The 57,671-nt window shown below is 67.1% G+C and carries 39 protein-coding genes and 1 pseudogene (1 of these 40 running past the window's edge); 18 read left to right on the top strand and 22 right to left on the bottom strand.

Features of this window, described 5'->3' with window-relative positions; all coding sequences use genetic code 11:
* Positions 1-391: the final stretch of a protein kinase gene (locus tag DAT35_RS48770; RefSeq protein WP_108076233.1), read on the top strand. Its footprint begins 1,316 nt before the window's first position; only the last 391 of its 1,707 coding nucleotides appear in the window; the start codon falls outside the window, past its left edge; the stop codon is at positions 389-391.
* Between the two features lie 12 nt (positions 392-403).
* On the opposite strand, the gene DAT35_RS48765 is transcribed toward DAT35_RS48770, so the two are convergent.
* Positions 404-1,303, bottom strand: coding sequence for an NAD(P)H-binding protein (locus tag DAT35_RS48765; RefSeq protein WP_108076232.1), 900 nt, complete (start codon positions 1,301-1,303; stop codon positions 404-406).
* A gap of 123 nt (positions 1,304-1,426) precedes the next feature.
* On the opposite strand from DAT35_RS48765, the gene DAT35_RS48760 reads away from it, so the two are divergent.
* Complete coding sequence (locus tag DAT35_RS48760; RefSeq protein ID WP_108076231.1) at positions 1,427-2,149, top strand: TetR/AcrR family transcriptional regulator; 723 nt, start codon at positions 1,427-1,429, stop codon at positions 2,147-2,149.
* A 96-nt stretch (positions 2,150-2,245) separates the two neighbouring features.
* Here the strand turns inward: DAT35_RS48760 and DAT35_RS48755 are convergent, their stop codons facing one another.
* Positions 2,246-3,001: a DUF5953 family protein gene (locus DAT35_RS48755; RefSeq protein WP_108076230.1), complete on the bottom strand. Its 756-nt coding sequence runs from the start codon at positions 2,999-3,001 to the stop codon at positions 2,246-2,248.
* Positions 2,998-3,981: a DUF6310 domain-containing protein gene (locus tag DAT35_RS48750; protein WP_108076229.1), complete on the bottom strand. Its 984-nt coding sequence runs from the start codon at positions 3,979-3,981 to the stop codon at positions 2,998-3,000. The genes DAT35_RS48755 and DAT35_RS48750 overlap by 4 nt, the downstream gene beginning before the upstream one ends.
* Before the next feature lie 264 nt (positions 3,982-4,245).
* Here DAT35_RS48750 and DAT35_RS48745 point away from each other — a divergent pair, with 264 nt between their 5' ends.
* The gene (locus DAT35_RS48745; protein ID WP_108076228.1) at positions 4,246-4,446 is read left to right on the top strand and encodes a hypothetical protein; all 201 of its coding nucleotides are present in this window, start codon (positions 4,246-4,248) and stop codon (positions 4,444-4,446) included.
* A gap of 159 nt (positions 4,447-4,605) precedes the next feature.
* On the opposite strand, the gene DAT35_RS48740 is transcribed toward DAT35_RS48745, so the two are convergent.
* Positions 4,606-5,742, bottom strand: coding sequence for a hypothetical protein (locus DAT35_RS48740; protein ID WP_108076227.1), 1,137 nt, complete (start codon positions 5,740-5,742; stop codon positions 4,606-4,608).
* Positions 5,743-6,313: 571 nt separating this feature from the next.
* On the opposite strand from DAT35_RS48740, the gene DAT35_RS48735 reads away from it, so the two are divergent.
* On the top strand, positions 6,314-8,068 hold the full coding sequence (locus DAT35_RS48735; RefSeq protein WP_146210191.1) for a hypothetical protein: 1,755 nt from the start codon (positions 6,314-6,316) through the stop codon (positions 8,066-8,068).
* Positions 8,069-8,129: 61 nt separating this feature from the next.
* Here DAT35_RS48735 and DAT35_RS48730 read toward each other — a convergent pair whose 3' ends face one another.
* Both DAT35_RS48730 and DAT35_RS48725 read right to left on the bottom strand, forming a co-directional pair.
* The gene (locus DAT35_RS48730; RefSeq protein WP_108076225.1) at positions 8,130-10,037 is read right to left on the bottom strand and encodes a HEAT repeat domain-containing protein; all 1,908 of its coding nucleotides are present in this window, start codon (positions 10,035-10,037) and stop codon (positions 8,130-8,132) included.
* Positions 10,038-10,152: 115 nt separating this feature from the next.
* A complete protein-coding gene (locus DAT35_RS48725; RefSeq protein WP_108076224.1) occupies positions 10,153-13,155 on the bottom strand; it encodes a hypothetical protein in 3,003 nt (1,000 codons plus the stop codon).
* Positions 13,156-13,372: 217 nt separating this feature from the next.
* On the opposite strand from DAT35_RS48725, the gene DAT35_RS48720 reads away from it, so the two are divergent.
* Positions 13,373-13,786, top strand: coding sequence for a hypothetical protein (locus DAT35_RS48720; RefSeq protein WP_108076223.1), 414 nt, complete (start codon positions 13,373-13,375; stop codon positions 13,784-13,786).
* Positions 13,787-13,959: 173 nt separating this feature from the next.
* The gene (locus tag DAT35_RS48715) at positions 13,960-14,289 is read left to right on the top strand and encodes a hypothetical protein (protein ID WP_146210190.1); all 330 of its coding nucleotides are present in this window, start codon (positions 13,960-13,962) and stop codon (positions 14,287-14,289) included.
* A gap of 71 nt (positions 14,290-14,360) precedes the next feature.
* On the opposite strand, the gene DAT35_RS48710 is transcribed toward DAT35_RS48715, so the two are convergent.
* From DAT35_RS48710 to DAT35_RS48685, 6 genes are all read right to left on the bottom strand, one after another.
* Complete coding sequence (locus DAT35_RS48710) at positions 14,361-15,395, bottom strand: NADP-dependent oxidoreductase (protein ID WP_108076221.1); 1,035 nt, start codon at positions 15,393-15,395, stop codon at positions 14,361-14,363.
* 159 nt (positions 15,396-15,554) lie between these two features.
* The gene (locus DAT35_RS48705; protein ID WP_108076220.1) at positions 15,555-16,157 is read right to left on the bottom strand and encodes a TetR/AcrR family transcriptional regulator; all 603 of its coding nucleotides are present in this window, start codon (positions 16,155-16,157) and stop codon (positions 15,555-15,557) included.
* Between the two features lie 58 nt (positions 16,158-16,215).
* The gene (locus tag DAT35_RS48700) at positions 16,216-17,586 is read right to left on the bottom strand and encodes a S9 family peptidase (protein ID WP_108076219.1); all 1,371 of its coding nucleotides are present in this window, start codon (positions 17,584-17,586) and stop codon (positions 16,216-16,218) included.
* Between the two features lie 69 nt (positions 17,587-17,655).
* The gene (locus DAT35_RS48695) at positions 17,656-19,275 is read right to left on the bottom strand and encodes an alkaline phosphatase family protein (protein WP_108076218.1); all 1,620 of its coding nucleotides are present in this window, start codon (positions 19,273-19,275) and stop codon (positions 17,656-17,658) included.
* A 168-nt stretch (positions 19,276-19,443) separates the two neighbouring features.
* On the bottom strand, positions 19,444-20,304 hold the full coding sequence (locus DAT35_RS48690; protein ID WP_108076217.1) for an alpha/beta fold hydrolase: 861 nt from the start codon (positions 20,302-20,304) through the stop codon (positions 19,444-19,446).
* A gap of 44 nt (positions 20,305-20,348) precedes the next feature.
* Positions 20,349-20,972, bottom strand: coding sequence for a cysteine hydrolase (locus tag DAT35_RS48685; RefSeq protein WP_108076216.1), 624 nt, complete (start codon positions 20,970-20,972; stop codon positions 20,349-20,351).
* 232 nt (positions 20,973-21,204) lie between these two features.
* Between DAT35_RS48685 and DAT35_RS48680 the strand changes: the two genes are divergently transcribed.
* The gene (locus DAT35_RS48680; protein WP_233262160.1) at positions 21,205-22,080 is read left to right on the top strand and encodes an alpha/beta fold hydrolase; all 876 of its coding nucleotides are present in this window, start codon (positions 21,205-21,207) and stop codon (positions 22,078-22,080) included.
* 9 nt (positions 22,081-22,089) lie between these two features.
* On the opposite strand, the gene DAT35_RS48675 is transcribed toward DAT35_RS48680, so the two are convergent.
* The 4 genes from DAT35_RS48675 to DAT35_RS60275 are packed head-to-tail and all read right to left on the bottom strand — an operon-like array spanning position 22,090 to position 25,520.
* Complete coding sequence (locus DAT35_RS48675) at positions 22,090-24,168, bottom strand: PAS domain S-box protein (protein WP_108076214.1); 2,079 nt, start codon at positions 24,166-24,168, stop codon at positions 22,090-22,092.
* A gap of 27 nt (positions 24,169-24,195) precedes the next feature.
* Entirely contained in the window at positions 24,196-24,564 is a 369-nt protein-coding gene (locus tag DAT35_RS48670; RefSeq protein WP_108076213.1) for a response regulator transcription factor, read from the bottom strand.
* 15 nt (positions 24,565-24,579) lie between these two features.
* The gene (locus DAT35_RS48665) at positions 24,580-25,236 is read right to left on the bottom strand and encodes a response regulator transcription factor (protein WP_108076212.1); all 657 of its coding nucleotides are present in this window, start codon (positions 25,234-25,236) and stop codon (positions 24,580-24,582) included.
* 47 nt (positions 25,237-25,283) lie between these two features.
* Positions 25,284-25,520, bottom strand: a complete 237-nt coding sequence (locus tag DAT35_RS60275) for a triacylglycerol lipase (RefSeq protein ID WP_199243233.1) — start codon at positions 25,518-25,520, stop codon at positions 25,284-25,286.
* A 259-nt stretch (positions 25,521-25,779) separates the two neighbouring features.
* Here DAT35_RS60275 and DAT35_RS48655 point away from each other — a divergent pair, with 259 nt between their 5' ends.
* The gene (locus tag DAT35_RS48655; protein ID WP_108076211.1) at positions 25,780-27,366 is read left to right on the top strand and encodes a hypothetical protein; all 1,587 of its coding nucleotides are present in this window, start codon (positions 25,780-25,782) and stop codon (positions 27,364-27,366) included.
* 240 nt (positions 27,367-27,606) lie between these two features.
* On the opposite strand, the gene DAT35_RS48650 is transcribed toward DAT35_RS48655, so the two are convergent.
* Both DAT35_RS48650 and DAT35_RS60270 read right to left on the bottom strand, forming a co-directional pair.
* Positions 27,607-28,539, bottom strand: a complete 933-nt coding sequence (locus DAT35_RS48650) for a transposase (protein WP_108076328.1) — start codon at positions 28,537-28,539, stop codon at positions 27,607-27,609.
* A 575-nt stretch (positions 28,540-29,114) separates the two neighbouring features.
* Complete coding sequence (locus DAT35_RS60270) at positions 29,115-38,444, bottom strand: S8 family serine peptidase (RefSeq protein ID WP_233262159.1); 9,330 nt, start codon at positions 38,442-38,444, stop codon at positions 29,115-29,117.
* Between the two features lie 587 nt (positions 38,445-39,031).
* Between DAT35_RS60270 and DAT35_RS48640 the strand changes: the two genes are divergently transcribed.
* Positions 39,032-40,939, top strand: coding sequence for a M4 family metallopeptidase (locus tag DAT35_RS48640; protein ID WP_108076210.1), 1,908 nt, complete (start codon positions 39,032-39,034; stop codon positions 40,937-40,939).
* A 73-nt stretch (positions 40,940-41,012) separates the two neighbouring features.
* The gene (locus tag DAT35_RS48635) at positions 41,013-41,762 is read left to right on the top strand and encodes an SDR family NAD(P)-dependent oxidoreductase (protein ID WP_108076209.1); all 750 of its coding nucleotides are present in this window, start codon (positions 41,013-41,015) and stop codon (positions 41,760-41,762) included.
* Positions 41,763-41,805: 43 nt separating this feature from the next.
* Here the strand turns inward: DAT35_RS48635 and DAT35_RS48630 are convergent, their stop codons facing one another.
* Positions 41,806-42,651 (bottom strand): RNA polymerase subunit sigma-70, encoded by an 846-nt coding sequence (locus DAT35_RS48630; RefSeq protein WP_158502189.1) that lies wholly within the window; start codon positions 42,649-42,651, stop codon positions 41,806-41,808.
* A 227-nt stretch (positions 42,652-42,878) separates the two neighbouring features.
* On the opposite strand from DAT35_RS48630, the gene DAT35_RS48625 reads away from it, so the two are divergent.
* From DAT35_RS48625 to DAT35_RS48610, 4 genes are all read left to right on the top strand, one after another.
* Positions 42,879-45,479 carry a CBM35 domain-containing protein gene (locus DAT35_RS48625; RefSeq protein WP_108076207.1) on the top strand — a complete coding sequence of 867 codons (2,601 nt, stop codon included), beginning with the start codon at positions 42,879-42,881 and terminating at the stop codon, positions 45,477-45,479.
* A 225-nt stretch (positions 45,480-45,704) separates the two neighbouring features.
* Positions 45,705-47,645, top strand: a complete 1,941-nt coding sequence (locus DAT35_RS48620; protein ID WP_199243231.1) for a thiamine pyrophosphate-binding protein — start codon at positions 45,705-45,707, stop codon at positions 47,643-47,645.
* A 42-nt stretch (positions 47,646-47,687) separates the two neighbouring features.
* A complete protein-coding gene (locus DAT35_RS48615) occupies positions 47,688-49,295 on the top strand; it encodes an FAD-dependent oxidoreductase (protein WP_108076205.1) in 1,608 nt (535 codons plus the stop codon).
* Positions 49,296-49,363: 68 nt separating this feature from the next.
* Positions 49,364-49,897 carry a universal stress protein gene (locus DAT35_RS48610; RefSeq protein WP_233262158.1) on the top strand — a complete coding sequence of 178 codons (534 nt, stop codon included), beginning with the start codon at positions 49,364-49,366 and terminating at the stop codon, positions 49,895-49,897.
* Positions 49,898-49,909: 12 nt separating this feature from the next.
* Here DAT35_RS48610 and DAT35_RS48605 read toward each other — a convergent pair whose 3' ends face one another.
* Complete coding sequence (locus DAT35_RS48605; protein WP_233262157.1) at positions 49,910-50,707, bottom strand: LuxR C-terminal-related transcriptional regulator; 798 nt, start codon at positions 50,705-50,707, stop codon at positions 49,910-49,912.
* A gap of 89 nt (positions 50,708-50,796) precedes the next feature.
* Here DAT35_RS48605 and DAT35_RS48600 point away from each other — a divergent pair, with 89 nt between their 5' ends.
* The gene (locus DAT35_RS48600; RefSeq protein WP_146210189.1) at positions 50,797-51,492 is read left to right on the top strand and encodes a hypothetical protein; all 696 of its coding nucleotides are present in this window, start codon (positions 50,797-50,799) and stop codon (positions 51,490-51,492) included.
* Between the two features lie 32 nt (positions 51,493-51,524).
* Here DAT35_RS48600 and DAT35_RS48595 read toward each other — a convergent pair whose 3' ends face one another.
* Entirely contained in the window at positions 51,525-52,565 is a 1,041-nt protein-coding gene (locus DAT35_RS48595) for a YopT-type cysteine protease domain-containing protein (RefSeq protein ID WP_158502188.1), read from the bottom strand.
* A 74-nt stretch (positions 52,566-52,639) separates the two neighbouring features.
* Between DAT35_RS48595 and DAT35_RS48590 the strand changes: the two genes are divergently transcribed.
* A complete protein-coding gene (locus DAT35_RS48590; protein WP_233262156.1) occupies positions 52,640-53,530 on the top strand; it encodes a type 1 glutamine amidotransferase domain-containing protein in 891 nt (296 codons plus the stop codon).
* 837 nt (positions 53,531-54,367) lie between these two features.
* On the opposite strand, the gene DAT35_RS48585 is transcribed toward DAT35_RS48590, so the two are convergent.
* Positions 54,368-54,694 (bottom strand): hypothetical protein, encoded by a 327-nt coding sequence (locus DAT35_RS48585; protein ID WP_108076201.1) that lies wholly within the window; start codon positions 54,692-54,694, stop codon positions 54,368-54,370.
* A gap of 514 nt (positions 54,695-55,208) precedes the next feature.
* Here DAT35_RS48585 and DAT35_RS48580 point away from each other — a divergent pair.
* Positions 55,209-57,485, top strand: a complete 2,277-nt coding sequence (locus tag DAT35_RS48580) for a family 2 encapsulin nanocompartment cargo protein terpene cyclase (protein ID WP_108076200.1) — start codon at positions 55,209-55,211, stop codon at positions 57,483-57,485.
* A 38-nt stretch (positions 57,486-57,523) separates the two neighbouring features.
* A pseudogene (locus DAT35_RS48575) lies at positions 57,524-57,671 on the top strand (Crp/Fnr family transcriptional regulator); the annotation flags it as partial.

The following is a 57,671-nucleotide window of genomic DNA, read 5'->3' as shown; positions in this document are numbered from 1 at the left end:
GCGCACTGCCCCGCCGCCCTTCCTCATGCCGCCCTCGGTCATCCGCCCGGAGGTTCCCCCCGTGCTGGATGCGGCGATCATGGACCTGCTGCAGTGGAGGGTGGCGGACCGCACTCCGCGAGGACACCGGCTGCGCGAGCAGCTCTGTGAGTTGAGCGGCGAGTTCGCGCCCTACCCACACGGGCAGCGGGAGCTGGCGCGGCTCGTCCAGGAGGCGCTCGCGCGGCAGGGAGGACGGGACCCGGTGCGGAGCACGGAGTTCGAGACCCGGCAGGAGCGCCTCCCCGTCCAGCCGAAGAGCGAGGAGCCCACGGCGGTCCTGTCCGGGGAGGTCTCGCGCGAGAGCGGGTCGCTGGGAGCACCGCGCGAGGAGGGTGTCCGGAAGGGCTGAGCACGCCGGGTGTCACGTCGGCGACTTGCCGGCGCGAGGCCAGGCCGTTCGGCCCAGCTTCTCGGCAATCACCTCCCGCATGCTCGCCGGCGCACGCCCGAGCAACTTCTGCAGCGTGGGGTCGACCGCCGCGAACTCGCCGTTGTGGCTCGCGCGGTAGAGGCCGAGCGACATGGCGACCGCGGACGCCGGCATGCCGCGCGCCGAGAGCTTCGCCCGCATCTCGTCCTCCGACACGGTGCTTCGGCGGAGCGGACGTCCGAGGAGGCTCGACGCGATGTCGCACAGCGCTCCGAAGTCGAGCGCCTGCGCCGCCGTGAGCGGCGGCGTCGGCCCGTCGTACTGGCCCTCGCTCGTCAGAATCACCGCTGCCGCCTCCGCGAGGTCGGCGTGCGCCGTCCAGGAGACCCTTCCGTCCGCAGGCGCCTCGAAGACTCCCGTCCGCAGGGCCTGCTCCAGCAGGAACATGGCACTGGCGGCGTAGAAACCGTTGCGAAGCGCGGTCCACGCCAGGCCGGACTCGCCCAGCATCTGCTCTGTCGCCGCATGGTCGAGCATCGGGGGAAACGCCGACGAACGGCTCGCAGCCATGTGGCTCGTGTAGACGATGCGCCGCGCCCCGGCAGCCCGTGCAGCGCCGATGGCGGCGCGATGTTGGGCGAGGGGATCTCCTCCATACGCCGCCGCATTCGACGAGACGAGCAGGACCTGGGACGCGCCCTCGAAGGCGTGCGCGAGGCTCTTCGGATCCGTGAAGTCGCCCTTGCGCACCCGGACGCCCCGGGCCGCCAGCTCCTGCGCCTTCTGCATGTCTCGGACACTGACGGCCACCCGGTCCACCGGCACGCGGGTGACGAGCTTCTCCACGATGAGACGGCCGAGCTGCCCTGTCGCTCCGGTCACGACAATCATTGAACGCTCCTGCTGTTAACGGCGGAAACATCGATGCGTTATCGATGATAACGTAGTCGCCGTTAACGCCGTTAGCAATCCGATGTTATCGGCGTTCCGTTGGCTGCGTGTTATTTCAGCCGCATGGACGACCGCGAGAAGTCCGCCGCCGAAGAAGCCGAGGGCCCCGATGTGCGTGCGCGCATCATCTCGGCGGCCGCCGAGCTCATCTCCTCAGGAGGTCCCGAGGCTGCGACCACGCGGGCGGTGGCCGCCTCGGCCGGTGTGCAGGCGCCCACCATCTACCGGCTCTTCGGCGACAAGCGCGGCCTGCTCTCGGCCGTCATCGAGCACGTGCTGAAGCGCTACCTGGCGGAGAAGGCCGCGCGCCCGCCGCACCCCGACCCGCTCCAGGACTTCCGCGAGGGCTGGGACATGCACATCGCGTTTGGCCTCAGCCATCCAGGGGTGTTCGCGCTCATGAGCAGCGAGCCGCATCCGGCCTGGGAGGCTCGTGCCGTCAGCGGCGGGGAAGATGTGCTGCGGCGGCGCATCCGGAACATCGCGCTCGCGGGCCGGCTGCGGGTCAGTGAAGAGCGGGCGCTGGGCCTCGTGTCGGCGATGGGCACAGGGGCCATTCTCACGCTCCTGCGCCAGCCCGAAGGGCAACGCGACCTCGGACTCGCCGATGCGGCGCGCGAGGCGGTCGTGGCCGCGATCACGAACGAGACGGCTCGACCGGCGGACGCGGATGTCCGAGCGGTAGCCGCGGCGCTGCGGGCCTCGATGGACCGGCTCACCGTACTCACCCAGGGCGAGAGCGCGCTGTTGCGCGAGCTGCTCGAACGCATCGCAGACGCCGAGTGACGGAAGGAGCAGGCAGGGGCCGTTTCCGGGTCACCTTCCCAGTGAGCCAGAAGGCGGCGCCCTGAGCACGGCCACCGCTGCGAGCCGTGCCGAGCCTCAAGGGGTGGATCGCCCGCCAATCTCCGGGAAGCACTCGTAGGCCCGCTTGAGTGCATCGAGGTGGGCGGGGTTGTCGAGGTCGAGCGGCGCGTCCGTGAGCTGCACAACCCACCCACCCGACGCCGTGCGCCGTGAGCGCGAGAGCAGCTCGGCGTCGCGGGCGGGGTCCGGAAAGCCGATGGCCCGTGCGGCAGCGGCCGACCAGTAGTTCAGCCACCCAAGGTAATAGGGAATCTCGGGCGAGGGGATGTGCTCGAGGAGCTTGAGGGCAGGCAGCCCCCGACGTGGGGACGGCGGCCCTCCCAGCGTGGGGGCCGTCTGATAAGCGATGTCCAGCGCAGCGTCATCCGGCGTCGCATGCCCCCAGAACGCGCAAGCGCCCTCCGCTACGCGCTCCAGCATCTCCCCCGCTGCCGCGATAACGGCCGCGTCTAGCGGCAACTCCGCACGGACGTCGAGCAATGACTGACCGCCCGGGCCGATGCGTCCCGATCTTCCCCTTCCCGAAACCGTCACGGGGTAGCTCTCGTCTCCATTGCACAGGAGCGGGAGCTTTCCGCGTGTTGTCGCCTCAACGAGCCAAGCGTCGCGTTGCGGTAACTCGATGGGTCGCCCTCCTTTGCCCACTTCCCACTTCAGGCGCAAGCCGGGCAGCGCTCGTTCCATACCACGGACGACAGCGAGTGTGCGGTCGTCATTGGCCACGAGCGCTGGAGCGTAGACGGTCAGATCGAGGCGTTTCTGAGTGGTCATCGTTTGCATCCTGTGACGACGATGTTGAGGAATCGATCCGCTCGCAGCAGCGCGTCTTTGTGTGCTTGGGTGCTTACCCCGATCACGTAGCCATATCCGCATGCGGTCGCCGCGTCTCGCTCCTTTTCTATTTGCTCCAACTCCTTCTCAATCTCCCGTTCCCGGATAAAGTCAGGGTACGTGTCAAATTGATGGGTCTTGATTTCCCACAGCACACGCACGCCGACTTGTAACGCATCGAAGCTCACACCGCCCACGAGCACATCCATTCCGGGATAGCGGTTAGGCGGAAACTGATCGGCACACCTATTATGCGCGTCATCCTTGCCCGCGTGCGGTTCCGGGATGGGTTCGCACTCCGGGCGGCGGTCTCGCTCCGTGACTTCGGGTGGCAACGGGGGCGGCCAGTCCTGCCCTGCTGGCTCCGGCGTGGGTCTTTTTTTCGGCGAGGGCTTCGGGGGGGGCGGGCTTCGTACAGGCACGGGCTTCACTTCAGGCACGGGGCGCATTTCAGGCACGGGCCGCGTCTCCGGCACCGGCAGCGTAGGCGGCGGCCGAACCTGGGGACGGCCCCTCTTCTCCGCGTAAGTATCCAACGCTTCTTTGATGGCGAAGCCCACCACCACAACGCCCGCCACAACTACCGCTCCCACGATAATCTCCGGGGCGGCCAGGACGCAGACCCCGACCCCGAGTCCCATGGCAGCGGCACCAGCAGATGCGACCGCGCATCTTCCCGAGATGTCGTGAAACTCGATCCGGTCATGGTCGAGGGCATAAAAGCACCGCTCCGCCAACACGGGCCAGGGCTCAGAAGCTTCACGGACGGCGCAACGCCCCCCGTCCGTCCAGGGCAGCGTCGCCGCTCGCTGGAGGTTGGCGAGCCTCGGGTCTCGGGCCGCTGGCTCTCTTGGGCCAGGCGCTGACGTAGCGCAGGCTGAGAAATAGAGCAGAAGTGCGATGCACGCTCGGAAACGCATGGCTACGTTCTCCAAACAAGCCAGGTCCTGGAGGGTCCGTTCGGAGTATGCCAGGGCGCTCCGACTGCGACGCACGAGCACGCGAGGGGGCGCGGTAGGAATCCGCCCTGTTGCGTCTATGTCGCGTGAGAGTGCGGAACGGCGATGTCGCGAAATGCCAAACAGTCCCTGGACCGCGGCGACCGTCAACGCGTAACGTGCTCCGGCTCCGCGAGGAGCGTCAAGGATGTGGTGCTGATCCAACCATCGAATAGGAGTGTTCGAGTGGAGATCAAGCTGTTCGCCGTGTTCCTGGCCGCGTTCGGCCTCTCATTCGTGGCTACTGCGGCGACGGACGACCTGATCGTCTGCGCTGGCGGCGTTTATTGCGAGGACATCCGCCTGGAATGTCTCGCCTCTGGCAGCAGCGAGGACGTTTGTCATCGGCAGTGGCGCGGCTGCGTGCTCGACGCCTGCCCGCAGTAAGCCGGCCGTCGCCGCGATGCTCCGAGCCGAGTCCCTCGATGCGTGGGGCTCACCTGGAGTGGCTGGGCGCCGACATCGCGGCCTTCGCGGCGGTCATCTCTCGGGCGCGATGCCCCGAGCGAGGAGGGCTCGGGGCGACTGGCGCTCGAGGACGTGCACTCACTGGCCGGTCATGTTCGCGAAGAACCGCTCGAGCCGCGACTTCTCGGGCTCCACCACGCCCGCCGGAGCGCCAACGGCTGCCGCGGGGGCGAGGCTGGCGCGCAGGCCCGACGCGATTCCGGGCTGGACATGGTGGCGCAGGTCCACTGCGGTGTCGGCCTTGAAGTGGGTGCCCACTCCCATGGCGGCGTTGACGTCCGCGGAGTGCTTGAGGAAGCCGTTCTCCAGCCCGATCTTCCCGCCCGCCTGCGCGGCCACGCCCGCCACGGCGCCCGCGGTGACCGAGCCGTGCAGCCGGCCCAGGTGTCCGCCCGCCGTGCCATAGGCTCCCGCCGTGGCGCTCGCGCCCACCTGTCCCGAGAGCAGCGCCGTGCCGTGCTTCGGGTCGAAGGAGGCAATCCCCTCGGCGAAGGCGCCGGCCGAGGCCTTGGCCTCACCCTTGACGTACCCGCCCACGTGCCGGTTGAAGTCGTGGCTCGCGCTCGCCGTGACGCCCACGCCCGTCTCCGCCTTGGCCGTCAGCGCCGCCGTGTACGCATGCTCCTTCGTATCGGCCGAGACCCCGGCCTGGGCGCTCGCTCTCAAGGCGTTGGCCTCGGCGGAGAGCTGGCCGCTGGTGATGCCCAGACGGCCCGCGTGAACCTTCTGCAACTCGTAGGAAGCCTGCGGCCCGTTGAGCTCGGCCTGGGCGGAGTAGTGATACAGGCCCCCAGCGTTGTGATGGGTGGTCGAGGCCTGGAGCGAGCCCAGGTTCGTCTTCACCGAGCCCCCGAAGAAATCCCTCTCACGGGGGTTGCCCGGCCTGTCGATGAGCATGTTCTGCGTGGCGTTCGGGGGAGGCGTGAGCTTGCTGTCGCCGCCGCCCACCATCAGGTTGGAGGCATTGCCCGTGCTCTTCTCCCAGGGGGTGTACGAGGGAGCGTCCGCGAGCGCACCCGGGTGCTTCACGGGCCTGGACTGCGTGGCGATGGGGGCGCTCGGCACGGCCGCGGGCGACACGGCGGGCCTGGTGGTCATCGAGGAGGCGGCCGTGGGGGGCAGCGTGGAGGCGCGGGTCGGAGGCTTGGGATGGGACGCCGTCAGCGTGGGGAGCGTCGAGGACCGGTGGGGCAGCCTGGTGCGGATCGGGGACATGGTGGGTGCGCTCCGTGGGGGTTGTGCGGAAAGGTGATGGCTTGTCCTTCTGCACCTGACATGCCATGCCGATGTCACCCCTCCTGGCCGGGAGCGCTGAAGGAATTCAGGGGGTTAGGAGCGGCAGGGGAGCCACGGGGTGGTGAGCGTTGTCACCAGTCCTGAGACGACTGTCACCAGGAACTGCTCCACCCCCTCGAGACGCCGCCGTGCCGGGGCGAGCCGCCCAGGCGGCGTGGGCCGTGCCAGTGCGGCCACAGCGCGACGCTGCCACGGAGCAGTTGAGGGCGTCCTGCTTGTGCCCTCCCGTGTTTCTCCCGAGCGTTTCCCGAGAGCGTTTCAAAGACGAGCGCCTCGTTGCATTCCCGTGCAAGTCTTTTCGCTCTCGAGAAGCTCATGGCCTCAATTGAACAGTCCATTCAAGGCTCCCCGTATACATGCGATTGTTGCTTGCTGTAAAAAACAGCCAACGTCATGGCTGGCCGGAGCCATGAGGGTAGCGTTTGGACAATCAGGAGCCCGCGATATGCATTGTGTCTTCAATCCATGGGGAGTCTTCTCGAGTCATTCCTTGCGCCAACGGCTGGGATGGGCCGTGGTCTGGGGAGTGGCCGGAGCCGCGGGACTGCTGCCCCTGGAGAGCGGGGCGCAGAACGTCCCGCCCAGCGTCATCTTCTTGTTGGACAACAGCAAGTCCATGCAGGACTTCCCCGAGTACCTTCCCGAGGCCTTCACGCCCGGCTACGACTCCCCTCCCCCGATTCCCCTTATCGGAGACCACGGCTACGACGGGGATTTCGGGCACTTCATCAACACGGGCTGCTCGGACCCGGCACTGGTCTCCGCGATGAGCTGGTTCGACAAGGACAGCTCGGATACGAAGAAGAACGGCTCCATCATCTACGACAACGACGCCGACTTCGGCTCCACGCCGATGTTCGAGCCCAACAAGTTCTACCACTCGCGCGGTCGGCGCCTTGCGTGGCAGCGGGGTGAGTACCCATTCTCACTCATCGATGACTTCCGTCACCTGGATGGGGCCTCGGATTCACTGACCGCCTGCTTCCAGGTGGTCGGCTGGACGGGGGCGTATTGGGGCACGACTGTCATGAATGAGTGCCAGTCATGTCTGGCGAACAAGGGCTGGTGGCGCGGTCCGATGGTCTCCGCCAAGACGCAGGTGGGCTACAACGGCCCCACGCGGGAGTTCGACGAGCCGCCGCTTCCTCCCGAGGCGTACCGCAAGTGGATTGTGAGCGGCCGGGTCCTCAACGTGCGTCCGCCCCGGTTCGTGATCGCGCGCAAGGCGCTCAAGGAGGTCATCGCCACCGCGAGCAATGTGCGAATGGGCGTGGCCACCTTCGGTGCGGACCACGGCTGGTTCGACCCTCCGCAACTCCTCGCGAGTCTGCGCCCGAGCTGCGACCAGTCCATGCCAGTCCTCGACGAGGCGGCGCTCAACCGGCCGCTGCTGATGCAGTCCGTCAACACGGCGGTGTTCCGGAACAACGAGCGCTCCCTCGGTGAGGCCTTGTTCGGCCTGGGTGGCTACTTCTCCTCGCAGAGGCAGGACAACCTCTGGACGAACTGGTTCAAGCAGCCCCTCAACCCTGGCTACTTCGGCTGGCCGGGGTGCTGCAATGGCGGCACCTATGACAACCCGTACACGGGTCAGACGGGCGCGACCTACGCCGCGGGCTCCGATGAGTGGCTCAAGCTGGGCTTCACGGATCCCTCCACGGGGACCTTGCGGCCGGGCCAGCCCTGGGAGGGATATGGGCTCGACAAGTCTGTCTGCTTCAACACCCAGACCAGCGCGGTCATCGCGCTGACCGCCGGAAGGCCCTACTACGACAACTCCGTTCCCATCACCCGGATGATGGCACTGCTCAAGGCCGACGGGGCCAGGCACCCAGATGGCACCCTGCTCAGGTTCGATCCCGTCAATCCCGAAACCAACCCGGATGTGGGAGGCGTCAATTACTGCGACCAGTTCGAGCGAGACCCGGTGACTCATGAGAAGTACACCAAGGCGGACTGCGACTACATCGATTGGAACTGGCCGGCCGGTCTGGGCGTGGGCAACAAGAACTTCATGGATGACGTGGCCTTCTTCCTTTCACACAAGGACCTTCGGTGGGATCTGCCCGGCAGCCAGAGCGTGCGCACGTTCGTCGTTGGCTATGGCGACAGCAGTCCCATGCTCCAGAGCGTCGCGCTGGCGGGCCGGGGCCAGTTCTACCGGGCGGACTCGCCGGATGAATTGAAGGCGGCGCTGCTGAGCGCCCTGGCCAAGTGCCGCGCTCCCGCCGGCTCCGTGCCTTGAGGACATCCCTCCCAGGCCCATGAACGAGAGGCCTCGGGCGCCACGTCCCCCCCGCGAGAAATCACTGTGCCGGCAACATCTGGCGGATGATCCCTCCCAGGTCATTGTCGCCCCCGCCGTTGCGCGCCAGGAGCGCGACTAGGATCGCGTCTCCTCGCGCTCCCGCGCTCTGCCGCTGAGTTCGCACCAGCTCCAGCAGCGCGGCATCGGCGGACAGGGGCGTCTTGCCCGCCTCGACCTGCTCGGCCAACCGGCTCCAATCCCCCGGCTCCATCGTCTGGGTGAGCAGCGAGGCGAAGGCGCTGCTCGCCACCGAGGAGTGCGTGTCGGTGGCGAGCGAGAGCAGCGTCTCGCGCGCGGCCGGTGTGTCCAGATGCCGCAGCGAGCTGGCCACCTGGTCGCGCACCTGGGGATCCTCGCTCCCCGAGTACGCGCGGATGGCGTCCACGTCCTCCAGCCGCGCCGCGTTCCCCAGCGCCGCGAGCAGGCCCCGCTGCATTCCGGGCTCCTGGGTATACGCGAGCTCATCCCGGAGGCGGGCACCATACTGCCGTGCCGCATCCTCCCGTCCCATCTGCGCCAGCCGCCGCACCGTCGAGCCCAGCGCCACCGCCGCCCCCTGCGCCGACGCCACGTCCCGGGCGTTGCGCGCCCGCTCGAACTGGTGGGCGATGAACTCCGCGGACTCGGGCTCGGGGGCCTCCACGAAGGAGAAGCGCTGCACCAGCAGGCCGAACTCGCGCGAGTGCTCCTGGGCCACCGGCGTTTCCAGCGCCGCCCGGAGTGCCGCTTGCGCCGGGCCATCTCCCGCCTGGACCAGCAGGTCCAGCACGAAGCCGCGCCCCTTCAGGGTGAGCTCCGGGTTCTGGAACTTGTGCACCAGCTCCAGGTCCGCCTCCGGGTGCAGCCGCAGGTAGGCTCCCGCCTTGACGATCAGCGCGTGCGCGGGGCGCTGACCCGCCTCGAAGTGGTCGATGTCCAGCATCAATGACTCCACGCTCACGCCTTGCGCGAGCCGGGCATCCCGCCGCGCGCCCAGCTCCGCGTCCGTCACCGGCTGGGACAGGGGCCGTGCGGGAGTCTGCGCACGCGCCAGGAGCGCGGCCGCGTCGTAGCGCTCCTGGACGAGCCGCTCGAGCGTGAAGGTCCACCCGGCGATGATCGAGGGCTCGGTGGCGCCGCGGCGGGTGTAGCTCAGCTCCACCTGGTCGGAGAACGACACCGGAGCCCCCGTGGCATCGAGCGACAGCAGCGCGCTCCCCCGCACCTGTTGCTGCCCATCGAGCGCCGGACCCGGCACCGCATCGAGCGACTCGTAGGCCACGGGCGTGCGGTGCAGCCGGTCCCCGTCACGCAGGTAGCGCACGCTCGCCTGTCCCACGGCGGAGCGCTCCACCGCCGTCCACTCCGTCGCGCCCGCGGTGGGCAGCGTCCAGTGCAACTGCGCCACCAGGGCCCTCAGCGCGGACTGCGTCGCGGCGGGCACGGTTGGCTCGAAGGCGAGCGCCACCGGCTCTCCCGCCGTGTTGAACGTCACGAACGCCGGGTGGCCGCTCAGCTCGCCCATCACCTTCGCCTCGTCCTCCACCGCGTCCCGTCCCTGGAGCTTGAAGGAGAACCGGCGCAGCTTTCCGTAGGACACCGCGGCGCGGAAGCCCTCCGGCGTCGCGCCCAGTCCTTCCACCACCACCTCGCCCTCGACCTCCGTCTCCGCCAGGAGCCGCTGCGTCTGCTCCTTCCCCGCGCCCTCCTGCGCCGGGGTGATCATCCCTCCCGTGCGCGAGCTCCAGGTGAGCGCGTACACGTGGCGCACGCCCTCGGCCCAGGGAAAGCGCAGCTCACCGCGCGCCGCCGGCGCCATCGTCTCCGCGGTCACGGACGCTCCGCCATCGAGTTCCACCCACGCCAGGCTTCCAAGCAGGGCCGTTGCCAGGGATGCCACCACCACATGCTTCGCCTTCAGACTCATGGGTCTGTCTCCACGTGCCGCCCGGAGGCGGGCTTTGTTTTCGGGTTTCAAGGACGAGCGCGGCACGGTGCATCGCGTGTGCCGCGCTCGGAACGTCATCCACCGCGCCGGGGGGTCAGCTGTCTGAACCCGAAGGCGGAAGCTCGATGGAGCCGGACGTGAGCGGGGAGAGCGGCAGCGTCTCGCTCGTGCGGAAGATGGGGAAGGTGTGGCTCAGCCCCGACCAGCGCACCAGGGTGAACGACGCGACCTTCATGAACAGCGCCTTGATGTAGAGGTCGATCTCTCCCTTGAGCGTGGTGAGCGTCAAATCCAACGCGGTGCTGAAGGTGATGACCGGGGTATTCTGGGCATCCACGCCCAGGCCCACGTTCGCGCTCAGGGGCAGGCTCAGGCCCACGAGGGTCAGCTCGACCTCCAGCCCCACCCCGATGATTCCAGCGAGGCTCGCGTCGGCATCCGCCCACACCCCCAGGTCGGCGTAGGGCGTGAAGAGCGCGCTCGCCGAGTAGAGCGGCGCGTCGGGATTGCAGGAGCCCACGGCGGGCGCCTTGGCGTTGAGGGACAGGATGCCGCCGTAGCCGTAGGCGACGCCCGCGCTGACGGTGATGGTGATGGGACCTGCCTGGAAGGGCACCGTGAGCAGTTGGGGCTTTCCGCTCCCGGCGAACACCGGCTTGGAGTAGGTCGCCGCGCTCAGGTCGATGTGCTGGCCCGTCTTGTCTGGATCCGTGTCGAAGACCTGGAAGCCCACCACATACAACTTGGCGTCACCATAGGCCTTTCCATCGTCGCTCTCGTTGGAGGAGACAAAGGCCCGGGAGTCGAGGATGGAGATGTCGCTCACACCGAACAGCGTCGCGTTGGCGGAGAACTGGGCGAGCACATTGCCCCCCATGCGGCAGATCCGATCCGCGGCGTTGCGCTTCTTCACCTGGGCATGCCATCCGAGCGTGTAGGAGTAGCCGCCTCCGAACGTGCTATTGCCGATGCTCTGGGTGTCGGTGCGCGTCGTCCCGAAGTCTTCATGGCCCTTGACCGGGACCTTCTTCAGCTTCGCCTCGAACGTGGTCTGACGGTAGGCCAGGGTGGTGCGGAGGTTGTTGAGTGTGGCTCGGTTGCCCGAGGGCACCCCCACCGACGTGTTGGTCGAGGTGAGCTGGCCGCCTCCCGTCCAGCGCTTGCACCAGCGGTACTCGGCCTCCTTGGCCGCGGACATGTAGCCCACGTTCTTGGTCACGAAGCGGTCGACGAAGTCCTGCGGGAGCCAGTCACACGCATAGCTGTTGCGATCCAGGCAGCTCGGCTTGCCGTTCTGCAGTCGTCCCCACTCCTCCAGCAGCATGTTGGTGAGCAGGCACGCATCCACCCAGATCTTCTCGGTGTGGAAGTCGGCATCGACCACCAGGCGCCGCGAGTTGCAGCGCAGCTTCGGGCTGGCGCCGGTGGTGTCCACGGACGGCGCGTTGACGGCCCACATGCGGTTGAGGAGCCAGGACAGGTTACCGGGGGTGACCAGCGAGGCGGGATCCACCACCGGCGTCCAGTCGGAGATGGAGGGAGGAGGCGGCGTCGTCGAGGGTCCACCCGGGTCGACGGCGCTCGGAGACGGCGTGCTCACGGCGAGGGTGCGAGTAGCCAGCTCGGTGGAGGACTGGCGCGTGCTGGCGAGCCCCGCCACCTGCGATTGCAGCATCCCGGGCAGGTGGGCCGTGGTGGGAAGCATGTCCTGGCTGCTGATGAGGCCGGTGGAGAGGATTTGACTCAGCGGGTACTGGCCGAGCTGGAGCTGGGAGCCATAGCCAATCTGCCCCTGGAGCGAGGGCGGCGTGACGAACGCCTCGGGGGTGATCTGCGAGAAGATGGAGCGCACGGCGAACGGGTCGCCTTCCCACATCTGTGCCTCTCCCGGCCGCACCTTGCCGAGCGCGTTGGGGATGTTCGAATTGCAGCCCCCGGGCTGGGTCGCATTGGCGACCAGGCACTTCATCGCATCGATCGTCAGGTCGAACTGCTGGCGCAGCACCTCCGAGCGGCGGCGGTACTCACGCGATTCGCCGTCCGTGACGGTGGCGGTGCGCTGGTTCATCTTGTTGTGGAAATCCCACTCGTCATAGAAGCCCTGGTGCGCCCGGTCGTTGAGCATGAACCAGGAGCCGCCGACGTGGGAGTCGCCAATCGAATACAACGTCGAGCCCCGGTTGAGCTCGTTGAGCAGGTTCTGCACGTGCGAGCCGAGGCCCGCGGTCTGGAACGCCGCCACGAGGTTGGGAACGATGAACGCCTGCGTGTTCGCGTAGAACATGTTCTTCGGCAGCTGGCCGAGCGTGTAGGAGTCATCGAAGGGATCCAACTCGAACTGCTTCAACAGCCCCTGCGCCATCAACTGGCGGCCCCGGGTGTAGGGGTTGACCGGGTCGTAGATGATGACCCCCTCGGAGTCCTTCATCTGACGCCGCGCGATGCCAGGGACGGTGGCGGGCCCGGTGGCCGTCATCCCGTTGAGGCTGACGTTCACCACGCAGCGCGCGTCGCCCTTGCACAGGTTCATGGCGTCGACCCAGCGCTCCACGTCATAGAAGGACCGGTAGACGTAGTTCTCGCAGGAGTTGATGGAGGTCCAGGTCGCGGTGTCATACATCCGCTGGTAGGTGAGCGGATCGGTGGCGGTCGAGCGGGCGGCGTTGAAGCGGGCGAGATCCTCCTGCGCGGACCAGGTCGAGTTGGTTCCCAGGCGGCTGACGGGGATGGGGATGGTGGGCGACGGCATCGACGAGACGAAGTCGTTGGTGCCCGTGTCGAAGATCCGCTCGCTCATCGCCCCCTGCTGCGAGGTGGTCATGTAGTTCTGCAGGGTGCTCTGGTTGTAGCTCCAGCACGGCGAGGTCTGATCGTTCGGATCGGTCGCGTTGTAGGTCGCGCCGCACACCTTCACCCAATGGTCATCCACGCAGGTGCTGGCGCTGGGCGGCAGGCAGATCACGGTGGGCGGGAGGGTGATGATGCCGGCGTGGGCCGCGCCAGCGCTCAGGATGCCGAGCGCCGTCAGCACGGCGGGGAGAGGACTTTCTTGGAAGAAGGCGTAGCGCTTCGCGCGAGCCTTGAAGACAGCATTCATGCGGTGCTCCTCGGTGGTCAGGACCGGGTCGGTTCCGCTGATTGCAAAGGGTCTGCCGGGAATCGCGGCTGGGAATTCGTCCGGGAGAGGCACTGGAGAGGGCAGTGTTTGCCGGGAAGGAGGGTCCGGCCCGTCGGCAAGCATTGCCATGTCGGCAAGGATTGCCGTGCGCGGGCGGGGAGCGGCCGGGCCGTCCGGTTGCGTGGGGCGTGAGGGGATGACATCGTTCCTCTCCGCCCGGCTGTCCGGCTCACCCTCCAGGGTCCGCCAGCGAGAGGAGGAGGCCTACCGCATGGTCTGGCTCTTCGTGCCCGAAGAACGTGTCAGGACGATGTCGGTGGAAGAGGCGATGGAGGCACTGAGAGGTGTGATCTCCGCCCGTCAGCGCGTCCACCGCGTGGCCGTGGCGTCGGGACCGGTGCTCATGCTCGCCGCGATTGCCTTCATCGGCTTGTCCTGGTGGCTCGTGCCCGCCCTCTTGGGGGCGGCCTTCTCGGGCGGCCTCTTCCGGTTCTGGGCGTGGCACAGCTATCGGTCCGCGTGCGTGCTCGGCCTGACCGGGTACGCGCGCGATGCGCTGGTGGGCCGGTGGGTGACCGCCGACAACCTCGGGTTTGGTCCCCACCGATGAACGAATCCCTTATTCTTTGACACCGGGCCGGACAGGTGCTGGTTCGCTCCTCCGCGAAGAACGGCAGACGTCGATTCGAATTCTCTGACACCTTCCCGACGACACCTTCCCGACACATTCCCTGGCACCTTCACAGATTCACTTTCCGTGCGCGTTAGATTATTATGTCGCGCATGACCAAGACCCTCTTCTTCTCCACGGTGGTTACGATTGGTATTTCTCTCGTCGGCTGTGGAGTGGACGTGGCCGACCCGGGGCAGCCCTCGCCCGAGGCGGTCGAGACCATGAGCCACGAGCTCACCGTCACCTGCACGCCCGGTGAGGAGAAGTGCGACATCGGCTGCTATTACGACGGTGGGCCGAGCACCGACGACTGCATCATCAAGTGCAACGCGGCCGGCAATGGCTGGATAACCCTCGAGAACTGTGGGTGGGCGCAGAACTTCCCCTACAGCGCGAGCTGTCTCAACTCGCAGCCTCATCCCGTCTGTCAGTGGAACTGACCGTCGTACGGTCGACCCGGTGCCGCGTTCGAGTCCTTTGATACCGAACGCGGCCCGAATGCGGCGGCGCGTCACGTGTCGGTGACGCGCACCACGAGCTTGCCGAAGTTGCGCCCCTCGAGCAGGCCGATGAACGCCTCCGGCGCGTTCTCCAGCCCGTCGACCCGGTCCTCGCGCAGCTTCACCCGGCCGGCGCCGACCCACTCGCCCATGTCGCGGCGGAAGGCGTCGAAGCGGTCGGCGTAGTGGTCCAGGATGATGAATCCCTGCATGCGGATGCGTTTCTGCAGCAGCGTCGACGTCAGCAGCGGCAGCCGGTTCGGACCGGGCGGCAGCGTCTCGTCATTGTAATGCGCGATGAACCCGCACACCGGCACGCGCGCGCCAATGTTGAGCAGCGGCAGCACCGCGTCGAACACCGCTCCGCCGACGTTCTCGAAATAGACGTCGATGCCGTCCGGACAGGCGGCGGCGAGGCGCTCGGCCAGTTGCGGCTCTCGGCGGTCGAGGCAGACGTCGAAGCCGAGCTCCTCGACCGCGTAGCGGCACTTGTCGGCGCCTCCGGCGATGCCGACCACGCGCGCGCCCTTGAGTCTGGCGAGCTGCCCGACCACCGCGCCGACCGCACCAGTCGCCGCGGCCACGACCACGGTTTCGCCCGGCTTCGGCTGGCCGATGTCGAGCAGGCCGACGTAGGCGGTGAACGCGGGCATGCCCAGCCCACCCAGCGCCAGCGACGGCTGCGCCAAATCGCCGAGCGGGGTCAGATCCTGACCGTTCGACAGCGCGTAGTCCTGCCAGCCGGCGCTGCCGAGCACTAAATCTCCGGTGCGGAATCGCGGATGCCTGGAGGCGACCACGCGGTTGATCGTGCCGCCCGCCATGGGCTCGCCCAGCCGCACCGACGGCGCGTAGGTCGGCCCGATTTCGTCCATCAGGTTGCGCATGTATGGGTCGAGCGAGAGGTACAACGTGCGCAGCAGCACCTCTCCTTCGTTCGGCGTCGGAACGGCGGCCTCCTCGAGGCGGAAGTCCTGCGGCGTCGGCTGGCCGCGCGGGCGAGCGGCGAGGACGACGCGGCGATTGACGGCATCTCTTTGCGGCATGGGCCTACTCCTGTGGGTGGGAAACGTTCGGCTGGAGCGCTCCTCGCCCCGGCGGGTGCGAGCGAGCGCGGATGATCTGGGCGCGGCGTGTCACCGCGAATAGACCGGTCGTCTAGAAGACAGGCGGAAAAAAGCGGGAAGGCATGCGCCTGTCCCGCCTCAAGCGTCTTGCGCCAGACCCAGCAGCTGCCGCGTGCCGGCCATGGCCGTGTCCAGCGGCGCGCGGTCGCGGGCGATCTTGGCCAGCAGACTGGCGCCGAGCCAGCTCTGGTAGAGCGAGACCGAGGCCGCCTGCGCATCCGGCGCGGCCGGCAGCGAGCCGTCCTCCCTGCCCGCTTCGATGCAGCGCGCCAGGCGTTCGGTCACGCCGCGGGTGCCGCGCTCCAGCGCCGCGCGCATGCTCTCGGACAGATCGCACACCTCCGCGCCGAGCTTGACCACGAGGCAACGGCTCTGCGCCTCGTCGCCGGTCTGCGAGTCGAGCCAGTCGCGGAAGTAGCCGAGCAGCCGCTGCGCGGCCGTACCCGGCTCCGCCAGCAGTGCGTCCATTCGCGCCAGGTAGTCGGCGAAATAGGCCTCGAGCACCGCCTCGCCGAAGGCCTCCTTGGAGCCGAAGTAGTGATAGAACGAGCCCTTTGGCACTCGCGCCGCCGCCAGCACCTCGGTCAGCCCGACCGCGGTGAAGCCCTTGCGCAGCAGCAGCGGGTGGGCCACTTCGAGGATGTGCCGGCGGACATCGGTGGGGGCGGCGGTCGCGCTCATGGGGCCGTACTTAATGGCCAGTAGACCGGTCGTCTAGTCTTTCAACGAGGGGAGCGGCTCAGGGAGGCAGCCCGGTGGCGAGGGCCTCGCGGATGGTGGCGGACGTGTGGTGGGTGCCCCAGAGGGCGTTGACCGCCGCCGCCACCCAGTCCGCGCCGAAGACCCTCTGCCCGTTCGCGAGCTCGAACAGCACCACGCGCGGGTCGGCCAGCTCGCGCAGCAGCGGCGCCACGCTGGCCACATCCCGGCCATACCACTGGAGGACGCGCACCTCCCACAACCAGGCCGCCAGCGTGGACTGCGTGTAGGGGACGGCGAGGAACTGGGTGGGGTTGCCCAGGTTCGTCAGCAGGTGCCCCAGGGACAGGGTTTGCACGGCGTGCCCGTACTGCTCCACCAGCGAACCGTGGGAGAGGGGGAGGGTGTTCCAGTCGGGCATCTCCAGGTGCTGGAAGTAGAGCGGCGTCATCTTGGGGCCCACCAGGGCCGCCAGGGTTTGCGTCTGCTCCACGGGGACGAGGGTGTCCCAGTCCTCGTGGAGGACGAGGAAGGGCATGTCCAGCTTCGAGGCGAGGTGCTCTCGCGTCCACCGGCTGTAGTCCGCCCCCGGGGCGCCGGGAGGCCCGCCGGTGGTGGCGAAGATGCGGCGGGCATAGGGCTCGAAGAACGTCGCGTAGCGCTCCCGAACCGCCGGGTCCGTCACCCGAGAGGGGACGACGTGGTCACGGTAGTCGAGCTGCCGCGCGAAGTCCGAGAGTGGGAAGAGGGCCACGCCCACCTTCGGGCGGGCTTCGGCCGGTGCATCCGCCGCGGCGTATAGCGCCTCGAAGCCACCCCACGAGCCGCCGAAGACGCCGATGCGCGAGCGATCCACGCCGGGAGCCTGGGCGAGGAAGCTCATCCCCGCGTGCATGTCGTCCCGGTCATTCTGGAGGTCGCCGCCCGCGTAGAAGCGGCCGAAGACGGCGAGCACTCCGAAGTCTTGGTACAGATAGAAGAAGGCCTCCGAGGTGATGAGCTCGGGAGGGCTGAGCGTGTAGACAATGGACGAGGAGCCCGTGTGGTAGTGGGGCTCGCTGTCATCCGGGTACATGCCGGAGCCGCGCGTGGCCCACTTCGCGTCCACGGCCTCGCCCGACCAGGAGATTCCGTCGTAGGGGCGGGTGAGCATCACCGTGGGCCAGACGCCCGGGTTGCGCGGTGGGAACCACTGGGCATACGCGGGCGCCTTGCCAGGCTCTTGCAATCTCAGGAGTTGGTATTGCCAGAGCTGCCCGCCGGCCTCGGCCTGCCCCGTGCCGAGTACTGTCACCGTGAGCCCGGTACTCACGGAGCCGGACGTGTTGGGAGCTTGGAGGTTGTCGTCAGCCGCGAAGGAAGGGCCACCCGCGAGGGTGAACCCCAGGAGCATCAGCAGGAAATTGCGCATGCCCTGGAGACACCGCGCGCGAATTTTTCCGAAAGTGGCTCCAGAAATTCTCTGACACCTTTCCAGTCTTCACCGCCCCGTGAGAGCCTCCGCGCGCGGCTTGCCCTCGGCCGACGCGGGCATGCCCACCTCCAGGAGCGCGGACAGCGTGGGCGCCACGTCCACCGGGTCGATCTCCTGGTGGTAGAGGCCCGGCTTCACGCCCCGACCCGCGAACACCACCGGCACCTGGACGTCATAGGAATACGGCGTGCCGTGGTTCGTCCCTCGCGGGTAGTCGCTCACGACGTGGAAGGGCTTCGACACGAAGAGCACATCCCCACTGCGCACCGGGTAGTAGCCGCGCCGCAAGGGCGCCACCAGCCCCTCGATGTCCGGTGCCGCATCCAGGTCGTCCTTCGCCACCGCCATCACCGCGAAGGGCTGCTTCGACAGCCACGCCGCCGCCGCCCTCCGTACCGCCGCGCCGTCCACCTGTCCCGACTCCAGCGCCTTGCCGCCCAGGTACACGTCCAGCTCCAGCAGCTTCACCGTCACGTCGACGCTGAACTGCGCACGCAGCTCATTCGCCAGCTCCTTCGCCGCTTCCACCGGGTGGATGCGCGTCGCGGGCACGCCCGCCTGGGCCCAGGCCTCTGGAATCTCCGCGCCCCCGTGGTCCGCCGACAGCATGATGACCAGGTTTGCCCTTCCTCCCGCCGCGCGCTCGGCGGCGGTGATGAGCTCCCCCAGCGCCTGATCCAACCGCAAGAGCGAGTCCTGCATCTCCCACGAGTACGGACCGAACGCGTGGAACACCGCATCCGTGCCGCTGAAGCTCACCGCGAGGATATCCGGCACGTCGTCCCTGCCCAGGCCCTCGCCCTCGAGCGCCGCCTTCGCCGCCTGCACCAGCAGGTCATGTGAAAGGGGCGACACCGCGAACACCCGGTACGACGCGGGCCCCGGCTTCTCGAGCCCGCCGCTCAGCGCATGGGGAAACGTGCGGCCCATGCCATAGGGATCCGGCGGCTCCGCGGCGCGGTCGTCCTCGCCCACGTACTCGGCGCGCGGGCGCAACAACTCCCACGCCTTGCCGAACCCCGCGTCCGCCAGCTTGCGCGCGTTGAACGTCTGCATCCAGGCGGGCACCTCCTTCGCGTACCAGGTGCTCGTCACCATGTTCCCCGTCGCCTCGTCGAACCACCACGCCTGTCCCTGCCGCCCGGCCAGGGGAATGGCCGCGCGAGCCTTCATCGACAGCGCCACCACCTTGCCCCTCCCTTGCGTGGACACGCGCAGCCGGTCCGCCAGCGTCTCCGCCATCAGGTTCGCCGGGCTGGTGTCCGAGTTGGGGACGGTGACTCCGTCCAGGACCGGATGCTCCGGGTCCATGTAGACCTGCACGCTCTGGCCACTGGCGCGGTCATGGATGTCGTTGTCCACGATGCCGTGGCGCCAGGGGTTCGCGCCGGTGGCCAGTGTGGCATGACCCGGTGCGGTACGAGCCTCGGCGTAGGCATACCGGGCGTAGGGGTAATACGCCCCCGTGTTGAGCAACTGCCCCAAACCCCCGGTGAGGCGCGGACGGTTGCGCAGGAGCAGGTCGCTGCCCAGCGCATCCACGCTGATGAACAGCGTGAGCTTCGGGGCCCGGGCGGAAGCGGGCAGGGCGAACAGGATGAGGAGGGCGGCGAGGACACGAAACATGGCGGACAGCCTCCCCGGCCGGATCGTCAGAAGCAACCCATATGCGACCCCACCGCGTGGACACGTCACCCCGCCCTGAATGCGGTCCACCCAAGGGTCGAGGCAAGGTTGCGCGTCATCTCTGGTGACAGGCGGCCCGCCTCGGGAGCCTTGGGTCGGCGGAGGCCCTCAGCGGTTCTTGATGAAGCTGGCAATCAGGTCCGCGCAGACCTGCGGGGCCTCGTGCTGCGGGCCGTGGCCCATCTGCGGGAACACCATCAGGTGCACCGACTTCGTCTGCGGCGTCAGGTCGAACCAGTTCTCCACCGGGAAGACGATCTCCTGGTCCCCGGAGATGACCAGGATGGGGATGGTGGTCGTCTTGAGGAAATCGCGGTAGCCGCTGTCATCCACGAAGACATCATCGCCCTTGGACTCGGCCAGCATCTTCAGCACGGTGTTGATGGGAATCGCCGGACTGGTATCCGTCGTGCGCGCCGCGATGCGGTTGTGCGAAGCCACCGCGGCGGCGCGGGACTTCTGCGACTCCGGATGGAAGAACAGCACGACCTCATCATCCAGGTCGTTCTCCGGCTTCAAGGCGCGCTCGTAGAAGATGGGCTTCGCCGGCATGCGCACCTTGCCTGGCGGCGTGGTGCCAATCAGGATGATCTTGATGACGCGCTCGGGGTGCAGGCGCGTCACCACCTGTGCCGCGATGCCACCCAGCGACCAGCCGCCGATGATGAAGCGCTCCAGGCCGAGCGCGTCGGCCAGGTCGACGGCATCCTGCGCCAGGCTCGTGCGCACATAGCTGGGCGTGCCCGTCGACTGACCCAGGCCGGAATAGTCGAAGGTGATGACGCGGTGGTGGGCCGCCAGCGCATCCAGGAAGGCGGGGTCCCAAGAGTCAAGGATGCCGCGAAACCGCAGGCACAGGATGATGGGGACGCCCTGGCCGAGCTCGCGATAGGCGAGGCGGCGGCCCTTCACCTCGACGAAGCGGGTGGGCGTGTTGACGGCGGTGGGAACGGGAGCAGGCTTGTTCATGGTGGCGATCTCCTTCAGAGGTTGGCGGTGACTTCGGAGGGGAACTAGATGGGCAGGGCCTTGAGCAGGCCGGCCGTGTCGAGGATGGCGTGGGCGTAGTTGGGGCCGTTGAGCGCGTGCGCTGCGTGCATGCGGTCGGGGCTCATGGCGGCGGTGGCGTCCGTGACGAGCGTCACGTGATAGCCGAGCTCCATCGCATAGCGCGCCGTCGCCTCGACGCAGGTGTTGGCAATCAGGCCGATGAAGATGAGCTTGCGGATGCCGTGCTGGGTGAGCAGCAGGTGCAGGTCGGTGTTGGCGAAGCTGTTCTGGCCCCAGTGCTCCTTGACGACGATGTCACCGTCCCGGGGCGCGAAGTCCGGGTGCCAGTCACCTCCCCAGGTGCCGGCCTCGAAGGGGCGCAGCCGCATCGTTCCCTGCTGGTCCGGGCTCGGGAAGGCCCAGTCCGCGTAGTCGCCCGGTTGGATGCGACGATGCGGAGCGACGAAGACGCGCATCCGCGCCTTCCGCACGGCGGCGGTGATGGCGCGCAGGTTGTCGAGCAGCCCCACGCTCTTCGCCACCTCCTTGACGAACGGCCACATCTTGCCGCCCTCGGACAGGAAGTCGTTATACGGGTCGATGAAGATCAACGCGGTGTCCTGAGCGGAATAACTCTGTGTCGGCATGGGCTCACCTCCAGTAGGTGGGTGGTAGGCGCAAAGGCAGGCATGCAGCGGCCTCGCCTTCACGAAGCTTGAAAGGGATTATGGCGATAGGTCTTCTCGCCGTCTTTTGTACTGTCGGACAGACGACCTAAACCTTGGTATGAGGCCGCCCAAACCCCGAGACGATGGCAATCCGGAATCCCGATGCGCATGCTGCGGCGATTCAGTTCCCCCGTGTCGAAAGGAATCGCCCATGGATACCAAGACCCGTCCCCCCACCGTTCCCGCTGGCAAGCTCGACGGCAGCTATCTCACCACCCGGGACGGCACCCGGCTCTACTTCAAGGACTGGGGCCCGAAGGACGGCCAGCCCATCGTCTTCTCCCACGGCTGGCCCCTCAGCTCCGACGCCTGGGAAGACCAGATGCTGTTCCTGTCGGAGCAGGGCTACCGCACCATCGCCCACGACCGCCGCGGCCACGGCCGCTCGACACAGCCGTGGGACGGACACGAGATGGACACCTATGCGGATGACCTCGCCCAGCTCACCGCCGCGCTCGACCTCAAGAAGGCCATCCATGTCGGCCACTCGACCGGTGGCGGCGAAGTCACGCGCTACATCGGCCGTCACGGCACCTCGCGTGTCGCCAAGGCCGTGCTCATCGGCGCCGTGCCTCCCATCATGCTGAAGACGGACTGGCATCCCAACGGTCTGCCCCGCGAGGTCTTCGACGGCATCCGCGCCGGCGTGCGCAATGACCGTTCCTCCTTCTTCAAGGAGCTGAGCATGGCGTTCTACGGCTTCAACCGTCCGGGCGCGAAGGTGTCCGAGGGTCTGCGCGAGAGCTTCTGGATGCAGGGCATGATGGGTGGGCTGAAGGCCGAGTACGACTGCGTCAAGGCCTTCTCGGAGACCGACTTCCGCGCGGACCTCGCCCGGTTCGACGTGCCGACCCTGGTGATGCACGGCGATGATGATCAGATCGTCCCCATCGACGGCGCGGCGAAGCTCACGGCCACCCTGGTGAAGGGGGCGACGCTGAAAGTCTATCCGGGCTTCAGCCACGGCATGTGCTCGGTCAACAAGGACGTCATCAACAAGGACCTGCTGGCCTTCATCAAGGGGTAGCGCGCGGCGCTATTTCGCGAAGGGCACGGTGAAGATGAAGCGAGCCCCACCGGATGGGATGTTCTCCGCCCAGATGCGGCCGCCATGCGCCTCGATGATGGTGCGGCAGATGGACAGGCCGATGCCGAGCCCGTTCGTCTTGGTGGTGAAGAAGCTCTGGAAGAGCCGGTCATGGTGCTCCGGCGGGATGCCCGGCCCCGAGTCCTCGATGGCGAAGTGCAGCTCGCCGTCGACCGCCAGGGTCCTCAGGTCGAGCCTCGGCCGCGGGCAGCCCGCGCGCTTCATCTCCTGCATGGCATTGAGCGCCAGGTTGACGACGGTCTGCTGAAGCTGCACGCGGTCGGCCTCGATGTCCGGCAGGCCGCTCGTGAGCGCGAGGTGCAGGTCCACCTCATGTGCCACCAACTCGTGGTGCAGGAACCGCACCGCCTCCTCGACGACCTGGTTGGGCGGCAGGCGCTGCCGCTCCGCCGCCTTGTTCGACGCCATGGCGCGGATGCGGGCGATGATGTCGGCGGCGCGCCTCGCGTCACTCACCATGTTGGCGTGGATGGTGCGCACCTCGTCCAGGTCGGGCTGGGGCCGCGACAGCCAGCGCGCTCCCGCCGCGCCGTTGGCCGTGATGGCGGCCAGCGGCTGATTCACCTCGTGCGCAATCGACGCCGTCAGCTCTCCGAGCATCGACAGGCGCGAGGCATGGGCGAACTCGCTCTGCAGTTGCCGCAGCGCCTTCTGCGCCGCCACGCGCTCGGTGATGTCGGTGAGGCCGACCAGCACCAGGTTGCGCGCCCGCAGCTCGGGCGAGGCATTGATGGTGAACAGCGTGTTGATTTCGGTGCCATCCAGCCGGTAGTTGACCGTCTCCTGCTCGAAGGCGACGTTCCGCCGGAAGCTGGAGACCAGCGAACGCCGGACGACCGGATGGGACGACCGCGGCCAGAAGCGCGACACCGGCTGGCCAATCAGCTCCGACCGGTCCTTCGCGCCCATGATGCGCACCGCCGCCTCGTTGACCTCGCCAATGGACATCGCGTCCAGGTAGGTGGTCAGGAAGTCGGGCTCGCTCTCGAGGTGGGCGGCGATGTCCTCGACGCCGCGCGTCGCCAGCCCGGCGAAGAGCTCGCGCTGGCGCGTGGTGTCTATCTGGAACAGCGCCGTCGACATGGCCTGGAAGAGGCTGCGGTAGCGCAGCTCGCTGGCGCGCACCTCCTGCTCCGCCGCCACGCGGTCGGAGAGGTCGATGACGCCGACGAGGACGGTGCCGCGCCCATGGTGGCCCGATGGCCAGCAGACCGTGAACAGGGCATCGATCATCCGCCCGTCGAGCGTGGAGAGGCGCGTCTCCCGCGACAGGCTGGGCAGGCGATTCACCGAGGCCATCAGGCTCTCGGCATAGACGTGGCGGCTCTCCGGCGGCCAGAAGGGGACGACGGTGCCACCGACGAGGTCCTCGCGGCTGCCGGCGCCGAACAGCAGCACGGTCTTGTCGTTGACGTCGACCACGCGTGTCGCGGCGATGGCGGCGTCGATGAACTCGGGATGCGCCGCGAAGTAGGCGCGGAAGTCCTCGACGCCCGCGTGGAAGAGCTGGCCCAGCATCTTGCGCACTTCCGAGAAGTCGAGCTCCCAGAATGACGCCGCCATGGCCTGGAACAGGTTGCGGTAGCGGTGCGCCTGCTGCCGGGACTCCACCTCGAGATCGCTCAAGCGCGTGATGTCGCGGCCGTATTCGATGATGGAGGCCGGCTGGCCCTCCGGGTCGCGCAACACCGTCCACCGGACCTCGATGCGCCGTTCCTCGCCGGACGCGGTGGTCCGCGTCAGCTCGCCCTCCCAGTGCCCCTGTTCGAGCACCTGCCGCTCGAGGCGCGCCAGGGTCGCCGGGTGCTGGCCCTCGAGGCTGTCATGGAGGTGGCGGCCCAGCATGGCGTCCCGCGCGAAGCCGTAGAGCGACTCGGACGCCTTGTTCCACAGCAGGACTCGGCCGCCCAGGTCGCGGACGATGACGCTCTCGGCCACACCGTCGATGAGCGGCCCCAGCAGGTCCGGCGGGCACGACACCGTCTCGAAATCCTTTGCTTCCGGCATCCGCCCGCTCCGGCAAGAGTCGCGGCTCTACGATGCCAGGGCGCGCTCGACGCAAGCAATGAACTCGTCGCTGTCGAAGGGCTTCTTCAGGAGGCAGGACGGATTGCACGCCCGCGCCCGCTCCAGCACCGACGGCTCGGTCTTGGCGGTGATCATGATGACGGGCACCGTGGAGCCCCGCGCATCGAGCTGCCGCTTGAGGTCGATGCCGCTCATGCCCGGCATGTGGATGTCGGTGATGACCAGCTTCGTGCTCTCCAGCTCGCCCGACTCCAGGAACGCCTCGGCGCTGTCGAACGCCAGTCCCTTCAACCCGAGCGACCGGAGCAGGCTGACCACCGCCGTGCGGACCGAGGCATCGTCGTCGATGACAGAGATGAGGGATTGGGGCGACATGGCTTCTTCACAGACTCAGGGTTTTCGCGCCTGGGATGGGGGCGGGGCCGTGTCCAGGGTCTTCGGGAGCTTCAGTGCTTCAGCCATGCGCACCAGGTCGGCGAGGGACTCCGCCTTCATCTTGCGCATCACCGAGCCGCGGTGAATCTTGACTGTGATTTCGCTCAGGTTCAGCTCGCCGGCCACCTGCTTGTTGAGTTGCCCGGCGGTCACCAGCGTCATCACCTGTTTCTCGCGCGGCGACAGGCTGTCGAAGCGCTTGCGTAGGTCCGCCTGGTCCTCGCGCACGGAGCGCTGGCTGCGATGGCGCTCCACCGCCTCGGCCACGGAGTCGAGCAGGTCCTGCTCGCGGAAGGGCTTGGCCAGGAAGTCCACCGCCCCCGCCTTCATCGCCCGCACCGACATGGGGATGTCGCCGTGGCCGGTCATCATGATGACGGGCAGGTCGATGCCCAGCGACTCGAGCTGTCCCTGGAAGGTGAGGCCGCTCGTCCCGGGCAGGCGCACGTCGAGCAGAAGGCAGCCGGGGGCGTCCCCCCGCTCGGCGTCGAGGAAGGCGCGTACCGAGTCGTAGGCTCTGGCCTTCATGCCCACGGAGCGGAAGAGGGTCTGCAAGGCGGTACGCAGCGACGGGTCGTCGTCCACGATGTGGATGACAGCTTCCTCGGCCATGCCGGTAACTTGGCATGGCGATAGAGAGCCCGCAATCATGGTCCGAGTCAGAGCGCCGCGCCCAGTTGCTGCGTGCCGACGTTCGCCGCCTCCGTGGCCTGGACGAAGCGCGGGTCCAGGTTGTCGCGGAGATCGGCGACGGACCGGTCCAGGTAGGGCCAGGCCGGGGCGATGACCTTGAAGCCCCGGGCTTCGTAGCGGGCGCGGAAGCCCTCCCAGGCGGCGGGGTTCAGCCAGGCACCGTGGATGAGGACGATGGTCTTCGAAGAGGTGGGAAGCGGCATGGCGCAATCTCCTGAAGCGTTGATGGCAACAGGATGCGCCGGGGGCTCGCCGAAACCCATTCTACGTGGGGTTGGGCAATCTATACCTTGGTATGGGTGTGGTGGTGGAGCAGGGGAGAAGGTGTCAAAGAAGTTGTTCTCTGGGAACAGACAAGAAGAGCTGCTCCCAGAAGCCACCACTCCAGTCCACCCGCCGCCCCACCTGGCAAGTGATTGCCTTCGGGCAACGCTCGCGCGGACACTGCGGGGAGGAGGCGGCATGCTGTACTACTTCAAGTGTCGGAAGTGTCAGAACACGAGTGGGCTCTTCCTGGAGAGTGAGCTGTCCTCGAAGGTTCCGTCCTGCAACGTCTGCCAGGGGAGCGGTGGGAGCATCGTGGACCGGCTGTCGTCCATGGCGTTCTTCTTCGGCTGCATGACGTGCAAGGGGACATGGTCGTACGTGTCGCCCGGCAGCTACGCGCAGGCCAAGGCGGCCCGGCCTGACTGCCCCTTGTGCAAGACGAACGCACAGGTCTTCTTCGTCCCGCCGGATCCCACGCAGAAGCAGAAGACCGCGAAGCGCCGGAAGCCCGGAATCGTGGACCCGCAGGTGCACGACGTCGGCCAGGAGCTGGCACTCGAGCCCAAGTCCCGCGGCACCGCCGTGAAGCGCAAGTGGGCGGACGAGGACTTCCAGCCAGAGGAGACGCTGTTCGAGGTGACCCCCGTCCAGAACGACCACACTGCCGAGAAGCGGATCAAGATGGAGCTGGGCTACCGCCAGCAGAAGAAGCGGCAGTCCGACTTCGACCTCAAGTACGGGAAGCTCCAGGACAAGCATGATCCGATGAAAACGGCCCAGCACCCCCACCGCGTGGTGACCTTCGCGACCTATAAGAACAAGATGAAGAGCATCACGAACGTCGTCGGCGGCGTCACCTACCCCCGGTCGAGCAAGGCGGGGCCCACGCTGGTGACCGGGTCCCGGGTCGTGAGCGTCAGCCATACCTGGGACTACCGCGAGCTGGGTCCCAACTCCTTCCTGCGGCGCCTCTGCCTGCTGGTGTTCGTCCGGAACTATGGCTCGACGGACGCGATGGTCCCCGTGGAAGTCCAGGCGATGTGGGCCGCGGGCTCGCTCTATCTCTCCTGCAACAACTACGACTTCTCCAAGAAGGTCTACGAGGACCTGACCCAGGACAAGACGCTCAAGAAGTTCATCACGGAGCTCAAGCTCAACTCCTCCGACACGGGCAGCCACGGCACCGTCGGTCGGAGTCTGCCGATGGTTCACACGAAGAAGCTTCCGGACTACAAGCGGGACTTCGCCGCCAATACCGAGCAGTCCTATCCGGACTACTTCCTCTTCCGCTGGGAGTATGTCTTCCGCCAGCTCCGGGACGCGCTGGAGTGCACGCAGATCTCCAAGGTGGAGATCGTCAAGAACAACGGCGACTACACCCGCTGGACCGTGGGCAACGTGCAGGCGGGCCGCGTCTACATCGTGCTGCCCCAGCAGGGGCAGGGCTTCCTCAAGAAGGAGGTGCACGCCGAGCAGCTCTTCTACCCCATCCTCATGAAGCTGGATCAACAGGGCCTGCTGAGCGCGAGCCAGCCGGCCTTCATCGGCGGCGTGAAGACGGCCTGCCTCACGTGCAGCATGGTCATGAATGCCGCGCACGGCACGCTGGGCGACAAGCTCATCCTCCCCACGGATGCCCATGGGCACTACTGGGAGGCTTCCGGCCGACATGTGACGAACCCCACGTTCGACTCCAATGACCTCGCCATGGTGTTTGGCAAGGACACGAACTCGGACAGCCTCGTCAGCACGGAGTTCCCGCCGTCACCGCAGCGCAAGTAGGGCAGCAGAGGGTGTCGCAGCAGCAGAGGGTGTCAAAGAATTCGCAGCAGAGGGTGTCAAAGAATTCCCCAGCCGAGAGGGTGTCAAAGAATTCCGCGAGAGGGCGCGAGAGGGTGTCGCGAGAGGGTGTCAAAGAATTGCCCCCCCGCGAGAGGGCCCTGCCGAGAGGGTGTCAAAGAATTCCCCGAGAGGGAATCAAAGAACTCAAGCGAGGCGACCCGAGAGGGAATTCGGTGGGAGTCAAAGAACGCGAGTGAGGTGACCCGGCACGACACGAGGAGGAAAGGAGAAGGGAGGGAAGGGGGCTGAGAAATCCCCTCGCCACCAGCGAGCAGCCGCTTGGCGGAAAGCGGAGACGAAGGCACGGTACTGCTCGCGCAATGCGAGCAGCACCTGGGGTGTGGATGCATGCCCCAAAGGCCGAGGGCTGCGCTTGAGGTGCTCGGGACGGGTATGCGGGTGCTGCTCCTGCACGGTCCTCGCTCCCAAGACAGGCTTGCCCCGGGCTCGGGCCTTGGCTTGCACCTCTGAGAGTAACGCGCGCACCGCACGCTGCTTGTCCTCCTCATCCAGTCCTTGCCAGCACGGCAGTGGCGCCAGCTCCAACTCCACCGGTTCGGCCCATTCCTCGGCAAAGGGCCCTGGCTGCGCCGCCAGGTCCTCGCTTGTGCGTCCGTTCCAGCGCTTCGTCCAGTTGAACCACCGGAAGAGCCGGCGCGCTGGACCCAGCAACTGAGGCAAGCAGGTGAGGCCCGGCCACTCGGCACTGCTCTCCACCAGTCCTTCCTTCACTCCGTGGGCGAGCACGTAGCTCAGTCGTCCCACCAACGCGGTGTCGTCCAGCACCGGTTCCGCCGAATAGCGCCGCTCCCAGAAGCCGCCACTCCAGTCCACCAGGCGCCCTACCTTCCTGGAGAGGTTGGCGCGCAGGTACTGCATGAAGGAGGCGAGAGAGGCTCCTCGAGCCCACACCAGCAGGTGGAAGTGATTGGAGGCGAAGGTGAAGGCGTGCAAGCGCACGGAGCCGGCGCTGTGTTGAACGGCTTTGGCGAGCACTCCTCCCACCACCTCGTTCACCTCCTGGCAGGGGCGCAGCAGCAGTCGCCCCTGAAAGCACCTGGAAGTGACGAAGTAGAAGCCCTCCTCTTGGAACATCCTCAGCGGCCAGCCCATCCCCATCCCCTGCATTCGGTTCGCAGGGCCAGATGCAGCTCATGGGCCAGCACGCAAGTCCTCGGAAAGACTTGGAGGCGGGTCGGTTCACCCGTCCAGGCCAGGCCTGTCTACCTGTTGCTTGAGTCCCACATGACACCCGCTCTGCCGCCACTCAGTTCGGGTTCTTTGACCACCGTTTCGGGCGGAGGAGTTCTTTGACACCAGTCCCGGTCCCGGGGGTTCTTTGACACCAGTCCCGTCGACACCAGTCCCGTCCCGGGGGTTCTTTGACACCAGTCCCGAGGGGACACCAGTCCCGGTCCCGGGGGTTCTTTGACACCAGTCCCGAGGGGGTTCTTTGACACCAGTCCCGGGACACCAGTCCCGGTCCCGGGGGTTCTTTGACACCAGTCCCGGGACACCAGTCCCGGACAGTCCCGTCCCGGGGGTTCTTTGACACCAGTCCCCAGTCCCGACACCAGTCCCGGCACGGGGTCCCTTCTTTGGCAGGAGCCCCGCGACCGGGCGGAGAGCGAGTGTCTCCGCCCGGCCCGGTCCCGCGCGCTGGCCGTGCGCACGGGACCTCACCTACCTCAGGCGGCCTTCTTCGCCCGGCGTCGGACGGACACGTAGCGCGCCAGGGCGAACAGCCCCAGGTAGACGCTCGCGTCCGCGCCCGAGGTGGCACCGCAGCCGCAGCCCGTGTCGTCGCCCTTCACCTCGTTCTTCACGGTGATGCCCACGGGGGCGGAGTTCGCCACGTTGCCCGCGCTGTCGGAGATGACAGCCGTGAGGGTGTGAGACGAAACACCTGGCAGGCCGGAAGTGTCCCAGGTCGCGGTCAAGGTCGCGTCCTGGCCGCTGGCGATCACCACGCCATCCACGAGGATGGAGAGCTGGACCAACCGGGTGCCTGGGGCCACCGCGCCCGTGGCGGTGATGCGGACATGACCGGACACCTCGGAGCCGCCCGCTGGCTCCGTCACCTGGACGGTGGGCTGCGCGAACGCGGTGACGTTGGTCTGCACGGTGCCGCTCAGGCCAGGCTGCTCGGCATCCGTCAGGGTCAGCGTCCTGAAGCCCGGGGACAGGAAGGTCACCTTCAGGCCGTTGAGCACGCCCGCCGTGAACGCCGCGTGGGCCGGGAGGACGGCCGCCGCGTCCGAGCTCGTCACCTGGATGGAGCCGGCGTAGGTGGTGGCCACGTTCCCGTAGGCGTCGTACGCCGTGGCGGAGAGCGTGGCTTCCTGGCCCGCCGTGACGCTCACGGGGAACACCAGCGTGTAGCTCGCCGCCGGGCCCGGCGTCACATTGAACGCCGTGCTCGTCGCGCTCGTGGAGCCCTGGGCTCTCGCCTCCAGCGTGTAGCCCGTGCCTGCCTTGCGCAGGGCGAGGCCCTCGAACGTCGCCACGCCATTGACCGCGAACACCGAGGTCGTGCCGAGCAGGGTTCCGCCCGTGGGGTTGGTGCCGAGGCTCAGGGTCACCTGGGTGGTGCTGTCGGTGAGCACGTTGCCCAGCGCGTCCTGGAGCTCCACCACGATGGGGGCCAGCGACGCAGCCGCCGAGACGTTGCTCGGAGCGCTGCGGAAGACCAGCCGCGCCGCGGCACTGCTGGTGACGTTGAACACGGTGCTCGTCACCGCCGGCAGGACGCCCGAGCTCGCCTGGAGCGTGTAACCCCTGGCGGCGCGGTTGAGGGTCAGGTCAGGGAAGGTGGCCACGCCATTGATGGCGGCCACGGTGGTGGTGCCGCCCAGCGTGGCGCCGCCCGGGTTGGAGCCCAGGACGAGGGTGATGGAGTCGGAGGCGCTGGTGATGACGTTGCCGAACGAGTCGAGGATGGAGACCTTGATCGCCGGGGAGATGACCACACCCGCCGTCGCATTGCCCGGCTGGACGGAGAAGGACAGAGCCGCAGCCGCACCCGGGGTGATGTTGAAGGTACCGCTGGTGGCGCTCGTCAGACCCGAGGCCGAAGCACTCAGCGAGTAGCCGTTGGCCGCCTTGTTGACGGAGAGGTTGGAGAAGGTGGCCACGCCGCTGACGGCGGCCACGGTGGTGGTGCCGCCCAGCGTGCCACCGGAGCCGCCCAGGAGCGACAGGGTGATGCTGCTCGTGGCGGCCGCCCGGTTGCCGTGGGCATCGAGGACTTCGACCTCGACAGGGGCGAGGGTGGAGCCTGCGGTGGTGCTCGAGGGGCCCGTCTTGAAGACGAGCTGGGCCGGAGCATTGGGCTGGACGTTGAAGGCGGAGCTGGTGGCGTTCGCCAGGGAGCCGGAGGAGGCAACCAACGTGTAGCCCGAGCCCACCCGGTTGAGGGTCAGGTCAGGGAAGGTGGCCACGCCGCTGACGGCGGCCACGGTGGTGGTGCCTCCGAGCGTGGCACCCCCCGAGCCCGAGAGAGCCAGGGAGACCGCGTCCGAGGCACCCGTCACGAGGTTGCCGAGAGCGTCGAGGATGGAGACCTTCACCGCGGGGGAGAAGGCGACACCCGCCGTCGCGTTGCTGGGCTGGACGGTGAAGGACAGGGCCGCAGCCGCACCCGGGGTGATGTTGAAGGTACCGCTGGTGGCGCTCGTCAGACCCGAGGCCGAAGCACTCAGAGAGTAGCCGTTGGCCGCCTTGTTGACGGAGAGGTTGGAGAAGGTGGCCACGCCGCTGACGGCGGCCACGGTGGTGGTGCCACCCAGCGTGGCGCCCGAGCCACCCTGGAGCGACAGGGTGATGTTGCTCGTCGCGGCCACCTCGTTGCCGAGAGAGTCGAGGATGGAGACCTTGACCGCCGGGGAGATGATCACACCCGCCGTCGCATGGCTGGGCTGGGCGGTGAAGGACAGAGCCACTGCCGCACCCGGGGTGATGTTGAAGGTGCCGCTGGTGGCGCTCGTCAGACCCGTGGCCGAAGCACTCAGAGAGTAGCCGTTGGCCGCCTTGTTGACGGAGAGGTTGGGGAAGGTGGCCACGCCGCTGACGGCGGCCACGGTGGTGGTGCCGCCCAGCGTGCCACCGGAGCCGCCCAGGAGCGACAGGGTGATGCTGCTCGTAGCGGCCGCCCGGTTGCCGTGGGCATCGAGGACTTCGACCTCGACAGGGGCGAGGGTGGAGCCGGCGGTGGTGCTCGAGGGGCCCGTCTTGAAGACGAGCTGGGCCGGAGCATTGGGCTGGACATTGAAGGCGGAACTGGTGGCGCTCGCCAGGGAGCCCGAGGAGGCAATCAGCGTGTAGCCCGAACCCACCCGGTTGAGGGTCAGGTCAGGGAAGGTAGCCACGCCGCTGACGGCGGCCACGGTGGTGGAGCCACCCAGCGTGGCGCCGCCCGGGTTGGAGCCCAGGACGAGCGTGATGGCGTCGGAAGCGCTGGTGATGACATTGCCGAACGAGTCGACGATGGCGACCTTGACCGCCGGGGAGAAGGCGACACCGGCCGTCGCATTGCCCGGCGGAACGGAGAAGGACAGAGCCGCAGGCACGCCCGAAGAGATGTTGAAGGCGTTGCTGGTGGCGCTCGTCAGACCCGAGGCCGAAGCATTCAGCGTGTAGCCGTTGGCCGCCTTGTTGATGGTGAGGTTGGAGAAGGTGGCCACGCCGCTGACAGCCGCCACGGTGGTGGTGCCACCCAGCGCGGCACCACCCGAGCCGCCCAGGAGCAACAGGGTGATGCTGCTCGTCGAGGCCACGCGGTTGCCGTGGGCATCGAGGATTTCGACCTCGACAGGGGCGAGGGTGGAGCCCACGGTGGTGCCCGAGGGGCCCGTCTTGAAGGCGAGCTGGGTGGGCGCATTGGGCTGGACGTTGAAGGCGGAACTGGTGGCGTTCGCCAGGGAGCCCGAGGAGGCGACCAGCGTGTAGCCCGAGCCTGCCTTGGCGATCGACAGGTTGCTGAAGGTGGCGACACCGCTGACGGCGGCCACGGTGGTGGTGCCACCCAGCGTGGCGCCCGAGCCGGAGAGGGCCAGGGAGACCGGGTCCGAGGCACCCGTCACGAGGTTGCCGAGGGAGTCGAGGATGGAGACCTTGACCGCGGGGGAGAAGGTCACACCCGCCGTCGCGTTGCCTGGCTGGACGGAGAAGGACAGAGCCGCGGCCGCGCCCGGGGTGACGTTGAAGGTGCCGCTGGTGGCGCTCGTGAGGCCCGTGGCCGAAGCACTCAGCGAGTAGCCATTGGCCGCCTTGTTGACGAAGAGGTCAGCGAAGGTCGCGACACCCGCGGTCGCGGCCACGGTGGTGGTGCCACCCAGCGTGCCACCCGAGCCGCCCTGGAGCGACAGGGAGACCGGGTCCGAGGCACCCGTCACGAGGTTGCCGAGGGAGTCGAGGATGGAGACCTTGACCGCCGGGGAGAAGGTGACGCCCGCCGTCGCGTTGCCCGGCTGGACGGAGAAGGACAGAGCCGCGGCCGCACCCGGGGTGATGTTGAAGGTGCCGCTGGTGGCGCTCGTGAGGCCCGTGGCTGAAGCACTCAGCGAGTAACCATTGGCCGCCTTGTTGATGAAGAGGCTGGAGAAGGTGGCCACGCCGCTGACGGCGGCCACGGTGGTGGTGCCACCCAGCGTGCCACCGGAGCCGCCCTGGAGCGACAGGGTGATGCTGCTCGTGGCAGCCACGCGGTTGCCATGGGCATCGAGGACTTCGACCTCGACAGGGGCCAGGGTGGAGCCTGCGGTGGCGCTCGAGGGGCCCGTCTTGAAGGCGAGCTGGGTGGGCGCATTGGGCTGGACGTTGAACACGGAGCTGGTGGCGCTCGTGAGGCCCGTGGCCGAGGCACTCAGCGAGTAGCCATTGGCCGCCTTGTTGATGAAGAGGTCAGCGAAGGTCGCGACACCCGCGGTCGCGGCCACGGTGGTGGTGCCACCCAGCGTGCCACCCGAACCGCCCTGGAGCGACAGGGTGATGTTGCTCGTCGCGGCCACGACATTGCCGAGGGAGTCGACGATGGAGACCTTCACCGCGGGGGAGAAGGCGACACCCGCCGTCGCATTGCCGGGCTGGACGGTGAAGAACAGAGCCGCGGGCACGCCCGAGGTGATGTTGAAGGTACCGCTGGTGGCGCTCGTCAGACCCGAGGCCGAGGCACTCAGCGAGTAGCCATTGGCCGCCTTGTTGATGGTGAGGTCGGAGAAGGTGGCCACGCCGCTGACGGCGGCCACGGTGGTGGTGCCGCCCAGCGTGGCACCCGAGCCGCCCAGGAGCGACAGGGTGATGCTGCTCGTGGCGGCCGCCCGGTTGCCGTGGGCATCGAGGACTTCGACCTCGACAGGGGCGAGGGTGGAGCCCGCGGTGGAGCTCGAGGGGCCCGTCTTGAAGGCGAGCTGGGTGGGCGTATTGGGCTGGACGTTGAAGGCGGAACTGGTGGCGTTCGTGAACGAGCCCGAGGAGGCAACCAGCGTGTAGCCCGAGCCTGCCTTGGCGATCGACAGGTTGCCGAAGGTGGCGACACCGCCCACCGCTGCCACCGTGGTGGTGCCGGAGAGCGTGGCGCCCACCGGACCGCCCGAGAGCGCCAGGGAGATGCTGGCCGTGGAGGCGGTCGGATTCCCGAACGCATCCTGGATGGCCACCTGCACCGCCGGGGTGATGGACGCGCCCGCCAGGGTGGTGGAGGGCTGAGTCATGAAGCCCAGCTTCGCCGCCGCGGCCGGGGTGATGTTGAAGGCCGAGCTGGCGACGTCGGGGAAGCCGGAGGAGCTGGCCTTCAGCGTGTAGCCCGTGCCGGCCTTGTCGATGGACAAGCTGCTGAAGGTGGCCACGCCGCTGCTCATGGCGACGGTCGTGGTTCCCGACAGCGAGCCCCCCCCTGCGTTGTTGGCGATGGACAGGGTGACGTTGAACGAGCCCGCAGCCACCGGGTTGCCATCCTGGTCCAGCAGGCCCACCGTGATGGCCGGCGAGATGGAAGTGCCCGCGACGGTGTGGGAGGGCTGGGTGGTGATGACCAGATTCGTCGGCACCCGGACGTGGGTCGTGGAGCTTCCGGAGATGCTCGGGGTCGCCGTGTCCTTCGCGGTCAGGGACTGGCTGCCCACCGTCTTGAAGGTGGCGGACAGGCCGCTCGCCACACCACCGGAGAAGGTCGCCGTGGAGGGCAGGACCGCCGCGGCATCCGAGCTGGTGAAGGAGGCGCTTCCGCTGTACCCGGTGGCCACCACGCCCACGGCGTCAACGGCCGTGAGGCTGAAGGTCACCGGCGTGTTCGCCAGCACCGAGGCAGGCACTCCAGTCACCTTGTAGGCGGCGACCGGTCCCGGAGGAGGAACGTGGGGAGAACAGGTGGCCACCTGGTCCGCGTTGATGCGGACGTCGTCCACGTAGAAGCCCTCGTAGTTGCTGGTCGAGTCGCTGTAGAACTTGAAGCCGAACCACACCTTCTGGCCCGCCAGCGCGGCCAGGTTGACGGTGACGGCCTTGAGCGCGCCATTGGTGCCGGAGCTGCCCGCGGTCGTCGTCGTCCAGCTGCGCGTGGTGGAGCTGCTGTTGAGCGTGTTGTCGTAACCGCCCGCCGAGATGTACGGCGCCGTCGCCACGGCCGCATCACCCACATTGATCCACGGACCGCTCGGCCCCGTGGTGCTGTAGGCGAGCCAGGCACCGTCGTACCGGGCCTCGAAGCTGTACCAGATGTTGAACGTCATCTGGGGGTTGATCGCGCTCGCCGGGATGGAGAAGCCGTTGATGGTGGACGACACCGAGCCGTTACCACCGAGCACCAGCGTGTGCTGCTGGCTGATGGGATACGTGCCACCGCAGGCCGTGGAGGCCGCACCAAAGCGGTAGGCGTTGGTGGCCGACTGGTAGTGGCAACCGGACACGATGGCCATGGTGGCCGCACTGCCAGTGCCCACCGTCGGAATCCAGTACGCCGAGGCATTGGCCGGACGGCTGGAGTCGAAGTCATCGAAGTAGCGGACACCCGGGGTGATGGTACCCGTCGGGGTGGCCGCCTTCTCCACCGTGTTCGTGTCCTCGAGGGTGGCCGAGCTCACCTCGGTGGCGCGCACCACGTAGTAGTACGGGGTGCCGTCGGCCAGGTTGGCGTCATCCAGGTAGGAGGTGCCCGTCACGCCCGTGGCGAGCCGGTTGGTCGCAGAGGGGGTGAAGCCCGGCGTCGTGCCGCGGTACACCGAGTACGTGAGGGCGCCACCGCAGGAGGGCGTGGCCGCGGACCAGGACAGGGTATTGGCGCAGGTGCTCTGGGCGTTGTTAGAGGCGGAGGAGAGACCCGCGAAGGAGGGCGGCAGCGCGCACATGCCCGTGGCCGTCACGGAGGCCTCGTTGGACTTCGGGGACTCGGCACACGCCTTCGCGCGCACCACGTAGTAATACGTCGTGCCGCCCGACAGCCCGGTGTCCGAGAACGGCGGAGCCACGGCGGTACCTACGCGGGTGTACGGCCCGCCCGCGGTGGTGGCCCGGTAGATGTGGTAGGCGGCGGCGCCATTGACGGTCCATTGGATGTCGACGCGGTTGCTGCCGCTCACGGTGGCCGTCACACCCGTGGGGGCAGCCGGCATGTTGTTGCAGGCGTTGTAGGCGACGATCGCGAAGTCCTGATCCATCGAGGAGGCGTTGTTGGGCACGCCGTCCGAGTTGATGTTGGCTGCCGTCACCGTCACCGTGACAGCGCCTTCGGTGCCCGCCGGCAGGAAGACGCTCTCCACGTTGTTGGAGCTGTCCGCCGTGCCACCCGTCGTCGAGTTGGCTCCGGTGAAGACGTTGCCCTTGTACGTGCTGGTGCCCACCGTCACGGTGAGGTCCAGGTTGTTCTTCCAGGCGCTGCCGGTGGTGGAGCCTGGCGCGTCCGTCCACGCCACCGTCACGCGGAAGGGCTTCGTCGAGTCTGCCACCACTGTGTTGAAGGTGCTCGTCTGGCCCGAGGCCGTGAAGAGGCTGGCCGGGGTCTGGTCACCCACCAGGCGCGGCACGCCGTCGAACGCCATGCCCAGGTCCATCAACCCCATGCCCTGGTTGGTGGACCAGAGCGAGTCGTTGGCCCCCACGCCCGTCATGTAACGGGTCGAGTTCATCAGGTAGGCCTTCGTCATCGCCGGGCTCGGCGGGGTGACGCCCTGATTGATGAAGTACTGGCGCAGCAGCGCCGTGCCACCGGCCACCGCGGGGGTGGCGTGACTGGTGCCGGAGGACGCCGTGTACCACTGCTGCGTCACCGGGAAGTAGTCCGAGCTCGGACCCCCGCACACGCCCGAGGCGTCGAAGCACGAGAGCTTCTGGCCGGTGGCAATCGCCGGCGGGCTGGCTCGCTGGCCAGCGGCCTGCGCCACGCCGCCCGACACGTGCGTACCCGGCGCCATGATGTCCGGCTTCTTGCGGCCGTCCGAGGCGGGGCCTCGGCTGGAGAAGGCCACGATGTCGTAGGCGCTGTTGGCCTCCGCGTCCGTGGTGCCGCAGGCATCCGCGCCGCCGAAGGCCTGGACGTTCTCCGAGGCACCCACGGTGATGACGTTCTTGGCCGTACCGGGGCTGCCCACCGTGTTCGCCGACGAGCCGTTGTTGCCCGCCGCGAAGACGATGATCATCTCCTGGTTGCCGGCGTTGGGCACCGCCGAGGCCGTGGGCTGAGCGTCACGCACCAGCGCGTCGTAGCGCTGAGAGTCCGCGGTGTACGTGTTGGCGTTCGAGCCCCAGCTGTTGGAGCTGATGCGCATGCCGTCGCGATAGGCGCGCGACTGCAGGTTCTCGTAGTTGGGCGAGGTGAAGTCACCCGGGTCGAACACCACCGAGGAGCCCACCTTCACGAAGGGCGCCACGCCCAGGCCGTAGTGGAACCCGGCCGCGTCCGCGAACGGAGCCCCGCTCTGGTTGGAGAAGCCCGCGACGATGTGCGCGTTCAGGTTGCCGTGGCCGTCGCAGCCCTGGATGGTGCTGCCGGTGTTCGGCGTGCCTTCCAGTCGGTTGTACACCACGCGGCTGGTGCCGGTGACGTCTCCGTTGAGGTACAGGCCGAAGTGGTTGGGCAGCGGCGTGCCGTTGTCGATGCCGCTGTCGGTCACGTCCACGCCGAAGCCCGACGCGGTGAACTGGGCCTGGGTAAAGCCCTTGGACGCCAGCCACGCCAGCCAGGTCGCTCCGCTCGGCGCGTTTCCGGTCAGCTGACCGGAGAGAATCATGTTCTGCCGTTCGTCGAACTTCCTGGGCAGCGGGCGCGGCTGGATGGACAGCACGTCCGGGCGCTGGACAATCTCATTGAGCGCCTGGCGGTCCACGAAGGCCACCACGTTCACGTAGTCCAGGGCCTCCTGGACGATGGCCTCACGCGTCTGCAACTTGCGGATGAGCTCCAGCGTTGCCCCATTCGTCTCCTCATCCTTGATGAGCTGGACGGAGTAGGCGGGCGTCGCGACCGTCTGGACGGTGGGGTCCAGCTTGTAGTCATCCAGGTACTCGCCGTCCCAGCGGATGGCGGGTGCCGCGGCGATGTGCTTCTGCAGGCTGCCCATCGCCGTCGCATCGCCATAAACGAGGTAGGCGTTGTTGGGGATGTACGTCACCACCCGCACGCCCGTGGCCTCGAGCTCCTCGAGCCACTCGGCCTTCACCGGGCCGTCGAAGTGCACGATGTGGAAGCCCTTGCCCGCGGCGTTCTTCTTCATGCCGCGCAGCGACCTGGCGTACTCGGAGGCGGTGTCGATGACCCCCGCGTTCAGCAGGATGTGATTGTAGTCATCGCGCAGCTCCGTGCCCTTCTCCGGAGAGAGCGAGTCCAGCGTGGCATCATCCACCTGGACCAGCTTGTAGGAGCCGTAGTCGCCGAGGACCCTGGCGCCCTGCTTCTCCAGCTCGGCCGCCTTCTCCGCGTCGAGTTGCACCTTGTGGATGCCCAGGCTCGAGCGATAGCCCTCGAGCCGCGAGCTCCCCGGCACGCTCGCCGAGTCCCCGCAGGCCAGAGCCGAAGCGAGCCATGCCACGCCAAGCACCCTCGTGGAGAGTCCACGAGAGCGCATACCGGTCGACCGGTACGCCGAATTCTTCATTGTGTTCCCACCCTCTTTTTCCCGACGAGCGAGGCCTGCCTCGGAATTCGACCTCTCTCAGGGGACCCCCCCCCTCGCGAGGGCTCTTCGCCGCGTGGGCTCCTTCCGGACTTCGGATTCGCCCGCACGCCGCGCACCGTCGGAGCACGGAGAACTACCACAACCCGGGAAGTTTTGACAAGGAGTGAACACTTGTCATACAGGAAGAAGCAGGACCCCCGACTGCGAGTGCGCCTCGAGAGCCCCCCAGGCCCCAGTTGGCGTTGGCGGTGTCCTCGTTATCGAAGTGACGAATAGGGTTTGTGTCTTGGGAAGCAACACCGGGGCACTGCAAGGGTTTGTGCCTTGGGAAGCAACACCGGGGCACGGCAAGAGGCTGCTCTCTCGGGCGTGGGCGTGCTGCGCCCGGGCGCCCCAGCGACTGGAAAGATCTCCCAAGGGTGTATTCCCGAAGTGGCGGTTGATTCTGGGTTTCCGGGTATGTCAGGAGCTTGGAGTCACTCTTCAGGGAGGTACCTGCGTTGGCTCATCGGCTTCTGACGACGTTGGGCGTGGCCTGGCTGGGAGTTTCGCTCGCCGCCTGCGGTGCCACGGAGCAGTCCGGTGGTGAAGAGTCCCTGGCACTCGGGCAGAAGAAGTCGGGTGAGGACATCCAGGCTGCCTTGAACGCGCTCGGCGGCGCCGAGGTTCTCGGGGTGCATGCGGACGGCATTCCGGACACCCTCCGGGGCGAGCTGGGGCGCGTGGAGCGGACGCTGTCCGTGGGCCAGGGGGCGGAGTCGGCACTGTCGGCGGTGGCTCCAGTGTTCCGGCTGCGTGCGCAGGACCTGGTCTTCCAGAAAGCGCACACGGATGCCCAGGGCAACCAGCACCTGCGCTACCGGCAGATGAAGAACGGTCTGGAGGTGGTGGGCGGTGACCTCATCCTCCACGTGCGCCCGGATGGCACGGTATTCCTGGCGAACGGCTCGGCGCGTGACGGCGTGGACGTCTCCTCGCAGCCGCGAGTGGGGGCTCCAGCCGCGTCCGCGGCGGCCCTGCGGACCACGCGGGGCACGGACCTGTCCATCCAGGGCGAGCCCCGGCGGGTGTACGTGCGCACCGGGGATGGCAGGCTGAGCCTGGCGTGGGAGGTGCGTGTCGTTGGCGAGGGGGAGGGCATGCCCCTGCGCGACCGTGTCTACGTGAGCGCGACCGACTCCTCCGTCCTGCTGCGCGTGCCAGAGCTCCACACCCTGCTCTACCGCTCGGTGTACTCCGCGAATTACGGCACGACCACTCCGGGCGTGCTGAAGCGTTGCGATGTCTGTGCGCCCATTGGCGACGACATTGTCGACATGAACTGGAACCTGCTGACCTACGCGTACAACTGCTACCAGGCGAACTTCCTCCGTGACTCCTATGACAACGCGGGCGGCAGGCTCATCAGCACGGTCCACTACAGTAGAAACTACGCGAACGCGTACTGGGATGGCACCCAACTGGTGTACGGCGACGGCGACGGCGTGAACGCCAGCCCGCTGGGCATGGACGGCGACGCCACGGTGCACGAGCTGACCCACGGCATGACGGAGTCTGAGTCCAACCTCATCTACGCGGGTGAGCCCGGCGCTCTGAACGAGGCCCTGTCTGACACGTTCAGCGCCATCTGCGAGAGCTGGCAGTCGGGCACCTGGAGCACCTCGGCGGATATCTGGAAGATCGGTGAGGACATGTGGACGCCCCCCATCGCGGGTGACGCGTTACGCTACATGGACGATCCGAAGAAGGACGGTGCGTCCATCGACTACGCGGCGGACTACACCTCCAGCCAAGATGTGCACTACACCTCGGGCGTGCCCAACCTGGCATTCGCGCTGTTGGCCAAGGGCGGGACGCACCCTCGTGGCCGTTCCACCATCGTGGTTCCGGCCATCGGCGTCCAGAGGGCGGCGCAGATCTGGTACAGGGCCAGCACGGACATTTATGTGCCGAGCACCACCTTCGCGCAGGCCAGGTTGGCGACCGCGATTGTTGCCTCGCAGCTCGGCTACGATCAGACGACCGTGGATGCGGTGAATGCCGCGTGGGAAGCGGTCGGCGTGGGCGTGACACAACCTTCTCCGACTCCCATTGCACTGAGCAACGGTGTGGGCGTGTCCGTCGCCGATAGCAAGGGCAACAAGAAGTACTACAGCCTGGACGTGCCCGCGGGCCAGACGAGCCTGACGTTTACCCTCAGTGGTGGCACGGGCGACGCGGACCTCTACGTGCGCTTCGGTGCCGTGCCGGAAACCTCCAAGTATGACTGCCGTCCGTATCTGAGTGGCAACAACGAGACGTGCACCATCACCAACATCCAGGCAGGCAGGTATTACGTGATGGTCCATGCGTACGCGGACTACTCGGGCGTGACGCTGACGGGCACCTCCTCCCCCTCCGGTGGCTGAAACGTGCCACGGAACGCGTGCCGCTGAGCGGCCTGTCCAGGATGAACCGGAGCCTGAAAGGAAGGGAGCGCGGATGCTGCTGGAGAACAAGGTGGCCATCATCTACGGCGCGGGCGGCTCGATCGGCGGCGCCGTGGCCCGCGCCTTCGCCCGCGAGGGGGCGAGGGTCTTCCTCACGGGCCGTACGAAGGCGAAGCTCGAGCGGGTCGCGGACGACATCCGTGCGAGTGGCGGAAATGCGGAGCTCGCCGTCGTTGATGCACTCGACGAGAAGGCCGTCGACGCGTTCGTTGATGCGGTCGCCGGGCAGACCGGGCGCATCGACATCTCGTTCAACCTCATCGGGTACGGCGACGTCCAGAAGCCGCTGATGGAGATTTCGGTCGACGACTTCCTGCAGCCCATCACGATCGCGATGCGGACGCAGTTCGTGACGACGAGGGCGGCCGCCCGGCACATGATTCCGCGCGGCTCGGGCGTCATCCTCGCGTTCGGAGGTTCGGGTCCGCAGACACTGCCCGGCCTGGGAGGCTTCAAGATTGCCCTCGACGCCGTCGAGGGCCTGCGCCGGCAGTGGGCCTGCGAGCTCGGCGCCCACGGCATCCGCGTGGTGACGCTGAAGACGGGAGGAATCCCCGAGACCCTTCCCGACACGCTCCCCGGGTGGAAGGACATCGCCGCCAGCATCGAGCAGGCGACGCTGCTGAAGCGGGCGGCGACGCTCGCCGACGTGGGCAACGTCGCGGCCTTCGTGGCTTCCGACCTGGCCCGCACCATGACCTCGACCGAGGTCAACATCTCCGCTGGAGCGATGGTGGATTGACGATCTCGGCGATCACAGCCGCGGGCGGACGACTAGCCCGGAGTCACTCTTCCAGCTCCAACGCCATCGCAGGCGGCGGCATGGGCGGCCCTGACGAGGGCCTCGGCGAGGGTATCGGCAAGGGCTCATCCTCCGATGGAGGCTCCCTTGGCCGCTTGCGCTTCTCGAACAGAGCATGGAGAGCCTTCTCCAACTCGCGCCGCGCCGTCGACGGGTTCTTGCCAAACGGACTGTCCACCTGCGTGGTGGACAGGCGATCTGCGACGTGCAGTCGCAGCAGGGATTGCTGGGACTTGGGCAGCGAGGCGTACGCGTCGTGCACGGCCTGGGTGAACTTGCTTGAGTAGCGGCGCCGGATGATGTCGAGCTCGGGGCTCGGTTTGGAGGCGAGCAGGGCCTCCTGGACCTGGCGCTCGTCCTCTCGGGTTCCCCCGTTCGGCGGGCGCGACTTGAGGGCCGTGCGCACTGCCATGACGCGCAGCCAGCTGAGGAGCTGGCCCCTGCCCGTGTACTCCGCGAACTGGGGCCGCGTCTCGCTCGTGCCCACCAACAGGTGGATGCGTACCCTCTGGCTGACCTCGTCGAGCATTGTTGCCGGCAACTTGAGATAGCCGAGCAGGGACGGCAGCCGGGCCATGAACTGGGTCTCCAGCACTTGGAGCGCGGAAGGCATGCCCTGCAAGCACGCACAGGCGAGGTAGAGGTCCGACACGGCCATCGACTCGAGTTGCGCGGAGAGCCGCCCCCGTCCCAGGTTTTGGGAGCCCAGCATCCCCCGGAGGTGGGCGCTGAAGGGCTCGAAGGCCAGCGGCACGGTGGGCCAGGACGCCCGGGCCCGCTCCCAGCTCAGACGCAAGAGCTGCTCGAGTTCGTCGCCATGGTTTGACACGGTCAACTCACCTCCCCTTGTTGCACAGCCCAGCATTGTCTCAGCCCGAGCGGGACACCGCGTCCAAGGAAGTGCTCCGTCGACTGGTGGATGTTCTGGAATGGTGATTTTCCATTTTCCATGGAAATCATGGAGTTTATGGATTCCCCATGTGGTTCTGGATAAGACAACCCCCTGTCTCTACTCCAGGCGATGGCATCCACCATCCAGGCTTGGGAGGAGTTCCAGTGAGTACAACGATGAAGAGCGTGTGGACGACCTGGGGCGGCCGGATTCTCGTGATGTCGTGGTTGAGCGCTGGCGCGGGATGCGGAGCCCTGGCGGATCCGACGGTCGAGGAGGACTTGCTCTCGGAGCGGCAAGCCGCCGGGTCGACCTATGAAGCGGAGGCCGCGGCGTTGTCGGGCGGCGCCGTCGTCGAGACCGATCACACCGGCTATTCCGGCACGGGCTTCGTGGGAGGCTTCACGGACGGGAACAAGGGCAATGCCGCCGTCCAGTTCTCCATCAGCGCGTCCGCCGCGGGCAACTATGACGTGGCGCTGCGCTATGCCAACGGCACGGGCAGCGCGCAGACGTTGAGCCTCTACGTCGATGGCACGAAGGTGGAGCAGCTCTCCCTCGGCGCGACCACCAATTGGGACACCTGGGGCACGAAGACCCGCATGCTCAGCCTGAGCTCTGGCAGCCACATCCTGCGCTACAAGTTCGACACGACCGACTCGGGCAACGTCAACCTGGACAGCATCACGGTGACCGAGCCCATTCCTGCCCCACCCCCGCCGCCCGCGGGTTCGGGCTTTGTCTATGAGGCGGAGGAGCAGTTCTTCTCCGGGGGCGTCACCAAGGAGTCCGCCTATCTGCGGAGCTTCTCCGCCACCGGTGCGAGGGTCATCTTCACGGTCAACATGGACGCGGCGGCGGCCACGAGCGTGGGTCTGCGCTATTTCAACAACTCGGGGGCGAGCAAGACCCTGAATGTCTATGTCAATGGCCTGTTCGCCTTGACCACGACCCTGGCCCACACCGGCTCCACCTGGTCGGGGCAGACGGAGACCCTGAACCTGCGTCGAGGGCTCAATACCATCACCTATCAGTACGACACGGGGAACACCGGGGGCGTCAGCATCGATGCCCTCACCGTCGTGGACGGCAAGGCCCTGGCGGCCCGCGGTGCCACGCTGCCCTACCAGGAACTGGAAGCCGAAGCGGGCACGACCAACGCCACGGTGTTGAGTCCCAACCGGACTCCCGGGACGGTGGAGGCCGAGTCCTCGGGACGCCGGGCCGTCAAGCTCACGCAGACGGGCCACTATGTGCAATGGACCGTGCCCCAGGCGGCCAACTCGCTCGTCGTCCGCTACGGCATGCCGGACGCGGCGGCCGGAGGCGGGGCGAGCGCGACGCTGAGCCTGTACGTCAATGGCACGAAGCTCCAGACCCTGAACCTGACCTCGCGGCATGCCTGGGTCTACGGTGGCTATCCCTACGGTGACAGCCCGAGCACGCCGTCCAAGCCGGGCGAGTGGGACCCGGGTCCGCATCGCTTCTATGACGAGAGCCGCTTCCTGCTGCCGTCCATTCCGGCGGGGGCCACCCTCAAGCTGCAGAAGGACAGCGGAGACACCTCGGTCTATTACACGATCGATCTGATCGACCTGGAGCAGGTGGACGCGCCGCTGACCATGCCCGCGAACTTCGTGAGCATCACGTCCTTTGGCGCCATCGCGGACGACAGCGGAGACGACACCCAGGCGCTCCGCAGCGCCATCTCCAGCGCGAAGTCCACCGGCAAGGAGGGGGTCTGGATTCCTTCGGGCCTCTTCAACATCAATGGTCTGGTGGAACTGGAGAACATCCACCTGCGCGGCGCGGGCCCCTGGTACACGCGGCTCCGGGCCACCAATATCGGCGAACACTTCAAGGGCACGGGGAGCAACGTCAAGGTGTTCGACCTGGCGTACGTCGGGGAAATCGTCGAGCGCCAGGACGGAGCGGATAAAGCGGCGTTCGAGGAGAACTTCGGCACGGGCTCGCTCATCCAGAACGTCTGGATTGAACACGCGAAGGTCGCCTACTGGATCAGACCCGGAACGGACGGTCTGTACATCGTCAATGGCCGTGTGCGGAACGTCTATGCGGACGGAGTCAACCTCCATGCGGGCGTGAAGAACACGATGGTCAGCCACGTCCACGCTCGCAACACGGGCGATGACGCCTTCGCCATGTGGTCCGATAGTGCCATCAACGAGAACTGCACGTTCCGCTATGACACCGCGCAGCTGCCCAATCTCGCCAACACCTTCGCCATCTACAACGGCAGGGACAACAAGATTCTGGACAGCGTGGGAGTGGATACGCACTACGCCTCCTCGGGCGTCCTGATCACCGACTGGTTCGCGGACCTGCCCTTCCTTGGGACCACGGAGGTCAGGCGCGTGACCCTGACCCGGACCGGTGGAGAGCAGAAGGTGAACTTCGCCATGAACGCCGGGGCTCTGTGGCTCCACGCGACGAGGAAGGAGATCTCGGGGCACATCCTCGTGGACGGGGTGGACATCAACGACAGCACCTTCTCGGCCGTGAAAATCAGCTTTGGCAAGACACCTCCCGTGTCCAATCCCCCCGTGAACACCTACCCCATCTCTCCCGTGACCCTGAGCAACGTCACCATCAAGGGCGCGGGCGCCTATGGGGTGGAGACCTTCAATGTGCCTGGGACGGCCACCTGCACCAACGTCACCGTGACGGGCGCGGCCCTGGGTGGGCTCCTGAACCCCGACAACCGCTACACCTTCAACAAGGTCTCGGGGAACAGCGGCTGGTGACGACGGCTTCCCGGGGAAGGCCGCACTGTACGATTTGGCCAATGCCATAATCGTTCTGTTCCAGACACCGGGCACGAGGCCATTCCCAAGTTGCTCGACTTCGCTCGGGCCATGGCTTTGGAATGCAGGGACTGCAGCGAGTTGTGATGCGTGGGGAAAGTCCGGAGCCAGGGCCGGGCTTCCTCTCATGCCTTCATCCACCCGCAGTCCCCTCGAGCCAATCCCATGCCGCAAATGCAAGCGCCCGCCACGCGTTGGACTCGCGACTACCTGTTCGACATCCTGCGCGAGCTCGGTGTCGGCTATCTCTTCGGTGTTCCCGGCACCAATGAGATTCCCATCATCGACGGCTGCGAGGCGCCGGAGAACCTGGGGAAGGTGAAGTACATCGAGTGTCTGCACGAGAACATCGCGCTGGGCGCGGCCATGGGCTACGCGCGCATGACAGGCAAGCCCGGTGTGGTCATGGTACACGTGACGCCAGGAATTGGCCACTGCCTGGGCAATCTCTACAACGCCTATAAGTCGCGCATGCCCGTGGTCGTCCTCTGTGGGCAGCAGCAGAACGAGCTCGTCACCCAGGAGCCCCTGCTGGCCTCCAACCTGGTCCAGGTCGCCGAGCAGTTCACCAAGTGGTCCCACGAGCTGCGCGCCTGGGAGGAATTCCCCCTGGTGTTGCAGCGGGCGTTCAAGGAAGCCCTGGCGCCGCCCGCGGGTCCCGTCTTCCTGTCGCTGCCGTGGGACTTCACCCTGCGGCAGATTCCTCCGGACTCTCGCGTCAAGGGCGTCACCCGCATCGCCTCGGGGTTCACCGGTGACGCAACCGCGGTGGCCCAGGCCGCCGAGCTCCTCTCCAAGTCCAAGAACCCCGTCATCATCGTGGGAGACGCCGTCGGTTATGGCGACGCGTGGAACGAGGTGCGCGAGCTCGCCGAGGTGGCGGGTGCACCCGTGTACCTCGAGGGCTTCAGCAGCCTGGCCAACTTCCCCAATGACGATCCCCACTGGCAAGGCGAGCTGCCCGGCGCTCAGGCGGATATCCAGAAGGTGCTCGGCCTCCACGACGTGGCGTTCCTGTGCGGCTTCGGCTCCCAGGCCCAGCTGGCCGTCTACAAGTACTCGGACGGGCCGCTGATCCCGGACTCGCTCAAGTGCATCTACCTGGCCAACAACACCTGGGACATCGGCAAGAATCACTACGGGGAAGTGGCCATCCTGGGGGACATCAAGAGCACCCTGCCCGGCCTCACCCAGCGCTTGCGCCAGTCACCGCCCGCCACGGCCGCGAGCAACAACGCCGCCCTGCGGGAATCCGCCGAAGCGCGCACGCAGCTCTGGCGCGAGTTCACCGCCCAGGCCATGTCGGCCGAGGGCATCTGGGGCGTGGTGGTGGCCGACTCCCTGCGCCAGCTCATCGCCGAGGAGAAGCTGGAGAAGAAGTTCGTCTACGTGCACGAGGCGGTGTCGGACGCGGGCTCGTTCCAGATGCTGATGCCGCTGGGTGCTCGTGCGGCGGCCCCCACCAGCTACTACTGCGTGGCGGGCGGGTCGCTCGGCTGGTCCATGCCGGCCTCGCTCGGCACCCGGCTCGCGGCCGAGGGCTACCAGGGCATCACTCCCGAGGTGGTCATCAACGCGGTGGGGGACGGCTCCTCGCTCTTCTATCCGCAGGTGTGGTGGACGGCGGCCCACCGCGGACTCGCCGTGCTCTACATCATCATGAACAACACCGAGTACCGCACGCTCCAGGTGGGACTCGGGCAGGTGGTGGGGGCCTACGGTTCCGCTCCGGGCTTCGAGTGGAAGCCCGTCACCATGACGCCCGAGTACCTCACCATCCGCGACCCGAACTTCAGCTTCGTGGAGCTCGCGAAGTCGTTCGGTGTTCCCAACGGCCGCGTCGTGACGAAGCCGCAGGACGTCAAGGCCGCGCTCAAGGAAGGCCTGGAGTGCGTGCGCGAGCGCAAGCAGTCCTTCGTGTTGGACGTGCGGTTGGATCCTCAATCCCAGTTGGCGCCCAGCGCGCCCGGGGTCGCGAAACAGCGAGTTGTCGCCGCACCGCCATCGCTCCACGCCTACTACCGCCACATGGCTCGCGCTCGGCACACGCTCGGGGCCGACACGCACGGCACGTCGCCAGCCGAGGGCATGCAGGTCGTCTTCTAGTCGCGCTGTGAAGCCCCCACCGATTCCCCAGGAGAACAAACCATGGCTCAAGAGTTGGACATCGCCATCGTGGGCGCCGGCGTCTCCGGTGTCTATTCGGCGTGGAAGTTGAAGCAGCAGCACCCCAATCTCAACATCACGGTGTTCGAGGCGAGCCACCGCGTCGGAGGCCGCCTGTTGTCGGTGGCTCCCCCGGGCATCCCCAACATGGTGGCGGAGCTCGGTGGCATGCGCATCCTGCCTGCGGTGCAACCGCGGATCGCCGCGCTGCTCGAGGCCCTCAACAAGGACGCCGGACCGAACGAGCGGATCGACACCTACGACTTCCCCGTCGATCAGGACCAGAACATCTCGTACCTGCGCGGCACCTACCTGCGTCTGTCCGACTTCACCCAGCACCCGGAGAAGGTGCCCTACAAGCTGAAGTTCCTCGAGTCCGGCAACTCCGCGGGCACGCTCGTCATCAACGCCATCGAGCAGATCGTCCCTGGCATCACGGCCCCGGGGCTGACGGAGGAACAGCGGCGGGAGATGACGCGGGACGCGGAGTTCGCCGGGGAGAAATTGTACAAGCAGGGGTTCTGGCAGGTGCTGGTGCGTGTGATGAGCGGCGAGGCCTACCAGCTCGCGATGGACGCGGGCGGCTACCAGTCCACGCTGAACAATTGGAACGCGGCGGATGCCATTCCCTGGTTCCTGAGCGACTTCGGGGTCGACGCGAAATACAAGGGCTTCAAGCGGGGCTTCCAGCAGGTCCCCCTGACGGTCGCCAGACGTTTCGAGGCCCTGGGCGGCAACATCCAGCTCGACAGCCCCGTCTCCCACTTCGAGGTGGAGCCGGACAAGCGCGTCCGGTTGACGTTCAAGGACAAGCCCGAGGTCTTGGCCCGGGTGGTCATCCTGGCCATGCCGCGGCGGGCGTTGGATTTGCTGCGCGAGGGAACGCCGTTCCTGCGCAGGCAGGACGTCACGGAGCTGCTGCACACCGTGACGCCGCAGCCGCTGTTCAAGCTCTTCACCACGTACCGGGATCCCTGGTGGTTGCCCGCGGGGGTGAAGGCGGGACGCACGACGACGGACCTGCCGGTGCGGCAGACGTACTACTGGCCGAAGAACGACGGCACCGCGGCGACCCAGGGCCCTTCCATGCTGATGGCCAGCTACGACGACGGGACGAACATCGGCTTCTGGGACAGCTTCCGGGACAAGCGTGGCCTGGGATGGCTCGCGGAGGCGCGCAACGTTCCGAAGAAGGAGCGGTTCATCGGCCTCCACAAGCGGCTGGCCCGGGATGGGGAGGTGGACAGCGAGTGGACGAAGCACGACGCGCCCAAGGCCATGGTGGCTGAGATCCAGCGTCAACTGCAGCTCATCCACGGCCTGGGCTTCGTGCCGGACGTGCTCGAGGCGGCCTACCGGGACTGGGGCCAGGACCCGTACGGCGGAGGGTGGAACAGCTGGAACATCGGAGTGCGCAGCCACGAGGTCATCCAGAAAGTCCCCCAGCCCGTCGCGGACACGCCCGTGTACATCTGCGGCGAGGCCTACTCAGGCGCTCAGGGCTGGGTGGAGGGGGCGCTGGAGACGGCGGACCTGGTGCTGGACAAGCTCGCGGCCCTGCCGCTGCTCAATCCGAAGAGCGTGAGATAGCGCATCTGGCCCATCACCCTGCTCCTGACATCGTCTGGGGGGACGGGCTGCGGCATGGAGAGCATGGGGTGCCTAGGTTCCCCATGGGCATTCCCGCCGAGGAGGAAGCCATGGCCCAGCCCATCCGCCGCATCCTGGTCCCCACCGATTTCTCGGAGTATTCGCGGCGAGCCGTCGAGCTCGCCATCTCCCTTGCCGAGCGGATGGGGGCCTCGGTCGACGTGCTCCATGTCTGGGAGCCCCCTGCCCACCTGGAACCGGAGATCCTGGTGGTGGTGCCCGGAGAGCCGGGGACGCCGCTGGAGACCCTGGGGCTCGCGCAGGCGGGCCGCCTCCTGCACGCCTGGGTGGAGAGCTACCACTCCAGCCCCGTGCCTCTTCAGGTGCACCTGGAGCGGGGGCCCGCGGCGGAGACCATCCTCCGCTTCGCCGAGGGTGGGTACGACCTGGTGGTGATGGGCACGCACGGGCGTACCGGGCTCGCCCGGCTCTTCATGGGCAGCGTCGCCCAGAAGGTGGTGGCCCGGGCCTCGTGCCCCGTGCTGACGGTACATGGGACGGAGGCCGCGGAGGCCGCGGAGGCCGCGCAGCCGGTGGGCTGAGTCACGTCGCGTCTACACCCGGCGCGCGTTGGCGCGCTCCTGCATCATCAGGTGGGGGGCCTGGGGAAGGGCCCGCGCCCGTGCCAGCAGCTCGGCGCGGCTGCGCACCTTCCATCGCTTGTGCAGGGCCTTGCAGTAGTCGTGCACCGTCCCCGGGCTGAGCTCAAGCCTCTCCGCCACCTCTTTCTCGCTGTAGCCCGCCTGAAGCAGCGTCAGGGTCTGTTGGAGCCGCCGCGGCAGCTGTGCCCCGCTCGCCGCCCTCCACAGTTCGCCCAGCTCTCCGTGGAGGTGGTGGACGATCTGCCTTTCTCGCTCGGTGAACGGGCCCTCGGACCGGGTCTTGAACAGAAACACATAATGCGCTGCCCCGTACTCGGGAATGTGGAGGTGTGACAGCAGATAGTGATTGAGCTGAGCGGGCCGGTAGTGCTCGTTGAACATCACGGACCTGTACCAGCTTCGATCTGTCGCGAGCTCCTCCCTGCCGAGGGTGAAGGAGCGCACACCCTGCCTCGCGATGGCCGCGTCCGAGGGGTCCAGCTCCGGCTCCTGGCGCTCGCAAACGCTCATCCACGCGCGGCGCTCGGACTCGGTTCCCCAGCCGGTATCCACGCAGCCCATGTGGCTGGAGGGCTCCAGGAGACGCCCTTCCGGCACCTCCGCGGCCATGCCGACCTGTGCGCCCACCAGAGGCCGGAGCGACGTGAGCAGGTGGCGGCGCCATGCCAGTGGGTCATGGCTCAACTGCTTCAACTCATCGAGCAGACGGAAGACGGCGCGAGCATCCTGCCAGGTGACGGAGCTGGACATGCTCGCGGACTGTATCCCCTGTTCAGGGGAATGGTCACTCCGCGCGCGGTGAATACCCTGGGCCTCACCTTGTCACCAACGGAGGCACCATGAATCACATGCTTTGGAGGAGTGTCTGCGCGGCGGGTCTGCTCTTGGCGGGTTGCGGGACGGAGGAGCCCGAGCCCACCACCCGCGTCATCCCGGCCCAGGAGTCCGTTCAGGGCCGCGGCATCACGGACTGGACCGAGTCCTGGTATCACTGGATGTTCGCCGTCCCCGCCAGCCAGAGTCCCACGCTCGTGCTGGAGGCGGACTGCGCCACTGGCCAGAGCGAGCCCGTCTTCCTCGTTCCCGTCTACGATGGCGCGAAGACGTATCAGCGCTCCTGCAACATCCCCGCCGGCAAGCCGGTGCTCGTCCCGCTGTGGGTGATCATCAACGACTATCCCTGCCCGGACTCCAGCTTTGAGCCGGCCCCCGGACAGTCCCTGGAAGCGTTCCTCACGCAAGGTGCGATGGATTACAACAGCCTGGTCCAGAACCTCACGGTGAGCCTGGATGGAGTGGAGATCGATCCCGCCGAGCACCGGCACACGACCGGTTTGTTCCAGTTCACCGCGGAGCGGAGCCTGATTGGTCAGCTCCCGGATGCTTGCCTCCAGGGCACCTCCCAGCCCGGCGTCAGTGATGGGTGGTGGCTCATGCTGACCCTGGCGCCTGGCAGCCATGAGGTCCACGTCACGGGCGTGGATCCGAGCCAGGAGGCCTTCGACTACAGGTACACGCTCGTGGTCGGACGGTGACGGGAGCCGCCGCGCGGGAGGTCGCGGCACCGTCACATCAAGTTGCAGGACGTCGAGCCCTTCACCTTGCGCACGGTGGGATCGTAGACGGCCACGGAGGTGGCGCCGTTCGAGTGCCTGAGTCTGACGAGCGACACCCAGGTGAACTGCGCGTAGTTCCAGTCCCACATGTCCGTGAAGAACACCTTCATGTCGGAGTGTTCGTCGGGGTCGAAGCGGAATTCACCGAAGTTGGGATCGAAGAAGCAGAGCCTGCCGGTGTGAGACAGGTGGAACGCGATGGCGTGTCCGGGCTGGTTGCTGCTGGACACGCCGGCCTGCACCAGCGCGCAGTCGCCCGCCTCGAGCTCGAGCAGGAGGAAGGGGAGGACCAGCTTCGTCCACACGTCAGTCCCTTTCGTGTAGCTGCCGGTCATCTGGGTCGTGCTCGGCGGGTCCAGGGTGATGGATTGGAAGTTCGTCGGCTTGTGTTTCTTCCACGCCACCTGGAAGTTGGCGAACATCTCCGGGAACTTGCGGTTCAGGTATATCTCGATGTCCTCGGTTTGCGCTTGGATGGCCCGGATGTCGTCCTGCACTTGGGGCAGCCGCTTGTTGATGTACCCCATTCTCGACATCACCCGATTGAACATCTTGATGTGCGCCTGCAACTCCTGCGGGGGGATGGACTCGCCATTGAGTCTCCTCTGCTTCAGGTCATCGCCGTTTTGTTTGTACAGATTCGACTCGGCGATGCAGGTTGCCTTCAGCTCGAGAAGCGCGTCCTCCTTCTGGGCGAGCGGGGCCAGGGTGTTCTCGAAGTAGCCAGGAACGGATGCCTGCTCATTCAGCAGGTCGTGGAGCTTGATCTGTTTCACGTAGCGCTTGAGCGCCTTCTCCTTGTCGACGGGCATTCCATTCTTCTCGTGGGGGGAGCCCAGGCCCAGGAGGATCCGGCGGATCCAATCCAGACACATTCCACGGCAGACGCCGCCCTGTACCTTTTGTTGCGTCGCGACCTTCTTGTAGACGGGGTCGGAGTGTCCCCAGTTGCTGACGCGGAACTTCTTGTACTTGCTTGGATCGAAGGTCATGGTGGGCCTCGTGCGGGCACGTAGGGTAGTCCCCTTTTCGGGCTTTGACTCCATCCAAGAGGGGATCAAAGAGCTTGCGCGAGGCGAGCCGGCACGGCACGAGGGGTGATGAGGGCACGGCGCGGCTGGCCCGGGCCTTGCTCTCGCTGAAGGGCCCTGGGGGAACTGCTATCGTCCCCGCCAACATGCCCTTGCCTTCCAGACGCACCATCCTCGCGCCAGTACCCGACCGTGATTTCGACCCCACGGAGCTCGCCATCCCGTGGCACGTGCTCTCGAAGGCCGGGCACTCCGTGGTGTTCGCCTCCGAGTCCGGCCAGGGAGCGCCTCGTGCGGACCCCATCACGTTGGGTGGGCCCATTCCGAAAGGCCTGCGCGTCAGTCCGGAGGCGCTCGAGCGCTATCGCGAGTTGGAGCGGGACGCGGCGTTCCAGAAGCCGCTGCGCTGGGAGGACATCGAGCCCGACGGCTACGACGCATTGTTGCTCCCGGGGGGTCATGCACCGGGCATGCGCCCGTATCTCGAGAGTCCCCTCCTGCAAGCCAGGCTCGCCGCCTTCTGGGCCACGGGGCGGCCGGTGGGGGCCATCTGCCATGGAGTCCTGGCGCTCGCGAGGACGAAGGGCCCGGACGGGCGCAGCGTCCTGTACGAGCGGCGCACCACTGCCCTCACGAAGTTCATGGAGTTCGGCGCCTACGCCCTGACGTTCCCGCGTGTCGGACGGCACTACCGGACCTATGACGCCTATCTGGAGGACGAGGTCCGTTCCCTGCTCGGCCATCCTTCCCAGTTCGAGCGGGGGCCCCTGGTGCTGAGCGGGCGCCCCCGCCCGGAGGCGGGCTTCGTGGTCGAGGATGGTCACTATCTCTCGGCGCGCTTCCCGGGTGACGCGTGGGTCTTCGCACAGCGCTTCCTCGCGAAGGTGGAGGTGCTGCCGGCTCGCTCCATGGCGGCGAGCACATAGGCCGGCTCGGCCCGGGAGGGTCAAACACAGCGTGCGGCTTCTATTGACAGGCGTTGTATGTCTCGGTGCACCTGTACGAGTAGAAAACCCTGGCTTCGTAGAGCCAGTCCTCGCTCGAGGTGTCCCTGTCGCAGTCAAGATCGACGACATCCTCCCAGCAGATGTTGTTGCCAGAGCCGCACGAGAGGGTTGCGCTCGCTCGTGCGTTATCTGCTGCACCGACGTAGCCAGCTCCGCAGCTGGGATCTACCTTGAAGCCATAGGTCGATCTCACTGTCGTAGAGCATCTCTTCTGTGGTGCACCCGGTGGTTGAGTGGAGAAGTTGTATGGCTGGCCTACGCAGCTAGGGGCGCCCGAGAGAACCAGTGCCCTGACGATGGGAAGTCCACTTGTTGCATCATCTCCCATGTATTGAAAGTTCCAACAAGCACTCACGCCTAGAGTGGTCGCTATCGCTACGTGCAGTTTGCCGTTAAAGGGGGCACCTCCAGGCTGGGGGCGGATATCAACGACCCATCGCCCGGATTCCGGGGATGCACAGTCCACAGGCTCGAGGGTAAGGTCCCAGCTGGAAGACAACCCGGTCGCCTTGTAACAAGCGCATGCGGCTTCAGCTGCGCTGGGGGCCATGAGAAGACAGAGCAGGGGAATGAACAGGGGGTATTGGCGGGTCATACTCCCGGTGTATATCGCCTGAGAGGATGAATCAACGGCGCCTGTTCGCGGGGGCGGATGGGGTGCCTGGGACTGGCCTTCCTGAAGTCCAGAGAGGGCGGCGCCGCGCCCTCTCCCTGTCCTCGCCTGCTTACTGCCCTTCGAGCTTCATCGAAGGCGCGTCAGCTCTTCGCGGAGGCGGGCTGCCGGGCCTGCTCGGTGCAGACGTCCTGGGAGCCGTCCTGCTGCTCCTGGGCGTCCTGCTGCCCCTGGGCATCCTGGGTGAGGGAGGCCTGGGGGTCGCCGTTCCTGGCGCCGCAGTAGTTCAGGCAGACCCTGATCGCGTTACAGGTGGATCGCTTGGTGCCCGTATAACAGGGGTCATCGCAGCTGCTCTCGCACGAGCACTCATCGGTGCACTGCGGCGGATACGCCAGGGCCGTCGAGGAAACACCGAGAGTGAAGATGAGGCCGATACCGGTACCGAGCTGCTTCATCCAATGACGCATGCACGCTCCTGGGTGTGGGGGTGAGGCCAGCGGAGTCTACTCTGTCTGGGAAGGTGTCAAACACTTCGTACGGCCATCCGCGGCCACCTGGGCTCCCACGCCGTGCTCCCCTCGCCCAGGGCCGCCGTCCGAGCGGGCCTCGGTGGCGCGGTTCCACGAGGCGTCTCCCAGGCTTCTTCCTGGGAGAGCGGGGCTTCAGGCCGGAGGAGCAGGGGAGTCGGAAGGGAAGTTCCCGATCCGGCTCCGCGTTGGTGCCGAAAATTTTCGTGCGGACTCGCGGACTGACGCGTCAAGGCCGGGTCCTGACACGTCACAGGGGCGCGTTGACACATCATTTCCGCGGGTCTCAGAGCGGTCTCCAGAGGAGCGATGGCCGGCCGTGGTCCTGGCATCCCTCCTGCAATCCGCCCGCGTCACGTCCTCCATTCCGGCTCACGCAGCGGATTCGCGGTCTGGAATCCGTTGCTTCGCGCCATCCACACGACAAGCACCGTGAGTTCGACGAGGTTCATCCATGGCTGAGGCGCGAGCAAAGCAACCCTTTGAGCTGCCCGACTTCTATGTCCCCTGGCCCGCGCGACTGAACCCCCACCTCGAGGGAGCCCGGACGCACTCCAAGGCGTGGGCGCGTGAGATGGGAATCCTGGACCCGCCCAAGAGCGAGGTCAGCATCGACGTCTGGGATGAGGCGAAGTTCGATGCCATGGATTACGCCCTGCTCTGCGCGTACACCCATCCCGAGGCTCCAGGACCGGAGCTCGACCTGGTGACCGACTGGTATGTCTGGGTCTTCTACTTCGACGATCATTTTCTCGAGGTCTACAAGCGCCCCCAGGACCGGGAGGGTGCGAAGAAGTATCTCGACCGGTTGCCGTTGTTCATGCCGGTGGACCTCTCCGTCACCCCGCCGGAGCCGACCAATCCGGTGGAGCGGGGCCTGGCGGACCTGTGGGCCCGGACCGTGCCCACCAAGTCCGTGGAATGGCGGCGCCGGTTCTTCTTGAGCACCAAGGCCCTGCTCGAGGAGTCGAACTGGGAGCTGTCCAATATCAGCGAGGCCCGTGTCTCGAACCCGATCGAGTACATCGAGATGCGGCGCAAGGTGGGCGGGGCCCCCTGGTCGGCGGACCTCGTGGAGCACGCCGTCTTCGCCGAGGTCCCTGCCAGAATCGCCGACACCCGGCCGATGCTCGTGCTCAAGGACACGTTCGCGGATGGAGTGCATCTGCGCAACGACCTCTTCTCCTACCAGCGCGAGATTCAAGAGGAGGGGGAGCTCTCCAACTGCGTCCTGGTGGTCGAGCGCTTCCTGGACGTGGATCCGCAGCGCGCCGCCAACCTGACCAACGACCTCCTGACGTCCCGGCTCCAGCAGTTCGAGAACACGGCCGTGACGGAGCTGCCCTCGTTGTTCGCGGAGTACGGCCTGAACCCGGTGGAGCAGGCGAACGTGCTCACCTATATCCGAGGACTCCAGGACTGGCAGTCCGGTGGCCACGAGTGGCACATGCGCTCGAGTCGCTACATGAACCGTGGCTCCGGGTCGGCGGGGACCTTTTCCCTCGGCCCGACCGGCCTGGGGACCTCGGCGGCGCGGCTCCCCTGGTCGATCGGCGCGCTGGGCCTGGGGCGGTTCAAGAGCTTCACCCACGTGCCCTACAAGGCCGTGGGTCCGGTGAAGCTGCCGAAGTTCTACATGCCGTACTCCACGGGCTTGAGCCCCCATCTGGATGCCGCGCGGAGGCACTCCAAGGAGTGGGCTCGCCAGATGGGGATGCTGGACACCCTGCCCGGCCTCCCGGGTGTCTACATCTGGGATGACCACAAGTTCGATGTCGCCGACGTGGCGCTGTGTGGTGCGCTGATTCATCCCGGGGCCTCCGGTCCCGAGCTCAACCTGACCGCCGGCTGGCTGGTCTGGGGGACCTACGCCGACGATTACTTCCCGGCGTTCTACGGGCACACCCGCGACATGGCGGGGGCGAAGGTGTTCAACGCCCGGTTGTCGGCGTTCATGCCGGACGACCCCTCCACCCTCACCGCCGTTCCCACCAATCCGGTGGAGCGCGGCCTGGCCGACCTGTGGGCGCGCACGGCCGGCCCCATGACCGAGCACGCGCGGCGTCAGTTCCGCCGGGCCATCCAGGACATGACCGAGAGCTGGTTGTGGGAGCTCGCCAATCAGATGCAGAACCGGATTCCAGACCCGATCGACTACGTGGAGATGCGCCGGAAGACGTTTGGCTCGGATCTCACCATGAGCCTGTCCCGGCTGGCCCAGGGCGTCGATCTCCCTCCCGAGCTCTTCCAGACCCGGCCCATGCGTGGGCTCGAGAACTCGGCCGCGGATTACGCCTGCTTGACCAACGACATCTTCTCCTACCAGAAGGAGATTGAGTTCGAGGGCGAGCTCAACAATGGCGTGCTGGTCGTCCAGAACTTCCTCGAGCTCGATGCCCCGCGGGCCGTCGAGGTCGTCAACGACCTGATGGCTGCTCGGATGCGACAGTTTGAACATATTGTCGCCACCGAGCTGCCGGCCCTTGCCGAGGATTTCGGCCTGGATGCGAGGGCCCGGGAGAAGCTGCTCGGCTACGTCGAGAAGCTGCAGCAGTGGATGTGCGGGGTGCTCAAGTGGCACCTCACGGTGGACCGTTACAAGGAGTTCGAGTTGCGCAACACCCGGAAGCCAGGGCGGCTGTTCGGGGGCCCCTCGGGGCTGGGCACCTCGGCTGTGCGCATCGCGTCGCTGTTCAGCGGCAAGCGGGCCGGGGTCGGTGTCAGTGAGTAGTCCGTGAGTGTTCTTCTGCCTAGAGGGAAAAGTAAATCATGACGAATCCTGTGAAGCCTGGTGGTGATGCTGAGAAGCTGCAGATGAGTCTCGCGACGGAAGCGGCGCGCCAGCTGGCGACGACGGTCAAGTCCGTCCCGCAGATGCAGGGAATCTCCACCCGGTGGCTGCTGAAGCTGCTGCCGT

Origin of the sequence: Vitiosangium sp. GDMCC 1.1324 (genome assembly GCF_003044305.1) — a bacterium.
Classification (GTDB): domain Bacteria; phylum Myxococcota; class Myxococcia; order Myxococcales; family Myxococcaceae; genus Archangium.
This window is presented reverse-complemented; position numbering and strand designations above follow the sequence as displayed.

Excerpts from the sequence above, each read along its gene's own strand:
- DAT35_RS48765 (WP_108076232.1), bottom strand. The coding sequence starts at position 1,303 with ATGATTGTCGTGACCGGAGCGACAGGGCAGCTCGGCCGTCTCATCGTG.
- DAT35_RS48760 (WP_108076231.1), top strand. The coding sequence starts at position 1,427 with ATGGACGACCGCGAGAAGTCCGCCGCCGAAGAAGCCGAGGGCCCCGAT.
- DAT35_RS48755 (WP_108076230.1), bottom strand. The coding sequence starts at position 3,001 with ATGACCACTCAGAAACGCCTCGATCTGACCGTCTACGCTCCAGCGCTC.
- DAT35_RS48750 (WP_108076229.1), bottom strand. The coding sequence starts at position 3,981 with ATGCGTTTCCGAGCGTGCATCGCACTTCTGCTCTATTTCTCAGCCTGC.
- DAT35_RS48740 (WP_108076227.1), bottom strand. The coding sequence starts at position 5,742 with ATGTCCCCGATCCGCACCAGGCTGCCCCACCGGTCCTCGACGCTCCCC.
- DAT35_RS48730 (WP_108076225.1), bottom strand. The coding sequence starts at position 10,037 with ATGAGTCTGAAGGCGAAGCATGTGGTGGTGGCATCCCTGGCAACGGCC.
- DAT35_RS48725 (WP_108076224.1), bottom strand. The coding sequence starts at position 13,155 with ATGAATGCTGTCTTCAAGGCTCGCGCGAAGCGCTACGCCTTCTTCCAA.
- DAT35_RS48720 (WP_108076223.1), top strand. The coding sequence starts at position 13,373 with ATGACATCGTTCCTCTCCGCCCGGCTGTCCGGCTCACCCTCCAGGGTC.
- DAT35_RS48715 (WP_146210190.1), top strand. The coding sequence starts at position 13,960 with ATGACCAAGACCCTCTTCTTCTCCACGGTGGTTACGATTGGTATTTCT.
- DAT35_RS48710 (WP_108076221.1), bottom strand. The coding sequence starts at position 15,395 with ATGCCGCAAAGAGATGCCGTCAATCGCCGCGTCGTCCTCGCCGCTCGC.
- DAT35_RS48705 (WP_108076220.1), bottom strand. The coding sequence starts at position 16,157 with ATGAGCGCGACCGCCGCCCCCACCGATGTCCGCCGGCACATCCTCGAA.
- DAT35_RS48700 (WP_108076219.1), bottom strand. The coding sequence starts at position 17,586 with ATGCGCAATTTCCTGCTGATGCTCCTGGGGTTCACCCTCGCGGGTGGC.
- DAT35_RS48695 (WP_108076218.1), bottom strand. The coding sequence starts at position 19,275 with ATGTTTCGTGTCCTCGCCGCCCTCCTCATCCTGTTCGCCCTGCCCGCT.
- DAT35_RS48690 (WP_108076217.1), bottom strand. The coding sequence starts at position 20,304 with ATGAACAAGCCTGCTCCCGTTCCCACCGCCGTCAACACGCCCACCCGC.
- DAT35_RS48685 (WP_108076216.1), bottom strand. The coding sequence starts at position 20,972 with ATGCCGACACAGAGTTATTCCGCTCAGGACACCGCGTTGATCTTCATC.
- DAT35_RS48680 (WP_233262160.1), top strand. The coding sequence starts at position 21,205 with ATGGATACCAAGACCCGTCCCCCCACCGTTCCCGCTGGCAAGCTCGAC.
- DAT35_RS48675 (WP_108076214.1), bottom strand. The coding sequence starts at position 24,168 with ATGCCGGAAGCAAAGGATTTCGAGACGGTGTCGTGCCCGCCGGACCTG.
- DAT35_RS48670 (WP_108076213.1), bottom strand. The coding sequence starts at position 24,564 with ATGTCGCCCCAATCCCTCATCTCTGTCATCGACGACGATGCCTCGGTC.
- DAT35_RS48665 (WP_108076212.1), bottom strand. The coding sequence starts at position 25,236 with ATGGCCGAGGAAGCTGTCATCCACATCGTGGACGACGACCCGTCGCTG.
- DAT35_RS60275 (WP_199243233.1), bottom strand. The coding sequence starts at position 25,520 with ATGCCGCTTCCCACCTCTTCGAAGACCATCGTCCTCATCCACGGTGCC.
- DAT35_RS48655 (WP_108076211.1), top strand. The coding sequence starts at position 25,780 with ATGCTGTACTACTTCAAGTGTCGGAAGTGTCAGAACACGAGTGGGCTC.
- DAT35_RS48650 (WP_108076328.1), bottom strand. The coding sequence starts at position 28,539 with ATGGGCTGGCCGCTGAGGATGTTCCAAGAGGAGGGCTTCTACTTCGTC.
- DAT35_RS48635 (WP_108076209.1), top strand. The coding sequence starts at position 41,013 with ATGCTGCTGGAGAACAAGGTGGCCATCATCTACGGCGCGGGCGGCTCG.
- DAT35_RS48620 (WP_199243231.1), top strand. The coding sequence starts at position 45,705 with ATGCCGCAAATGCAAGCGCCCGCCACGCGTTGGACTCGCGACTACCTG.
- DAT35_RS48615 (WP_108076205.1), top strand. The coding sequence starts at position 47,688 with ATGGCTCAAGAGTTGGACATCGCCATCGTGGGCGCCGGCGTCTCCGGT.
- DAT35_RS48605 (WP_233262157.1), bottom strand. The coding sequence starts at position 50,707 with ATGTCCAGCTCCGTCACCTGGCAGGATGCTCGCGCCGTCTTCCGTCTG.
- DAT35_RS48600 (WP_146210189.1), top strand. The coding sequence starts at position 50,797 with ATGAATCACATGCTTTGGAGGAGTGTCTGCGCGGCGGGTCTGCTCTTG.
- DAT35_RS48595 (WP_158502188.1), bottom strand. The coding sequence starts at position 52,565 with ATGACCTTCGATCCAAGCAAGTACAAGAAGTTCCGCGTCAGCAACTGG.
- DAT35_RS48585 (WP_108076201.1), bottom strand. The coding sequence starts at position 54,694 with ATGCGTCATTGGATGAAGCAGCTCGGTACCGGTATCGGCCTCATCTTC.
- DAT35_RS48580 (WP_108076200.1), top strand. The coding sequence starts at position 55,209 with ATGGCTGAGGCGCGAGCAAAGCAACCCTTTGAGCTGCCCGACTTCTAT.